Annotated in this window: 43 protein-coding genes and 1 pseudogene (1 of these 44 only partly in view); 19 read left to right on the forward strand and 25 right to left on the reverse strand. The window is 38.3% G+C overall.

Going from position 1 to position 57671, the window contains the following annotated elements:
* Nucleotides 1–13 precede the first annotated feature (13 nt).
* The 11 genes and pseudogenes from CXF79_RS10805 to CXF79_RS10860 form a co-directional block, all read right to left on the reverse strand.
* Entirely contained in the window at nucleotides 14–364 is a 351-nt protein-coding gene (locus CXF79_RS10805; RefSeq protein WP_232769146.1) for a hypothetical protein, read from the reverse strand.
* Nucleotides 365–407: 43 nt separating this feature from the next.
* A complete protein-coding gene (locus CXF79_RS10810; protein ID WP_041737046.1) occupies nucleotides 408–641 on the reverse strand; it encodes a hypothetical protein in 234 nt (77 codons plus the stop codon).
* Between the two features lie 204 nt (nucleotides 642–845).
* Complete coding sequence (locus CXF79_RS10815) at nucleotides 846–1124, reverse strand: hypothetical protein (protein ID WP_101154915.1); 279 nt, start codon at nucleotides 1122–1124, stop codon at nucleotides 846–848.
* A 754-nt stretch (nucleotides 1125–1878) separates the two neighbouring features.
* The gene (locus tag CXF79_RS10825) at nucleotides 1879–2670 is read right to left on the reverse strand and encodes a PhzF family phenazine biosynthesis protein (protein ID WP_101154917.1); all 792 of its coding nucleotides are present in this window, start codon (nucleotides 2668–2670) and stop codon (nucleotides 1879–1881) included.
* 118 nt (nucleotides 2671–2788) lie between these two features.
* Entirely contained in the window at nucleotides 2789–3532 is a 744-nt protein-coding gene (locus tag CXF79_RS10830; protein ID WP_101154918.1) for a metallophosphoesterase family protein, read from the reverse strand.
* A gap of 124 nt (nucleotides 3533–3656) precedes the next feature.
* Complete coding sequence (locus tag CXF79_RS10835; RefSeq protein ID WP_101154919.1) at nucleotides 3657–4163, reverse strand: GNAT family N-acetyltransferase; 507 nt, start codon at nucleotides 4161–4163, stop codon at nucleotides 3657–3659.
* A 121-nt stretch (nucleotides 4164–4284) separates the two neighbouring features.
* Nucleotides 4285–4743: a nuclear transport factor 2 family protein gene (locus CXF79_RS10840; protein WP_041737044.1), complete on the reverse strand. Its 459-nt coding sequence runs from the start codon at nucleotides 4741–4743 to the stop codon at nucleotides 4285–4287.
* A 218-nt stretch (nucleotides 4744–4961) separates the two neighbouring features.
* A pseudogene (locus CXF79_RS10845) lies at nucleotides 4962–5253 on the reverse strand (NADP-dependent oxidoreductase); the annotation flags it as partial.
* Between the two features lie 144 nt (nucleotides 5254–5397).
* Nucleotides 5398–6555 carry an iron-containing alcohol dehydrogenase gene (locus tag CXF79_RS10850; RefSeq protein ID WP_101154920.1) on the reverse strand — a complete coding sequence of 386 codons (1158 nt, stop codon included), beginning with the start codon at nucleotides 6553–6555 and terminating at the stop codon, nucleotides 5398–5400.
* Between the two features lie 90 nt (nucleotides 6556–6645).
* Nucleotides 6646–7770, reverse strand: coding sequence for an alkene reductase (locus CXF79_RS10855; RefSeq protein ID WP_101154921.1), 1125 nt, complete (start codon nucleotides 7768–7770; stop codon nucleotides 6646–6648).
* A 185-nt stretch (nucleotides 7771–7955) separates the two neighbouring features.
* A complete protein-coding gene (locus CXF79_RS10860) occupies nucleotides 7956–8798 on the reverse strand; it encodes a CmcJ/NvfI family oxidoreductase (protein ID WP_101154922.1) in 843 nt (280 codons plus the stop codon).
* A 107-nt stretch (nucleotides 8799–8905) separates the two neighbouring features.
* Here CXF79_RS10860 and CXF79_RS10865 point away from each other — a divergent pair, with 107 nt between their 5' ends.
* Nucleotides 8906–9805, forward strand: a complete 900-nt coding sequence (locus CXF79_RS10865; RefSeq protein ID WP_101154923.1) for a LysR family transcriptional regulator — start codon at nucleotides 8906–8908, stop codon at nucleotides 9803–9805.
* A gap of 233 nt (nucleotides 9806–10038) precedes the next feature.
* Here CXF79_RS10865 and CXF79_RS10870 read toward each other — a convergent pair whose 3' ends face one another.
* The gene (locus CXF79_RS10870; protein WP_101154924.1) at nucleotides 10039–10887 is read right to left on the reverse strand and encodes a 4'-phosphopantetheinyl transferase family protein; all 849 of its coding nucleotides are present in this window, start codon (nucleotides 10885–10887) and stop codon (nucleotides 10039–10041) included.
* A 341-nt stretch (nucleotides 10888–11228) separates the two neighbouring features.
* Between CXF79_RS10870 and CXF79_RS10875 the strand changes: the two genes are divergently transcribed.
* The 6 genes from CXF79_RS10875 to CXF79_RS10905 all read left to right on the forward strand — a co-directional run bounded on the left by CXF79_RS10875 (nucleotide 11229) and on the right by CXF79_RS10905 (nucleotide 31971).
* Complete coding sequence (locus CXF79_RS10875) at nucleotides 11229–12077, forward strand: helix-turn-helix domain-containing protein (RefSeq protein WP_232769147.1); 849 nt, start codon at nucleotides 11229–11231, stop codon at nucleotides 12075–12077.
* Nucleotides 12078–12140: 63 nt separating this feature from the next.
* Nucleotides 12141–20468, forward strand: a complete 8328-nt coding sequence (locus CXF79_RS10880) for a type I polyketide synthase (RefSeq protein ID WP_101156276.1) — start codon at nucleotides 12141–12143, stop codon at nucleotides 20466–20468.
* Nucleotides 20468–23188, forward strand: coding sequence for a PfaB family protein (locus CXF79_RS10885; RefSeq protein WP_101154926.1), 2721 nt, complete (start codon nucleotides 20468–20470; stop codon nucleotides 23186–23188). The genes CXF79_RS10880 and CXF79_RS10885 overlap by 1 nt, the downstream gene beginning before the upstream one ends.
* 556 nt (nucleotides 23189–23744) lie before the next feature.
* On the forward strand, nucleotides 23745–29828 hold the full coding sequence (locus tag CXF79_RS10895; RefSeq protein ID WP_101154928.1) for a hotdog fold thioesterase: 6084 nt from the start codon (nucleotides 23745–23747) through the stop codon (nucleotides 29826–29828).
* A 193-nt stretch (nucleotides 29829–30021) separates the two neighbouring features.
* On the forward strand, nucleotides 30022–31620 hold the full coding sequence (locus CXF79_RS10900; RefSeq protein ID WP_101154929.1) for a PfaD family polyunsaturated fatty acid/polyketide biosynthesis protein: 1599 nt from the start codon (nucleotides 30022–30024) through the stop codon (nucleotides 31618–31620).
* Nucleotides 31621–31659: 39 nt separating this feature from the next.
* Nucleotides 31660–31971, forward strand: coding sequence for a hypothetical protein (locus CXF79_RS10905; protein ID WP_011043885.1), 312 nt, complete (start codon nucleotides 31660–31662; stop codon nucleotides 31969–31971).
* Nucleotides 31972–32031: 60 nt separating this feature from the next.
* Here CXF79_RS10905 and CXF79_RS10910 read toward each other — a convergent pair whose 3' ends face one another.
* From CXF79_RS10910 to CXF79_RS10935, 6 genes are all read right to left on the reverse strand, one after another.
* The gene (locus tag CXF79_RS10910; protein ID WP_101154930.1) at nucleotides 32032–32571 is read right to left on the reverse strand and encodes a DinB family protein; all 540 of its coding nucleotides are present in this window, start codon (nucleotides 32569–32571) and stop codon (nucleotides 32032–32034) included.
* 64 nt (nucleotides 32572–32635) lie between these two features.
* Entirely contained in the window at nucleotides 32636–33274 is a 639-nt protein-coding gene (tmpT, locus tag CXF79_RS10915; protein WP_101154931.1) for a thiopurine S-methyltransferase, read from the reverse strand.
* 449 nt (nucleotides 33275–33723) lie between these two features.
* Nucleotides 33724–34200: a nuclear transport factor 2 family protein gene (locus CXF79_RS10920; RefSeq protein ID WP_011043882.1), complete on the reverse strand. Its 477-nt coding sequence runs from the start codon at nucleotides 34198–34200 to the stop codon at nucleotides 33724–33726.
* Between the two features lie 314 nt (nucleotides 34201–34514).
* Entirely contained in the window at nucleotides 34515–34934 is a 420-nt protein-coding gene (locus CXF79_RS10925) for a PaaI family thioesterase (protein ID WP_101154932.1), read from the reverse strand.
* Between the two features lie 107 nt (nucleotides 34935–35041).
* Nucleotides 35042–35245, reverse strand: coding sequence for a CPXCG motif-containing cysteine-rich protein (locus CXF79_RS10930; protein WP_011043880.1), 204 nt, complete (start codon nucleotides 35243–35245; stop codon nucleotides 35042–35044).
* An 82-nt stretch (nucleotides 35246–35327) separates the two neighbouring features.
* Nucleotides 35328–35651 carry a hypothetical protein gene (locus CXF79_RS10935; RefSeq protein WP_011043879.1) on the reverse strand — a complete coding sequence of 108 codons (324 nt, stop codon included), beginning with the start codon at nucleotides 35649–35651 and terminating at the stop codon, nucleotides 35328–35330.
* A gap of 233 nt (nucleotides 35652–35884) precedes the next feature.
* Here CXF79_RS10935 and CXF79_RS10940 point away from each other — a divergent pair, with 233 nt between their 5' ends.
* A complete protein-coding gene (locus tag CXF79_RS10940) occupies nucleotides 35885–37543 on the forward strand; it encodes a M28 family metallopeptidase (protein WP_101154933.1) in 1659 nt (552 codons plus the stop codon).
* Nucleotides 37544–37683: 140 nt separating this feature from the next.
* Here the strand turns inward: CXF79_RS10940 and ybaK are convergent, their stop codons facing one another.
* Nucleotides 37684–38151 (reverse strand): Cys-tRNA(Pro) deacylase, encoded by a 468-nt coding sequence (gene ybaK / locus CXF79_RS10945; protein ID WP_011043877.1) that lies wholly within the window; start codon nucleotides 38149–38151, stop codon nucleotides 37684–37686.
* Between the two features lie 262 nt (nucleotides 38152–38413).
* Between ybaK and CXF79_RS10950 the strand changes: the two genes are divergently transcribed.
* Nucleotides 38414–40960 (forward strand): EAL domain-containing protein, encoded by a 2547-nt coding sequence (locus CXF79_RS10950; protein WP_232769148.1) that lies wholly within the window; start codon nucleotides 38414–38416, stop codon nucleotides 40958–40960.
* Nucleotides 40961–41125: 165 nt separating this feature from the next.
* Here CXF79_RS10950 and CXF79_RS10955 read toward each other — a convergent pair whose 3' ends face one another.
* Together CXF79_RS10955 and CXF79_RS10960 are read right to left on the reverse strand one after the other, a co-directional pair.
* Entirely contained in the window at nucleotides 41126–41308 is a 183-nt protein-coding gene (locus tag CXF79_RS10955; protein WP_101154935.1) for a hypothetical protein, read from the reverse strand.
* A 380-nt stretch (nucleotides 41309–41688) separates the two neighbouring features.
* Entirely contained in the window at nucleotides 41689–42282 is a 594-nt protein-coding gene (locus CXF79_RS10960; protein WP_101154936.1) for a LysE family translocator, read from the reverse strand.
* Nucleotides 42283–42384: 102 nt separating this feature from the next.
* On the opposite strand from CXF79_RS10960, the gene CXF79_RS10965 reads away from it, so the two are divergent.
* The 6 genes from CXF79_RS10965 (at nucleotide 42385) to CXF79_RS10990 (ending at nucleotide 50270) form a co-directional block, all read left to right on the forward strand.
* A complete protein-coding gene (locus CXF79_RS10965) occupies nucleotides 42385–43254 on the forward strand; it encodes a LysR family transcriptional regulator (protein WP_101154937.1) in 870 nt (289 codons plus the stop codon).
* A 403-nt stretch (nucleotides 43255–43657) separates the two neighbouring features.
* Nucleotides 43658–45742: an amidohydrolase family protein gene (locus CXF79_RS10970; protein ID WP_101154938.1), complete on the forward strand. Its 2085-nt coding sequence runs from the start codon at nucleotides 43658–43660 to the stop codon at nucleotides 45740–45742.
* Nucleotides 45743–46189: 447 nt separating this feature from the next.
* Entirely contained in the window at nucleotides 46190–47116 is a 927-nt protein-coding gene (locus tag CXF79_RS10975) for an ABC transporter ATP-binding protein (protein WP_011043871.1), read from the forward strand.
* The gene (locus tag CXF79_RS10980; RefSeq protein WP_198560057.1) at nucleotides 47113–47814 is read left to right on the forward strand and encodes an ABC transporter permease; all 702 of its coding nucleotides are present in this window, start codon (nucleotides 47113–47115) and stop codon (nucleotides 47812–47814) included. The genes CXF79_RS10975 and CXF79_RS10980 overlap by 4 nt, the downstream gene beginning before the upstream one ends.
* Before the next feature lie 384 nt (nucleotides 47815–48198).
* The gene (locus CXF79_RS10985; RefSeq protein WP_138140291.1) at nucleotides 48199–48975 is read left to right on the forward strand and encodes a hypothetical protein; all 777 of its coding nucleotides are present in this window, start codon (nucleotides 48199–48201) and stop codon (nucleotides 48973–48975) included.
* Nucleotides 48976–49580: 605 nt separating this feature from the next.
* Entirely contained in the window at nucleotides 49581–50270 is a 690-nt protein-coding gene (locus CXF79_RS10990; RefSeq protein ID WP_011043867.1) for a hypothetical protein, read from the forward strand.
* 376 nt (nucleotides 50271–50646) lie between these two features.
* Here the strand turns inward: CXF79_RS10990 and CXF79_RS10995 are convergent, their stop codons facing one another.
* The 4 genes from CXF79_RS10995 to CXF79_RS11010 form a co-directional block, all read right to left on the reverse strand.
* Nucleotides 50647–51264: a PqiC family protein gene (locus CXF79_RS10995; protein WP_157825869.1), complete on the reverse strand. Its 618-nt coding sequence runs from the start codon at nucleotides 51262–51264 to the stop codon at nucleotides 50647–50649.
* Between the two features lie 5 nt (nucleotides 51265–51269).
* Entirely contained in the window at nucleotides 51270–53012 is a 1743-nt protein-coding gene (gene pqiB / locus CXF79_RS11000; RefSeq protein ID WP_101154940.1) for an intermembrane transport protein PqiB, read from the reverse strand.
* Nucleotides 53002–54219: a paraquat-inducible protein A gene (locus CXF79_RS11005; RefSeq protein ID WP_101154941.1), complete on the reverse strand. Its 1218-nt coding sequence runs from the start codon at nucleotides 54217–54219 to the stop codon at nucleotides 53002–53004. Before CXF79_RS11005 ends, pqiB begins: the two co-directional genes overlap by 11 nt.
* 69 nt (nucleotides 54220–54288) lie before the next feature.
* Nucleotides 54289–55242, reverse strand: a complete 954-nt coding sequence (locus CXF79_RS11010) for an AraC family transcriptional regulator (protein ID WP_011043862.1) — start codon at nucleotides 55240–55242, stop codon at nucleotides 54289–54291.
* 68 nt (nucleotides 55243–55310) lie between these two features.
* On the opposite strand from CXF79_RS11010, the gene CXF79_RS11015 reads away from it, so the two are divergent.
* The 4 genes from CXF79_RS11015 to msrB form a co-directional block, all read left to right on the forward strand.
* Complete coding sequence (locus CXF79_RS11015) at nucleotides 55311–55922, forward strand: cytochrome P460 family protein (protein ID WP_101154942.1); 612 nt, start codon at nucleotides 55311–55313, stop codon at nucleotides 55920–55922.
* Nucleotides 55923–56296: 374 nt separating this feature from the next.
* Nucleotides 56297–56854, forward strand: coding sequence for a hypothetical protein (locus CXF79_RS11020; RefSeq protein WP_101154943.1), 558 nt, complete (start codon nucleotides 56297–56299; stop codon nucleotides 56852–56854).
* Between the two features lie 31 nt (nucleotides 56855–56885).
* Entirely contained in the window at nucleotides 56886–57437 is a 552-nt protein-coding gene (locus CXF79_RS11025; RefSeq protein ID WP_101154944.1) for a cytochrome b/b6 domain-containing protein, read from the forward strand.
* A gap of 49 nt (nucleotides 57438–57486) precedes the next feature.
* On the forward strand, nucleotides 57487–57671 hold the beginning of the coding sequence (gene msrB, locus CXF79_RS11030; RefSeq protein WP_101154945.1) for a peptide-methionine (R)-S-oxide reductase MsrB. 268 nt of this gene lie beyond the right edge of the window; 185 of the gene's 453 nt are visible here — the first part of the coding sequence; its start codon is at nucleotides 57487–57489; its stop codon lies off the right edge, out of view.

Genomic DNA, 57671 nt, shown 5'->3' on the forward strand with positions numbered 1-57671 from the left:
AACGCTTGTTATACTACCTTGCGATTATTTTATGTAAAAAAATCATTAACAAGGCAGCAAGTATTGTTGCAATAATGTCACTTAAATCAAAAAACATTGAAGTCCAGTATTGCTCTATTTCATAAGTTAATGCCCCCGCGGTAACTATTAAAACAGACTTATTCAATTTTTTAATGTTTGGTTGGACCATTGGAATAACAGATAAGATTCCAAATAAATATAAAAAACTTGGAGCAGAACCTAGAAATGTATCCAAAAGGTTATTAATACCAAAAAGATCAGTTCGCATTTGCTGCACTATAATTGCCAGAATTGTACATATAATAAAGCTAGCAATATAGAATTTATTCCCTCTGAACGACATACCTACTCCTTGGTAAATTAATGCCTTGTTATATAAATTTGACTCACAATTCATCTAAAGGATCATATGATTTTTTCTCTTTGCGAACACATTCTTTTTGAGATTTTCCTACCATATCAGAACACTTAACCGCTTCTTTAACGTCTGCCTTAGTTGTTTTATCTTCTAAGGTTTTAAGTGTTGCGGCCATAACATATACGGCTGCATCGGTAGCGCTGCACTTGCTGGTGTTGTGAGGGGTATTAGCATTTGGGTTTTGGTGTTTTTGTGAATCCATACAGCTTGAGCTGACGGGAGTAACACACCCACTTAAATTTGCGAGTATAAAAACATAGATAAGCCATCGAAACATATATATTCATCCTGAATGTTGTGTTTGTATAATGCCCAATTAATGTTCGATTAATGGGTAGGGATCAGTTAGCTAAAGTGTGGAGGAACTTAACAGCCAACTGATTTACTTCTTATTTATTAGCTTTAATTAGTCACTCTTATTGCAGTCGAAAACTCCACTGTCTACTGTAAAATACGTTGCGCCACCAACAATAAGGGCAGCAATAGGATTTAAAGTAGCTAAACCTGTAACTCCCAATGTTAATAATGATGTATTTACTGGATCAATTTTAATGCATTCATTCGAATTGTTTTGTGAATAATTAGTTTCGGGTACTTTAGCATTGCTTTGGAATGAAGAGCTTGAACTACAACCACTGATTAGAGATAGACATACTGTTAACAGATATTTATTTTTATTACACATGAATTTATTCCTTTAAATTGCCAGGCTAATTATTAGCTCATGTAGATAGAAAAACTTTAACTCCTTGTTATATTAATATTAATTAGTGGCTAACCAAATTGCCATAGAGTTTACTTCTGACAGGTCGTTTAACCAAATAAATAGCGCCATTATCCCTCATTTCTTTAATTTTGGTAAAGGGAATATATTCGGGTAGTAGCATAAAATAATCATCATTACTTAAATCACCATACTGAATGCTATTTACCACAGAATATTGTCATTGATAGAAAAAACTTCCATAAACTATGGCTACGTTATCATCACTAACACGTACAACCTTAGCTAATTTATATTTGTTTTTTCGTTCTAATTTATCACTGAGTAATCTGAAGTCTAAGAAATAAATATCATTCACTTTGGGGGTTAAAATCAGGACCGATGTTTCTGTTTGCTCAGCGGTATGCTGCTCATATCTTTCGCATCCAAAATATATAATCACAAGCAAGCAGCTCAATAACACGAGTTTATTTAAAGATATTGATAACTTGGGTATTAGTCGTTGTATCTCGAAGGCATGTGGCACTTTAATTATTCCTTTTAAAGTTAAATTTTTTAATTGCACTACTGAAGTTGACTTAAACTCCAATGCTTAAGTGCAATATAATGCCCAAATAACAGGCTAAATAATAGTTGGCTAATATTGGGGAGCGAAGCGAAACGTAGCCAACTGTTACGTGTCCTTGTTGACCTTCTTGTCATAAAGTAAGAACGACTAAACTTCAATGGTACCTTTTAAATACTGCACAGCTTTACCTAAAAGATAAACCTTATTATCTGCAACGTTGCATATTATTTTACCGCCGCGTTTAGACGCCTGATATGCAATTAGTTTAGATTTATTCAGCTTTTCTGCCCAATAAGGAGCTAAACCCGTATGGATAGAGCCTGTAACAGGGTCTTCATCACCTCCATTCGCTGGCCAGAAATAACGAGAAACAAAATCATAATCGTTTGATTTAGAGGTGACAACAACATCATGTGGAGCGAGTTGCTTTAATAACTCATTATCTGGAACGACTGAAGTCACATCAATCTCTTTCTCATAAACAACAAAGTATGCTTGGTTATTTAATAAAACTTCCATCGGCTTGATTGAAAGGCCATTTAATAATGCGACTGGTATATCGCTAATACTTTCAGGTGGTCTACTTGGGAACTCCATTTGAATATAACCACTATCCATTTTCGTAACAGATAAATCACCTACCGCTTCAGCGTAAAAATTAATATTTAGTAGATTATCGTTTTTAGCAAAAATGACGAATGAAGATGCTAATGTGGCATGGCCACAAAAATCAATTTCAGTGATAGGAGAAAACCAACGAATTTCATAATTGTGAATATCAATTTTTTTAACATAAGCGGTTTCTGAAAGATTATTTTCAATAGCAATAGACTGCATAAGTTCATCAGATAGCCAGTCGTTTGTAATAATTACTGCTGCTGAATTTCCTTTAAACGCAACATCTGTGAATGCGTCAATAATGTTGATTTCTAATTCCATTTGAAATTGAGCTCCTTAGGGGGGTAACGCTTACATAAGCGGAAAATTATAGTTGGATAACATAGGTTAACGGAGTGAACAAAAAGCCTACGGTATTTTGTCCTTCTTGCAATTATTATTATATTCGCCGTCCAGTTGTTAAAAAATGAACCCAATCCATTCTATTTCGTTTTTCACATTCTGCAACAGCGAGCTTTACATCATAAGGTACTCTTATATGTTTAATATTCCAGTTATCTTCAGTTTTCTCTACTATGGAATATGATGCCATCGAACTGAAATTTTCCATTGAATGAACAATTGGCTCATCATCTGTGTATGCCTGCAAACCTACGCTGCCAGGGTTTATGATTGTTTGCCCTGTAGTTAAAGAAACAGTTCTGGGAGTATGTGTATGACCACAACATATAAGTGCAGAGTTTTGACCGTTTAGAAGTTTTATTATTTCGCTATCAGAACGTAAACGAGCATAGCCAAGCTCAACATTTTCGAGTAGATAGGTTAAGTCATCGTCAGGTGTGCCGTGGCATAAATATACATCAGCGTTTAATTGAGCATCAAACGGCAATGATTTCATCCAAGTAATTGGCTCATCGCCAAGATCGTCAATGATAAATTTCATTGTCGGATTTGAAGCAAGTTCTGCTGCTGTCGCCTCAAATATCTGGCGATCTTGATTCCCACAGATGGTAACTATTTCATATTGCATTAATAGTTCATAAGTCGCTTTAGGTGCAATAGGACCATAAAGAATGTCACCTAGATTTACCATCAAATCAACGGAATGTTTTTTTGCGTCAGCAATCACTGCCTCTAATGCAAATACATTACTGTGAATATCAGATAATACTGCAAACTTCATGTAAACCTCTTAGAATATAACGCCCAGTTATGGGGAAATTTATTGCCCACCAAAGTGGTACAAGATCAGAACAAAAAACAGCCAACTTTAATTTTTACGTTTAATGTTCTTGTTAGATCTCGTTTTATAAAGACACTTGATATATGTCTACTTCGAAACCACGAAATACAGAAGATTTAATAAATTGAAAGCCTGTTCTGTTTATCACTTTAACAGAGCTAATATTCGTTGGCTCTATTAGTGCGTGCACCACTTTAAGGTTTAAGGCATTTTTAGCAAAATCTAATACACCAAATGTAGACTCAACAGCATAACCTTTACCCTGTTGGTCCCTAGCAAGACGATAATTTATATGTATAACATCATCAGTATCTACTTTATGTTTATTAAGACCGCACACTCCAACAAACTCATCAGTAATAGAGTTAAAAATTGCCCAATGGCCATAACCATTTAAGTCATATTGATTTTTGCAGTTCGCTATATAATCATAGATTTGTTGTTCGGTGTGAACACCTACCGTTGAGTATTGCATTACGACAGGATCAGCTAATACTTTTGATAGGTTATCAACATCCTCATTCGTAACTTGACGAACACATAATCTTTCAGTTTCAATAATAATCAACACAAACTCCTAGAGATATAACGTCACCTTAAGCGGCGAAAAATAGTTTGCTAAAATGTTTGAGGGAGAAACACCGCCAACTGTATTTTTTCCGTTTGAAGTTCTTGTTAGTTTACTTTAACTACTATTTTTTCTTTGCTATAAATGTTTTATTGATTATGCGCCATTCATTCTCGCGCTTGTACATTACAAGGTAGTCAATGTAATGTGTTTTTGGCGTATCAAAGCCAAGCTTCACCATCGCCATTTTGTCATCAACTATATCAACTGACAGAATATTCGCTGTCCATGTATCTTTAGTCGCTTTTTTGAAATAACCAGAGAACTCTTTTAACGGAACAGTCCTAATGATTTCTTTTCCAGTTTCTTTGTTAACACTAATCATTTTTACATGACCAAACTCTAAATCAAAGGCTTTTGAAAGAAGCTTTTGATCCCCGTTTGCAGCCCCATTAAAATAATTATAAGCCGTTTCTACAACTGCTTGGTATTCTTTACCTGTTACGGATTCGGCATGACCAGTAGCGGATAAGAAAAAAGTAAAAACTGCAACAGTCATTGAAAGTAGTTTTATTTTATTCATTGTATTTATATCCATCGAATAATTTTAGAGTTTCATTGCTAAAGTACAATGATATTAAGGAACTATTTGACACACAAATAGTGAACAAGTAAACCATTAGAATTGTTACAATTTATGAATATAGAACTATCATTTAAGTTTACGCTGTTCGAAAACTAACGCTTCACTAAGAGGCAAATAATAGTTGGTTAAAATAAGCGACGAAGGGGCAAATAGCCAACGGTAATATCTTGCCAGCTACCACAAGCGACAACCCAATCACCTTTGTTATTATCGCTATGGCTTGACTCTTCTACTCGACAAACACTACTGCCGACCATGACTTCATCTAAAGCAACAGGGTCTGCATAAGGTTTAGCATCATTCATTCGCCCGCGCATATAAGGGGTCGAGTGAAAGAAAAACAGTGCGAAGCAATACTTCACCGGCTTTAGGTGTTGGTTTTTCGCTATTTACCAGCGTAAAGTTTTCAGCTATTGGCGCGCCAAAAGGTCTAGATGCCAAAACCATTTAGTGATTTATATCAGTTGTTTGAATCATGTTCATTCATATTAAGAAAGAGCTAATGTAAAGAGATAGTGTTGAGAGCTATTAAAAAAGTCTGCGTGTGAACCTTTTAAAGTAATGCACACGCCACTTATGTCTGTCTTTTAATTACAATGCTTGAGATAAAATCTCACGGCTTATTGCTAAGGTAATATCGTCATTTTCGCCCAATGCCGTCATACCATGTTGCTCTAATCGTTCAATCAGCAAGTCGATATCTTTGCTACCAAGATCCACGTGGGATAAACGTGTTGGTACTTGCATTGTTTCGAAGAACTCTTCAGTTAAACGGATCGCTTGGTCAATACGTGCGTTGTCTTCACCATCAGTTATCTGCCAAACGCGCGCTGCATATTGTAGTAACTTTTCACGTTTTTGCTCTTTACGAACTTTCATTACCGCAGGCAATACAATGGATAGAGTGCGTGCATGGTCGATACCAAAAGCACCGGTAAGTTCATGACCTATCATATGCGTTGACCAATCTTGTGGTACACCCGCGCCGATAAGACCATTTAGCGCCATCGTTGCCGACCACATAATATTGGCTCGAACTTCTAAGTTTTCTTTAGTTGCAGGTAACAACGCTTTAGGCCCTTCTTCAATCAAGGTTTGCATTAAACCTTCACTGAAACGATCTTGCACTTTGCCATTTACACTGTAAGTTAAATACTGTTCAATGGTATGAATAAAGGCATCAACAACGCCATTACTGATTTGACGATCTGATAATGACAAGGTCACGTTAGGGTCTAACACCGCAAATAATGGACAAAGCAAAGGACTCTTGAAAGGTAGTTTATTACCATCACGTGTTACCACTGCGTTGCCATTACTTTCAGAACCTGTTGCAGGCAAGGTTAATATCGCGCCAATAGGTAATGCTTTTGTGACGGCTTGCTGTTTAGCAAGAATATCCCAAGCATCGTCACCTTCATAAAGTGCAGCTGCGGCAATAAATTTAGCGCCATCTACAACTGAGCCGCCACCAACAGCAAGTAAATAATCAATGTTTTTTGTTTTAATTATTTCTTGCGCTTTCATCAAAGTGTCATAGGTTGGATTTGGTTCGATACCTGAAAATTCAAACCAAGTATGTTCTATAAGTGCATCACTCACTTGTTGATAGACGCCATTACCTTTAATTGAACCACCGCCATAAACCAATAATACTCGTGCGTCTAAAGGGATTTCTTTGGAAATAGCGGCAATTTGCCCTTCACCAAAATGAATACGGGTTGGGTTTTTAAAACTGAAATTTAACATTGTTATATCCTAAAGTTTTTCAAAAAAGTAATTTATAAATACGTTGGTCTAAGCAGAAAATAATTCATGCCCCGCTTTTATAAAAACGGCTTATAAAGCGTACACAGGGTAATCGGTATAACCTTTATCAGTGCCGCCATACATGCTTGTTGGGTCAACGTCGTTTAACGACCATTCGTTCTTAATACGCTCTGGTAAGTCAGGGTTAGCTATAAATGGGCGACCGAAGCCAAAAATATCACCATTGCCTTCAGTTAAGATTTTTAATGCTTTTTCTGGCGTATATTTACCGGCATACATCACTAAACCGTCAAAGGTGTTTCTTACGGCTTTGTAGAAGTCTTCAGGTAAATCAGGCGCATTATCCCAATCCGCTTCAGCAAGTGATAAATAAGCGATACCAATATCATTTAGCGCTTTAATGGCTGCGATATAGGTTGCATGCGGATCGCTTTCTACTAAACCTAAATAAACCCGCACTTCATCAGTACTTTCAAATAATGGCGCGAACCTTACGCCTACTTTTTCAGCCCCCATAACGTCAGCAACGGCTTGCGTTATTTCCTTTAAAAATCGTAAGCGATTCTCTAAGCTACCACCATATTTATCAGTTCTATCGTTGGTATGTTCAGAAATAAATTGATTCACCAGATAACCATTAGCGCAATGTAATTCAACGCCATCAAAGCCGGCTTCTTTAGCATTTACCGCAGCTTGTTTGTACATTTGCACCAGCTCCTCAACTTCAAGAGTTGATAATGCCCGAGGCTCACTTGGATCAGCTAATGCGCCTTGCTCTGGTGCAGTTTCGATAAAAACTTTAACCGCATCAGCTTTCAATGCTGATGGACCAACAGGTGCTGCTTGGTTTGGTTGTATTGATGTATGAGAAACACGACCAACATGCCACAATTGACAAAAAATAATGCTACCCGCATCGTGTACTGCTTGTGTTACCTGTTTCCATCCTTGAACTTGCTCGGCACTATGAATACCGGGTGTCCACGCATAACCTTGCCCTCTTGGTTCAATTTGAGTGCCTTCAGTGACCATAAAGCCAGCGCCAGCACGTTGCGAATAGTAATTAGCCATCAACTGGTTAGGAATATTTCCCGGTTGAGAGCTTCTAGAACGTGTTAATGGCGGAAAAACAATACGATTCTTAAGGGTATAAGGGCCAAGCTCTGTTGCTGTAAATAAAGGTGAAAATGTCATGCGTTACTACTCCAAAATAAAGTTAATATAATCGTAGCGGTGACTAATAAATGAGTTCCAATGCTGTCACCGCTTTTTCAGCATTACTAGCACCACTAAGTGCTTGATTTATAATGTTCTTGTGCTGTTTGTTACGTACGTGGCTAAAGTTTGGTATTTCCACATAGGCTATTTTTAATATGATTTCAGTTGATTGATTTGTTGAATAACAAAATAGTTCTCAACTCAATACTGACGCGACTTTGCACGTTTTCAGCCACCGAAGGCAGTAAGAAAGCACTATGCGGAGTTCTATTAACTGCATTGCTTTTGTCGCTATCAAATACTTTAAAATTAAGTTGTTCTTTCGATGTCATTCGAGAGAAATAAAACCAACGATTGTTTGGGTTATAACTAAAACCTTCAATTTCCCCAACACGATCAGGATATGCAACCTGAAGCAAATGCGATTGCTCTGAAGTAACACTGCGCATATCCGCAAATGCAAGTGGGCTGTCTAACACCACATCAACTAGCGGTATCCAAGTATTAATAAATTGATAGCGATGATAATCACTCGCCTTTAAGCCCTGTTTTTCAAGTTCAATATGTAAACGATGTTGTGCAGAGCTAGCGACATAATCGTTGTGTACCGTATGAATAGGAGAGCGTTTTTCAGCGCGATGAAGCTTGTCTTCAACCGAACGAATTGTATGGTCGAATACCACGCCTTTGCTGGCATTGGTTAAGCTCATAAGATGTTTGATGATTTGCGGATAAAGTTCAGTGCTAACCATGGCGTCATCAAAATAATCAGTCATATGATATTTATTGGCAACTAAACCAAAACCATCTTCTTTCAGTGTCGCAGTTTTCGCTAATAAACGAGCATCCGTAATTTCAACCACGCGTTTATCCACTTGTTCGGTAAGTGTGTCGGCACTTTTTATGCTTGTTGATAAATCAAACGTCGCTTGAATATTTGGCTTGATATAATTGATTTCAGCTGCAATGGTCGGCTGATTTTGATTTGCGGCATTCAATAACATAATAAGGTCCAATTAAGCTCAATAAATAACGAATTAACTTGATGGGATGTATGCTAATCTTCCTTTCATACAAATGAAAACAATATAAACTTGTTGGAGATACAAAAATGAGTGGTATCAATCGACTAGACATTAAACAACTGCGCGTATTACAGCTATTACTTCAGGAAAGAAATTTGTCAAAAGTTGCTCATATTATGGGCTTAACTCAACAAGCGATTAGTGAGCAACTGAAAAAAATTAGACATAGCTTTGATGATGAAATGTTTATACGCACCAGTAATGGCGTAATTCCAACACAAGTGGCAGAAAAGATGGAACATCGGGTAAATCAGATATTGGCGGATATCGACAACTTAATTACCGGCGAAAAATTCAACCCTGCTGAGCTTTCAGGAATATTACAAATAAGTTCATCAGACTATGCGCTAGTCACCATTCTTCCAATGTTATTAACGCAAGTGAATGCGTTAGCACCAAACCTAAAAGTGATCATCAGGGATTTTGAGTCGGATAATTTAAACCAACTGATGGTGACGGGTGAACTTGATCTTGTGTTTACTTTTCCTGAATTTATTCCTGACAACTACCCGAACAAGCGTTTATTTGAAGACCATCATGTATGCGTAACAGGGAGTAATTCAATTTATCGCGGGAAAAAATATAGCTTGTTAGAACTAGCACAGCTGCCACAAATTGTTATCTCGCCTTCAAGACCGAATTTAAAAGGCTCACATGACTCTTGGTTTGCTAAACAAGGAATGAAAAGAAATATACTGATGTCCGTGCCTAGCTTCTCTGCTGCATCAACCATTATTGAAGCGACCAACACCATTGCATTTTTACCATCGAGACTATTACCTGACCCTAAGTTAGTTGCGATAGAAATTGAACAAAACCCACCAAAATTTGACGTTATTGTTGCCTGGCATCAACGCTCAAATAATAATCCGTTACACCTGTGGTTATTGGGCTTACTGGATAATATTTTCTGCTCTGCTGAATAATTAGATAAACAGAAATTTTAGACTCTGTACTATTAGTTTGACTCATTAAAAGGATTTTTATAAAACGAAATAAACTCATTTATTCTCTTAAATAAAAAACGCGAGTTAGTTGCCTAAATCGCGTTTTATCTAAACCTTAAATAGCTATTGTGCTGGTGAAAATTCGGCACGCTTGGTTGTCTTGATTTATTTTCCCCACGCACAACAAAATAACTAAGGTAATGAAAGTAGTTTTAGATTTCCTGATAACCGAGCAAGGGCAGGGTATTAAAGAAACGTAATTGGTAGTCAGTTTTTTGATTGTCACTGCTTGCTCTTACCGATACAGCGATGCGGTGTTCTTGTTTTTCATCTATGGCAGCCGTTGGGTAAACTAACCAGCTACGCCAAATTTGTGGTTCATCTACTCTATGCTCAGCAAAGCTTAGGTTAATGTCCTGCTTGATAGTAAATAAACCGTTATGATTATGTTCGGTATCGTTAATTTCAAAACTAAAATCAGCGAGTGGTATCGCTAAACCTAAACCCCAAGCTTTAATATAAGACTCTTTTAATGTCCAATAATCAAAAAACCGATTGCGTTGTTGTGCTTCTGGCAGCGCAAAAAGTTCATCTATTTCTTTAGAAGAAAAATAACGTTCAGCAATCGCTAATACATTATTGTTGCGTCCGGTATTTTCAACATCACAACCGATATCATCCTCAAGCGTTACCGCGCAAATTATAAGATTTTTTGTATGGCTGATGTTAAAGCGCAGTGGCAGTGGGCAATTAATAACTTCAGGTTTATCTTTATTACCTTTTTCAAACTGCCAATCTTGCGGTGCTACATCAGCATAATAAGATAATAAATCGCGTATGAAAGCACGAGTAATCAAGGCATCGTGTCTATCTTTAGCAAACTTATATCGTTGCTGTTTGGCTGTTTCTGTACTCGTTAATAATGTTGAGTAGGTTGCTAATAACTCATCATTGCCGAGTAACTCTTCCGGTTTGGTTACCCATATATGAATTTCATTGGCAGCAAGGTCGAGCTTTTCTTTTGTTCGAGTGGAGAGTTCAGATTGAGAAAAAGAAGTCATAAAAGTATCGGTGGCTTGTGTTGTTGATTTATTGCGTGGTTCATCTGGTGAGGCAATATTTTATCATAAACAGTGCAGGGGGTAATTCGTTTTTATGAGTTTTTTTAAGTTGTTTGATTTAGCGCAAACCCGCTGTCTGTCATTAGTGATAGCAATTAATACTAATTCTTTCGTAATAGAACAGATTGGTGGTTGACTGGTCGAACAGTTCAACTCATACCTTAGTCTATAAATTAGAAAAGCTTGTATCGGGTGATTGTATTGGATTTGAAACGTGTGTATATTAGCCGCGTTAAGTAATTTACGAATAATTATTGATGGTAAATATTAGACGGATGATAATGAGCAAGCAACCAAAAACGGCATCTACTCAACACGCTAACGCAACTACCACGCCAGAGATGAGAGCATTCATCCATGAATCTGACTTACCCACGGCCGTGCTTGCACGTCTATTAAAGGTGTCAGAATCTACCATCCGTAAATGGCGTAAACGAGCCTCTCTCGCTGATGCGTCTCACGTACCAAAGCAATTAAACACTACCTTAAGTGAAGCACAAGAGTATGTTGTGGTTGAGCTTAGAACACGCTTATTACTTTCTCTTGATGAATTGTTGGTTGTCTGTAAATCATTTATTAATGCCAGTGTATCGCGAGCAGGCTTACAGCGATGTTTAAAGCGTCACGGTGTTTCTCGCCTTGCAGACATGGAAAATAATGGTGAGAGCAACAATGCAGACGATACCAGCGCTGCAGAACCAACAACAGTGCAAGTATTGTTAGAAGATACCCAAGAGCACCAGCAACTTATTTCAGATCTCTCTCCTAAAGCAATGCGTGAAGTGTTAAATCGCGCTAACGATTTAAGTGAAGATGAAGTCGTACAAGTCAAAGTGACTCAAATACCTTATTTTTCAGAAAATGCTAAAGAACAACACAGTAAACGCCATTTATTAATCGCTAATGACCCTACGTCAGGTTGGGTATACGTCGATATATACGATGGCAATGAAAGTGAAGCCGCTAGCCGTTACATGAGCTACGTACTCACCAAAGCACCTTTTCATATCCGCCGAATTTTAGCGGGAAATTATAATGAATTTTTAAGTCGTTTTCGTTTATTAAATGAAAGTCCTGATGAGGCAACAACATCGTTCTCATCAAAAAACTTTCACGGCACTGATACTTAAACACATCAGATACCAAAACGGATAACGAAAATGCAAGCAAATAACAACTTTAGAGAAACCACAATGGCTAAAAAGCAAAGCACATCTAATAACCCTGTAACGAATGAAGCAGACGAAAAAGCGTTTAATTCTCGTCTTCAAGAATGTCCTATTGCCATTGTTGGTATGGCGTCTATCTTTGCTGATGCAAAGAACTTAGAAAACTACTGGGACAACATTTTTGAATCAGTCGATGCAATTAAAGATGTACCCAGTGATCGTTGGGCAAAGGATGATTATTACTCGAGCGATCCAAAAGAGGCTGATAAAACCTATTGTAAACGTGGTGGTTTCTTACCAGAAATAGACTTCGACCCAATGGAATTTGGTTTGCCACCAAACATTTTAGAGTTAACTGATATCGCTCAGTTATTGTCTTTAGTAGTTGCACGTGAAGTATTAAACGATGCAGGTATTGGTGATGGGTCTGGTTACGATCGTGACAAAGTTGGTATTACGTTAGGTGTAGGTGGTGGACAGAAACAAATTTCGCCATTAACGTCTCGCTTGCAAGGCCCAGTATTAGAGAAAGTATTAAAAGCGTCAGGTGTTGAAGAAGCTGATCGCGCCATGATCATTGAAAAGTTCAAAAAGGCCTATATCGGTTGGGAAGAAAACTCATTCCCAGGCATGTTAGGCAATGTTATTTCTGGTCGTATTGCTAACCGTTTTGATTTTGGTGGTACTAACTGTGTTGTTGATGCGGCTTGTGCAGGTTCTTTAGCGGCGATTAAGCTAGCTATCTCAGACTTACTTGAGCACAGATCTGAAGTAATGATCTCTGGTGGTGTTTGTTGTGACAATTCACCATTTATGTATATGTCATTTTCAAAAACTCCTGCTTTTACAACAGGTGAAGACATCCGCCCATTTGATAATGATTCAAAAGGTATGATGATTGGTGAAGGCATCGGTATGATGGCTTTCAAGCGTTTGGAAGATGCTGAACGTGATGGTGATAAAGTTTACGCCGTACTTAAAGGTATTGGTACTTCAAGCGATGGTCGCTTTAAGTCGATTTACGCACCACGCCCAGATGGTCAAGCTAAAGCGTTAAAACGTGCTTATGAAGATGCAGGGTTTGATCCAAAAAGCTGTGGCATGATTGAAGCGCATGGTACGGGCACGAAAGCGGGTGACGCAGCAGAATTTGGCGGCTTAGTTAAACACTTCTCACAAGATAATGATCAAAAACAACATATCGCCTTAGGCTCTGTTAAGTCTCAAATTGGTCACGCTAAAGCGGCCGCTGGCGCAGCAGGTATGATAAAAGCGGTATTAGCGCTTCATCATAAAGTGCTACCAGCAACACTACATATCGACCAACCTAATACCTCGTTAGACATTGAAAACAGTCCAATGTATTTAAACAGCGAAACACGTCCTTGGATGGCACGTGAAGATGGTTTACCACGCCGCGCAGGTATCAGTTCGTTTGGTTTTGGTGGTACTAACTACCATATGGTATTAGAAGAATACTCGCCAAAAGCACAAGGCCAGTATCGCTTAAATGCAGTGCCACAAACACTGTTAGTTACAGCGGCTAACGAAAAAGAGTTAGTGAGTTCATTAACAGATTGGAAATATAAATTAAGTGTTAAAGCAGATGATCAACCATACGCTTTTAACGCCTTAGTTGTTGAAAACACGTTAACAACACCAGCGGTTGATCTAGCCCGCTGTGGTTTTGTTGCAAAAAATGCTGATGAAGCAATCAAAATGATTGAAGGTGCTTTGACGCAATTTCAAGCGAAATCAGGTGGTGACACTCCTTGTGAAGAGTGGTCAGTACCAACGGGTATTTATTACCGTAAGTCTGGCTTGTCAGTGAGCGGAAAGGTTGTCGCTCTCTTTTCAGGTCAAGGCTCACAATACGTTAATATGGGCCGCGAGCTTGCTTGTAACTTCCCAAGCGTAATGCAAGCTGCTGCAGATATGGACAGTGAGTTTACACAAGCAGGTTTAGGTCAATTAACCCCGACAACGTATCCAATTCCTGTATTTAATGATGATGCACGTAAAGCACAAGATGAAGCTTTACGTTTAACTCAACACGCACAACCTGCAATTGGTACCTTAAGTGTTGGTCTATATAAAGCGTTTACTAATGCTGGTTTCAAAGCCGACTTTACTGCGGGACATAGCTTTGGTGAATTAACCGCGCTTTGGGCTGCAGGCGTAGTAAGTGATAGTGACTATATGATGTTAGCACGTAGTCGTGGTCAAGCAATGGCAGCACCTACAGGTGAGGCTGCAGAAGGATTTGATGCGGGCACTATGATTGCCGTTGTTGGTAGTCCAACTGATATTGCTAATGATATTAAAGACATCAAAGATATCTCTATTGCAAACTACAACTCTAATAACCAAGTAGTTGTTGCGGGTGTAAGCACTCAAATAGCAATCGCTATCGATGAGTTAAAAGGCAAAGGTTATAAAGTTGTACCATTACCCGTTTCTGCCGCGTTCCATACGCCACTTGTGGGCCACGCTCAAAAACCATTTAGCGATGCTATTGATAATGCTAAATTTAATAAGCCGCTTATACCTGTTTATTCAAATGGCACAGCCAAAGCGCATTCAAATAAAGCGGCTGATATTAAAAAGTCACTGAAAAATCATATTTTAGAATCAGTACACTTTAACGAAGAAATTGACAACATTTACGCTGATGGCGGACGAGTATTTGTTGAATTTGGACCTAAAAATGTATTAACCAAACTTGTTGAAAATATCTTAAAAGATAAAGAAGACGTTGTAGCCATAGCGGTTAATGCTAATCCAAAGAAATCGGCCGATATGCAAATGCGTCAAGCAGCAGTGCAAATGGCGGTACTTGGTTTAGAGCTAACAGAAATTGACCCGTATTCAGCGGTTAAACGTCCATTATCTGCACCTAAAATGTCACCACTAGCGATGAAGCTTACTGGCGCATCTTATGTGAGTCCTAAAACTAAAAAGGCATTTGATGATGCACTAAATGACGGTTGGACAATTAAACAAGCAACGTCAGTTCCTGTTGCTGTGCCTGAGCCACAAGTGGTTGAAAAAATTGTTGAGAAGATCGTTGAAGTAGAGCGCATTGTAGAAGTTGAGAGAATTGTTTACCTGACTGCAGAGGGGAAAGTCTTCGATGGTAGTGTCGCAGATGGAACTGTTGCTAATTGTCAAGCAGCTAACAGTGTTGCAGTAAACGTAAACACTGCGGATATAGCAAATAGTATTGAACGTAGCGTTAGTCAGTTTGTTGATCACCAACAACAGTTGTTAAACGTACATGAGCAATATATGCAAGGTCCAAAAGACTATGCAAAAACGTTTGATACGGTCCTATCTAACCAAGAAGCAGGCGAGTTACCTGAAAGCCTAGACCGTACGTTAGGTATGTATCATGACTTCCAATCAGAAACATTGCGTGTTCATGAGCAATATTTGAATAACCAAACTGATAATATGGCAACGATGTTGTCTGCTTCTGAAAGTAATACAGAGGTGAGTTCTAACATAGTTAAAACATCACCAATCGCGACTCAAGCACCTGTTATTAAAAGTGTAGTGACACAAGCGCCTGTTGTTAAGCCAACAGTTTCAGTGGCACCTGCAACACAAACGTTACCTGCCGCCGTATCTCCTCCAGTAGTATCTGCTCCAGTAGTAAATGCGCCCGCACAATCAGTAGCAACAGCCGTTGCGATGGCGCCGGTAGCTGAAGTTTCTATTGCTGTTCCTGTTCAGGAATCATCACTTGACCTTGAACGCATTCAAACAGTGATGATGGAAGTAGTTGCTGAGAAGACCGGTTATCCAACAGAAATGTTAGAACTTGAAATGGATATGGAAGCTGATTTAGGTATTGATTCAATCAAGCGAGTTGAGATTTTAGGCTCAGTACAAGAAATTATTGCTGATTTACCAGAGCTTAACCCTGAAGACTTAGCTGAATTACGTACCTTAGGCGAAATCGTTGACTACATGAAGTCGAAAGCACAAACTGCGGCTCCTAGTGCGTCAGCGAATGACAGTGCACCAGCACTACATTTAGTCGATAGCTCAGTTGTGCCAAGCATCGATTTACAACACATCCAGAATGTGATGATGGAAGTGGTTGCTGAGAAGACCGGTTACCCAACCGAAATGCTTGAGCTTGAAATGGACATGGAAGCTGACTTAGGTATTGATTCAATAAAACGTGTTGAAATCTTAGGTTCAGTACAAGAAATCATTAACGATTTACCAGAGCTTAACCCTGAAGATTTAGCTGAACTGCGCACCTTAGGTGAAATCGTTAACTACATGCAATCTAAAGTATCAGCGGCTCCTGTAGCGAGTGCCCCAGTTAATACGACTGTAAGCAGCACGCCTGCAATCGATTTAATTCACATCCAAAATGTGATGATGGAAGTGGTTGCAGAAAAAACTGGCTACCCAACTGAAATGCTTGAGCTTGAAATGGACATGGAAGCTGACTTGGGAATTGACTCAATCAAACGTGTTGAAATACTGGGTGCTGTTCAGGAAACTATCCCTGATTTACCAGAGCTTAACCCAGAAGATTTAGCTGAGTTACGTACATTAGGTGAAATCGTAAGTTACATGCAAAGTAAAGTAACAGTAGCGCCTGCAACAGTTGTAGCAAGTGTGCCAAATGCGACAGCTAATGCAAGTGCTCCTGCAATTGACTTAGATTACATTCAGAGCGTTATGATGACAGTAGTAGCGGAGAAAACTGGCTACCCGACTGAAATGCTTGAACTTGAAATGGACATGGAAGCTGATCTTGGTATCGACTCAATCAAACGTGTTGAAATACTTGGTGCTGTTCAGGAAACTATCCCTGACTTACCAGAGCTTAACCCAGAAGATTTAGCTGAGCTACGTACCTTAGGCGAAATCGTAAGTTACATGCAGAGTAAAGTATCAGTAGCGTCAGTAGCCGTTGTTGATAATGCCCAAGCTGCGTCAATCATTGTGCCAACTAATGTAAGCAGCGCTCCTGCAATAGATTTAGATTACATTCAATCCGTAATGATGACAGTAGTGGCTGAGAAAACTGGCTACCCAACTGAAATGCTTGAGTTAGCCATGGATATGGAAGCAGACTTAGGTATTGACTCAATCAAACGCGTTGAAATACTTGGTGCTGTTCAGGAAACCATCCCTGACTTACCAGAGCTTAACCCAGAAGATTTAGCTGAGTTACGTACCTTAGGTGAAATCGTTAGTTATATGCAATCTAAGGTAACACCCGTTGCAGATGTTATTGCTGAAACAAGTACGCTAGCGAATGAAAGCGCTCCAGCAATTGACTTAGATTACATCCAATCTGTAATGATGACAGTAGTGGCAGAGAAAACTGGCTACCCAACTGAAATGCTTGAGCTTGCCATGGATATGGAAGCAGACTTAGGTATCGACTCAATCAAACGTGTTGAAATCCTCGGTGCTGTTCAGGAAACTATTCCTGACTTACCAGAGCTTAATCCAGAAGATTTAGCTGAGTTACGTACCTTAGGTGAAATCGTAAGTTACATGCAAAGTAAAGTATCGCCAACGGATCCTACTGACCCTAAAGGAACTGGTGTTAAAACCACTGTCCCTGCTGCTGTTCTTGCAAATGGTAGGTCAGTAGAAACAGCGGTTAACTTTCAAGGCGCACCTAGTGCAACTGTTGAACTAACAGCATTATCTTCAGTGAACAAAATTGTTCAAGATGTTACCGGTGAAGGAAAACAATCAGGCGCTAACGTGTTAGTTGTTGATGATGGTAGTGGCGCAGCCGTGGCGTTAAGTGCTCAACTGATCAAAGCAGGTTGGCAAGTTACGGCATTAAAACCTAATTGGGTGGTCAGCCATTCGAAAAAAGCGTTTGCTACAGCAGTAAATGTTGTTGAAATTGGTACTCATGATAAAACACTTGATGAAGCTCAAGTAAAAGACATCATTGAGAAAACAGCACAATTAGACGCAGTTATTTACTTACAAGCAGCAAATACAGTTGATGCTATCGAATACCCAGAAGCGGCAAAACAAGGCTTAATGTTAGCCTTCGTATTAGCTAAGTTGTCGAATGTAAAGTTAGCGACTAATGCACGTGCTTCTTTTGTTGTGGTAACTCGCCAAGGTGGCGCTTTAGGCTTTGCTAATATTGATGCTGATAGTGGTACGCAACAAGTTAAAGCCAATGTGAAAGCCGACTTAGTGCAAGCAGGTTTAGCGGGCTTAGTTAAAACCATCAACCATGAATGGAACGCTGGCGAAGGCAGTGTTTTCTGTCGAATTATCGATTTATCAAGTAAATTAGCAGCAGATAAAGCAGCAACTATCATCAATGATGAGTTACTTGATATTGACGGCAGTATTGTTGAAGTAGCACATGACACCGATAACCTGAGCAATAACATTGGCTCACGTCTAACGCTATCTGGTGTGGTTACCGATAGTTATGCACTAACACCAATTGCTAAAGGGTCAAACACAGCAATTAACAGTGACTCGGTATTTTTGGTAAGCGGTGGCGCAAAGGGGGTTACAGCACATTGCGTTATCGAAATTGCCAAACAGTACCAAGCTAAGTTTATTTTATTAGGTCGTTCATCCTTTGATGACAACGAGCCAAGCTGGGCACAAGGCATTAGTGATGAAGTTGCTTTGAAAAAAGCAGCGATGCAAGCATTGATTGCAAGCGGCGAAAAACCAACACCGGTTAAAGTGACACAGTTTGTACGTCCGGTATTAGCTAATCGTGAAATTGCGCAAACCTTAGCGGCAATTAAAGCGGCAGGCGGGCAAGCGCATTACGCTGCTGCTGATGTGACGAATAGTGTAAGTGTTAGCGCTGCGGTTCAGCCTTTACTAAAAACCTTAGGTCAAGGTTCCTTACAAGTTACTGGCATCATCCATGGTGCGGGTGTCTTAGCGGACAAGTTTATTGAGCAAAAAACGCTTGAAGAATTTAACGCGGTATACACAACGAAAATAGATGGTTTATTGTCTTTATTAGCAGCAACCAATGCCGAAAATATTAAGCACTTAGTGTTATTTTCATCAGCGGCCGGTTTTTACGGTAACCCAGGACAATCTGATTATTCCATCGCTAATGATATTTTAAATAAAACGGCATACCGTTTTAAAGCATTAAACCCAAGTGCTCAAGTATTAAGTTTCAACTGGGGACCTTGGGATGGTGGCATGGTAACACCAGAGCTTAAACGTATGTTTAACGACCGTGGTGTTTATATTATTCCACTTGATGCAGGCGCTAAATTATTGGTAAGTGAACTCGCTGCAGATACTAACCGTTGTGCGCAAATCCTTGTTGGTAATGACCTCTCTAAAGATAAGTCGAAGGATACAGCTAAGGATGCATCTGTAAAAAAGCCACAAGTTAGTCGCTTAACTAGCCGTGTTAATAAAACACTTTTAGCGACTAACAATACCTTTTTAGCTGACCACACCATTGGTGATGACAAAGTATTACCAACCGTGTGCGCCATAGCATGGATGAGTGAAGCCGCAATGGTTGCTTATCCAGCATTTCATTATCAAGGACTAGCAAACTATAAGTTGTTTAAAGGCATCATCTTTGATGGCAGTGAAGCAACAGAATATTCAATCGATATGATTGCTCAAGTTGAGGGTGAAAGCTTAGTAGTAGACACTAAAATTTCAAGTACTAATGAGCAGGGTAAACCAGTATTTCATTATGGCGCTCAGCTGACATTAGTCGCTAAAGCGGAAAGAAAAGAAGCGCCAACGGTTGAACTTATATTACCTGAAGCTTTACCAGAATTACTTCCGGAAACAGTACTTTCGAGCACTGAAGAAGCAGGCGCTTTATATACTAATGGTACTTTATTCCACGGTGAAAGCCTGCAAGGAATTAAGGCAATACTTGCGTGTAATGAGCAAGGTCTATTATTGAAATGCCAAGTACCAGCAGTGGCAAGTCTTAAGCAAGGCGAGTTCCCGATTAGCCCGTTGAATAGTGCAAGCGAACACTCGAACATTTTTGCCAATGATATCGCTTATCAAGCCATGTTAGTTTGGGCTAAAAAGCAATTAGGTTTAGGTAGCTTACCGTCAAGTACGCAAAGTTGGACGGTATACCGTGACGTCAGTCTTGGTGAAAACTTCTACCTTAAATTAACGGTAGTGAAAAGCTCAGGCAAAGGAAAGCAACGTGGTTCTTTAGTGGCTGACATTAAAATGATTGATGAAAACAATCGATTACTCAGTGAGATAAAATCTGCCAAAGTGACGGCTAGTGCTAACTTAAATGACTTATTCCTACCTAAAAAGGCACCGAAAACTACACCGAAAGCTAAGCAAAGTGAAAGTGAGGCAAGTGCGTAATGGTTAACAATCATTATAAAACGGCCATTATTGGTTTAGATGCTCAGTTTGAAAATGAACAGAGCGTTCAAACCGATATTGATCGGGTTGAACGTGCGCTATACCTCGGCAAACTTTCAGGGAATATCTCAGGTAAGAGCCTAGATCAAGCTGAAATATCAGACAAGGAAAATACAACACTCAAGCTAAGCTGTTCAGCAACGGTTGAGCGTATGGCACTTGCTAACCAAGTCAATAGCGCTGATATCAAGGTTGTTGTGCTAATGCACGACAGTGAAAACACAGTCATTGATATTGAAAATGTTATTGTTGTTACTTCGTTAGCTAGCGCACTACAACAAATAGATAGGTTAATTGAGCAAAATTTCTTGGTAGCCTTGCTTGGTATTAATTTGCAAGGTACTAGTGCGCTTAGTTTAAGCGATAAGCAAAATAGCAGTGATGTTTGCCAAGAGCTGGCGACCATCTCATATGATCAAAACTTTAGCGCTTATCAAGCGTGTAGCGGTATTGCTGCATTATTATTTGCACCTGCAACGTTTGCACAAACTCATCACTGTTATGTCTATTCTCGGTTAAAAGGTTTTGCAACGGGTAGTGATATAGCCAGTGTTACTGCTGCAGCGTTAGATAAAGCACAAGTTAATGCAACAGATATTGGTTTGCTTGAAGTTTCTGCGTTATCAAATAAAGATGCTTCGCTTGCTGAAACAAAAGGTTTATTGAACCATTATTTTATTGATAAAACTGCCTATAAAAAAGTAATCGATAAAGATGCCAACCAAGCATTAAATACGGCTATCTCTTGTGCACGTAGTGTTACTGGAGAAGGGGCTGGCTTTTCTGAAGTGTTAGGTTTGTTACGTACCGTTATTGCACTGCAACAACGTTATATTCCTGCCATTACTGATTGGCAACAACCACAAGCCAGTGAACTTGAAAAATGGCAAAGCTCAAGCTGTTACTTTCCAACAGAGGCTCGTCCATGGTATCCACAGCCTAATGGTAATGCCCACTTTGGCGCGTACAGTTGTTTAACCGTTTCAGACAATAATCATGATTATTGTCATATTATCCTGCAAGAAGAGCAGGTTGTTCTTATTGATGGTAAACATGCTGCAAGCGATATTCGCAGTAATGGTTTTATTGCCTGTAGTGATTTACAGCTAGTATTAATTGGCGCAGAGGATTTACCTAATTTATTAACTCAGTTAATTGATCTTGAAGATGAGCTTGAAGCTACTTTTAAAGGTAACCTTGAAGAGAAGGCTGAACAGAGTAGAACATCACTTAAAGATATTGCTTTAACGCGTTTTGAACAGTCTAAAGGCAATAGCAGTCGTTATACGATTGCCTTATTGTCTGAATCGATAGAAGAACTAAGCAAAGAAATAAAACTCGCTAAAGCCGGTGTTCCTGCAGCATTTTCTGATGTTAATTCTGATAAGAATAATCAGCAAGAATGGCGAACGCCAAAAGGCAGCTATTTTAGTGCTAGCCCTGTTAATAATAGTGAATCAGCGACTAATAATGTTTCATTTTTATATCCGGGCATTGGTGCAACGTATGTCGGTTTAGGACGTGATTTATTCCACCTTTTTCCTGAAATACACCAAGATGTTGCTAACTTAGCCGACGATATTGGCGCAAGTTTAAAAGATAAATTATTAAATCCCCGGTCCATAATTCGTCCTGATTTTAAAGCATTAAAACAGCTTGATTTAAACCTCCGTGGTAAGTTGGCTGATATTGCAGAAGCAGGCGTTGGTTTTGCGTGTGTATTCACTAAAGTATTTGAAAACGTCTTTAAGGTAAAGGCAGACTTTGCTACAGGTTACAGCATGGGTGAAGTCAGTATGTACGCTGCATTGGGTGCATGGCAACAACCAGGTTTGATGAGCGCACGTTTAGCTAATTCAGATACCTTCAATCAACGTTTATGTGGTGACTTGCTAACTTTACGTGAGCATTGGGGGCTTCCTAGTTCGACAAGTAGTCCTACTAATAGCCCTAGCAATGACCAAGCTGAAAGTCTAGATGAGTTGATTTGGGAAACCTACACCATTAAAGCAACGTTAGATGAAGTTATCGCTGCCAGTGAAGATGAAGAACGTGTTTATTGCACCATAGTTAATACGCCAGACAGTTTATTATTAGGTGGTTATCCAACCGATTGTCTACGCGTTATTAAAAAACTTGGTGTACGTGCTATGCCACTTAACATGGCAAATGCAATTCACAGTGCACCAGCAAAAATTGAATATGACGACATGGTTGAACTTTATACCATGGACGTTACTGCGCGCTTAAAAACTAAAATGTATTCAAGCTCTTGTTACTTACCCGTACCACAAATGAGCAAAGCGATTGCTCACAGTGTTGCTAAGTGTTTATGCGACCGAGTAGATTTCCCCCGTTTAATTAACACCATGCATGATAAAGGTGCGCGGGTATTTATTGAAATGGGACCAGGGCGCTCGTTGTGCAGCTGGGTAGATAAAATTTTAGATTTTGACGATAGCAGTAAAAATGGCCTCTCTAATAAAGAACCTAATCAAGTTGCTCATAAAGCACGAGTATCAGTGCCAGTGAATGCAAAGGGCACAAGTGACGAGTTAACGTATGTGAGAGCCGTTGCAAAATTGGTTAGTCACGGGGTGAAACTAGATCTTCACCGCTTATTTAATGGCTCAATTATTGTGAAAAAGCCACAAGCTTAAAAGAAAAATATAAGAGATAGTGGATATAGGACAATGTGCTCTATACCCGTTCCACTTGAAGATGCATGATTCAGCTGGAATTAGAAACGCCTTTAGGCAAGACATTGATTGAAGAGAATAGTTATTCTATTGTCGAAATCAATAACGCAGCATAAAGCGTTTCTAAACCAGCCCCTTGGGGAAGGCTGGGCAAATCATACTTTGCGTTACATTTTTTGTTAAGGGAATAACCCTTAATAAAAAAATGAGCCTTAATTATGAATCGCTCAGACTTCCTGAAGCGAGCATCTTCAAGTGGATCGGGTATATGCATTGTCTAATAAGTGGTATCCGTGCCACGTCTGACAAGAAATCTTGGATATGACGCTAGTTTGCAGGGTACATCTCTTGCAGTCGTCATCCCCGAAGTGTCTAGTCGGGGAGCCATTGCACTTAGCTCTACGGCTATTGCCTAATTAATGGCGTAGCAGAGAAAAACAAACTGGATACCCGACAAAAAATCTCGGGTATGACGTATAAAACGCTTAAAAGTTTTATAAAACTTTTCGAGGAAAGTATGGAAAATATTGCCGTAGTAGGTATTGCTAATTTATTCCCAGGATCTTCTGCACCAGAAGAATTTTGGCAGCAATTGCTGAAGAAACAGGATTGTCGCAGTAAAGCAACCAAAGAACAAATGGGTGTTGACCCTGAAAAATACACCGGAAAAAAAGGCGACACAGATAAATTTTACTGTGTGCACGGTGGTTATATTCGAGATTTCAATTTTGATGCAACATCATTTATTCAGAACACTGCTGGTTTAACCGCACCGCTGAGTGAAGAGTACCTAAATCAACTAGATGATCTAAATAAGTGGGCTTTGTATGTTACCCAACAAGCATTAACCGACGCAGGTTATTGGGGCAGTGATAAGCTTGAGCAATGTGGCGTTATTTTAGGAAACTTATCGTTTCCAACCAAGTCGTCTAATCACTTATTTATGCCGTTGTATCACCAAGTTGTCGATAACGCATTAAAAGCCGGTATCGATAAAGATTTTCAGTTAAGTCATTTTTCTGATACTGATATTTCGACCAATAATATTCATGCAGATAATGCGCTGGTTGCGGGTTACCCTGCGGCGCTTTTAGCTAAAGCTGCGGGTCTTGGTGGTACACACTTTGCGCTTGACGCAGCCTGTGCATCAAGCTGTTATTCGGTAAAATTGGCTTGCGATTACTTGCATACTGGTAAAGCTGACATGATGCTAGCCGGTGCGGTATCAGGCTCTGATCCTATGTTTGTTAATATGGGGTTCTCAATCTTTCAAGCCTACCCAGCTAACAATATTCATGCCCCGTTTGATAAAAACTCTCAAGGCTTATTTGCCGGTGAAGGTGCAGGCATGATGGTATTAAAACGCCATAGTGATGCGGTACGTGACGGTGATAAAATTCACGCGATTATCAAAGGTGGCGCTTTATCAAATGACGGTAAAGGTGAATTTGTTCTTAGCCCAAATACCAAAGGGCAAGTACTCGTTTATGAACGTGCCTATGAAGATGCAGCCGTTGATCCACGTGATGTCGATTACATTGAATGTCATGCAACAGGTACACCAAAAGGCGATAACGTAGAGCTTGGCTCTATGGATACCTTCTTTAGTCGCTTCCCAAGAGAAAACGGCAATAAACCTTTGCTTGGCTCAGTAAAATCTAATTTAGGTCACTTACTTACCGCGGCAGGTATGCCGGGTATGACTAAAGCGATTTGGGCACTTAATGAAGCAAAAATTCCCGCAACTATTAACTTAAATGAACCATTAAGCTCTAAAAAAGGTTATTTAGGCGGCGCACAAATGCCAACAGATACTATCGATTGGCCAGTTGCTACTAACAGTGCAAACAAGCCAAGAACCGCTGGTGTCAGTGTATTTGGTTTTGGTGGCTCTAATGCTCATTTAGTTTTACAACAACCCACACAGCAACTTGAGCCTATTACGATAAAAGCCAAAACACGTGAGCCGCTTGCCATTATTGGTATGGATGCTCATTTTGGTGGTGCTGAAGATCTTGCTAGTTTTAAAACACTTATCGAAACTAATGGCAATACTTTCAGAGAATTACCGACGAATCGTTGGAAAGGCATTAATAACGATACTGATGTGATGAATGCCTTGCAGCTTAGTAAAGCACCTCAGGGCGGCTATGTTGAAAACTTTGATATTGATTTTTTACGTTTCAAAGTGCCACCTAACGAGCAAGACTGTTTAATTCCCCAGCAACTGATGATGATGAAAGTTGCTGATAATGCAGCGAAAGATGCAGGACTTAAAGAAGGTAGCAACGTTGCGGTACTTGTAGCTATGGGTATCGAACTCGAGCTGCATCAATACCGAGGTCGCGTTAACTTAAGCACACAAATTGAAGAAAGTTTATTACAGCAAGGCGTTACGCTTAACTCAGAGCAACGTGAAACATTAACCAATATCGCTAAAAATGGCGTTGCTCACGCGGCGCAGCTTAATCAATATACCTCGTTTATTGGTAATATTATGGCGTCACGTATTTCAGCCTTATGGGATTTTACCGGTCCTGCGATAACGCTTTCTGCGGAAGAAAACTCAGTTTATCGTTGCGTAGAATTGGCTGAGAACTTATTCCAAACATCAGACATTGATGCCGTGATTATAGCCTCGGTTGATTTAGCTGGCTCAGTAGAAAATATTACCTTAAGACAACACTTCGGTCCGGTAGAAAAGGGGCAGGTAGGAACAGGCTCAGTCTCAACAAATTCTGCAACCTCAGCAAATGTCCTTGAACAAAATACATGGCGAGTAGGTGAAGGGGCAGGTGCGTTTGTCGTTAAACCCCTGTCTAAAGTCATCCAAGTTGCAGAGCAAAGTATTTACGCCACCATAGACGGTATTAGTTTTGCCAATGGTAAAGATGCTGCGGCCATCACTAAGGCCGCAAGCGCTTCACTGAACATTGCAGGGCTTAACAGCGCAGATATTACGAGTGTTGAAGCACATGCCAGTGGTTTTAGTGCTGAAAATATAGCAGAAGCTCAAGCACTACCAGCATTGTATGCAGGCAAAGTGATTAGCAGTGTTAAAAGCAATATTGGTCATACGTTTAATGCCAGTGGTGTTGCCAGTATTATTAAAACAGCACTCTTGTTAGATGATAAAGTGCTGAATGAAGATCGCTCAACATCTCATATAGCTTCCCATGTTGCGTCTCATATAGCAGTGAATGGCTTAGGTAAAGATGAAAGCTGTGCACACCTTATTTTATCATCGAGCAAGTTAGCCCATCAAGCAGCACCGGCGCCTACAGGCAAACAACGCCCTAAACTAATAAAAAATATTAGTTTAGGTGGCAAGGCCATTTTTGCAGACATCATTGCTAACGTTAAAGCACCGGCAATGGCGGCGATTAAGCAAGCTTTTACTAAGCAACCTTTAGGTCAGGTTAAACAGGCGGTTAATGTCATGAACATTAAACCTAAGCTAATTGAAGCAAAAGTAGCTGAAGTTAAGTTATCCCAAGCCGCTCAGCCAACTAATTTATCTAGTCAAGCTCACACACGATCAACGGTCGTTACCGGAGTAAAAGTGAAGAAAGTTACTAATACCGCTATTGCAAATAAGCAAAGCAAGAGGCAAGTACCTGCAGATGTTAAACATCAAGCAAGTAAAGAAATTTTCCAAGAATCAGCTACACATCAAGCCTTTTTAAATACTCGCCAAATGGCAGGTCAGCAGATTTCGAAATTGATTGAAATGCAAGCTAATGTCAGTGCAGGGTTGCCGACTTATGTTTCAACAACAAGCGCAGCTGAGCCGGTAAATGAACGTCAGCATGCACCTGAGCTTTCGGTTGTTTCTTCAAATGTACAAGCGGAAAACCAGCAGTGGGCAAATGAATCTGGTTTTAAAATCAAAGGCCCAGCAGGATACAGCTACCCACCATTACAACTTGAAGAGCGCTTTAATAAACCCGAAGAAATTATTTGGGATACTGCCGATTTAGTTGAATTTGCTGAAGGTGATATCGCGAAAGTTTTTGGTGATGAGTTTAAAATCATCGACAGTTATTCACGTCGTGTACGTTTACCGACCACAGATTATTTATTAGTTTCACGTGTTACCGAGCTTGAAGCTACGGTAAATGAATATAAAAAATCATACATGTGCACTGAGTATGATATTCCCGTTGATGCGCCGTTCCTTATCGATGGTCAAATTCCTTGGTCAGTGTCGGTTGAATCAGGACAATGTGATTTATTATTAATTTCTTATATTGGTATTGATTTTCAAGCCAAAGGCGAACGTGTTTATCGTTTACTTGATTGTGAATTAACCTTCTTAGAAGAAATGGCCTTTGGTGGTGAAACACTGCGTTATGAAATTCATATCGACTCATATGCACGAAACGGCGAGCAATTATTATTCTTCTTTCACTACGATTGTTATGTTGGTGATAAAAAAGTATTAATCATGCGTAATGGTTGTGCTGGTTTCTTCACTGATGAAGAACTTGCTGATGGCAAAGGCGTTATCTTAAATGATAAAGATAAAGCAGAATTAGCTAATGCCGTTAAAAGTGATTTTGCACCATTAATAACTAATATTGATGCAGCGAAACAAGCCAAACAGCATTTCGATTACGTTGACATGATGAAATTGGTTGATGGTGATGTTGCAGGTTGTTTTGGTGAAGAATATAACCAACAAGGTCGTAATCCGTCATTAAAGTTCTCGTCTAAGAAATTCTTAATGATAGAGCGCATTACTAAGATTGATGCAAAAGGCGGTCATTGGGGCTTAGGCTTACTAGAAGGTCAAAAAGACTTAGACCCACAGCATTGGTATTTCCCATGTCACTTTAAAGGTGACCAAGTGATGGCCGGCTCATTAATGAGTGAAGGTTGTGGTCAAATGGCGATGTTCTTAATGCTTAAATTAGGCATGCACGCTAATGTAAATAACGCACGCTTTCAGCCTATGCCGGGTGAGTCGCAAACCGTACGTTGTCGTGGCCAAGTACTTCCGCAGCACAATACGTTAACGTATCGCATGGAAGTAACGGCTATGGGCATGACTCCTTACCCATTCTTAAAAGCGAATATCGAAATTATTCTTGATGGTAAAGCGGTTGTTGATTTTAAAAACTTATCAGTGATGATCACTGAACAAGATGATAACTCGCCATATCCGGTAACTTTACCTGGCAATGTTCAACTTAAAGATAACAGTGTTCAGCTTCAACAAAGCAAGGTGCAACCAGTAACAAATGCCGAAGTTAAAAGTGCAGACACCAATCTTGAACTAGATGAACGTGGTGTAGCGCCATTTAAACACCCTGAACGTGCTTTAATGAAAGTTGTGTCTGATTTGATCGCGCCAAAAGAGAAGGGCGTAACACCAATTCAACATTTTGAAGCGCCAATGGTAGCTGGTCAAAACCGCGTACCTAACCAAGCACCGTTTACACCTTGGCATATGTTTGAATTTGCTACCGGTAATATCTCTAAATGTTTTGGTCCTGATTTTGACGTGTATAAAGGTCGTATTCCTCCACGTACACCCTGTGGTGATTTACAAGTCGTGACGCAAGTTGTCGAAGTGCAAGGTGAGCGTTTAGATCTTAAAAAGACTTCTAGCTGTATCGCAGAATACTATGTGCCGAGTGATGCATGGTATTTCACTAAAAACAGCGTTAATAACTGGATGCCTTATTCATTAATCATGGAAATTGCCTTACAACCGAATGGCTTTATTTCAGGTTACATGGGCACCACACTTAAATACCCAGAAAAAGATTTATTTTTCCGCAACCTTGATGGCAGCGGTGACTTAATCAAACAAGTGGATTTACGTGATAAAACCATTGTTAATAAATCGGTATTATTAAGCACTACCATGGCTGGCGGTATGATAGTACAAAGCTTCACTTTTGAGCTGTATGTGAAAAATGAAAGTGCTGCTGCTCAGTCATTAGAAAGTCATGACTTGTTCTACAAAGGTACGGCCGTTTTTGGTTACTTTGGTGCAGATGCGTTAACGAACCAATTAGGTATTGATAACGGTAAAGTAACGCACCCTTGGTTTGTTGATAACAATACTCCTAAATCAGACATTAAGGTGATCGATCTTAGTAATTCTAATCTGCCTTTATACCAAGCGCCATCGAACAAACCGCATTACAAATTAGCGGGTGGTCAAATGAACTTTATTGATACCGTTTCAATCGTTGAAGGGGGCGGTAAAGCGAGTATTGCTTATGTACACGGCGAACGAACTATTGATGCAACAGACTGGTTCTTCCGTTATCACTTCCACCAAGATCCGGTAATGCCTGGCTCATTGGGTGTTGAAGCGGTTATCGAATTAATGCAAACCTACGCATTAGAAAATGATTTAGGTAAGCAATTTACTAACCCAAGGTTTATCGCACCAGCAACTTTGGTTAAATGGAAATATCGTGGTCAAATTACGCCATTAAATAAACAGATGTCTCTTGATGTGCATATTACAGACATCATTAAAGAAGACGGTGAAGTGAGATTAGTCGGCGATGCTAACTTATCGAAAGATGGCTTACGTATATACGAAGTAAAAGATATTGTCCTGTCGCTTATTGAAGCCTAACTAACAGCTAACCTCATTGCCATTTGGCACTGTTGCAGCATCAGAAATACTCATTGATAGGCATCAATTCCGTGTTTCTTCTTTGCAACAGCACCAACTGGCTTCGAGCTTAACTATTAGGATTAACACCATTACTTAGTCAGTCAAATAGATCTTAAAAAAATAAGAACAAGTAAGATAAATAGGAACAAAGATGTCAAATTTAAGTTATAGCAATGCCAATCCAATTGATTGGGCATGGAAAGTTGATAGCAGCGCTGTTAAAGCCAATGATGTAGAAATAAAGTCAGCGTTAATGGATTTAACAAAGCCGGTTTATGTCGCAAAATCTGCTAATAGTTTTGGTGTAGTAAACGCTACTGCAGCTACCGGTGATACGGATGTTGTCGCTTTTGCTCAAAAGCTAACTCCGCAAGATTTAGGTGATGATGCTTATAAAAAGCAGCATGGCGTTAAATACGCTTATCATGGCGGCGCTATGGCTAATGGCATTGCCTCAGTTGAGCTCGTTGTCGCTTTAGGCAAAGCCGGTTTTTTATGTTCATTCGGCGCTGCTGGATTAGTACCAGATGCTGTTGAAGATGCGATTAAACGTATTCAAGCAGAGTTACCAAACGGGCCTTATGCGGTGAACTTGATTCATGCTCCAGCAGAAGAAGCATTAGAGCGTGGCGCTGTTGAACGCTTTTTAAAGCTTGGCGTTAAAACAGTAGAAGCTTCAGCTTACTTAGGGTTAACCGAACATATCGTTTGGTATCGTTTAGCGGGTTTATCTAAAAATAGCGATGGCAGCGTAAATATCGGTAATAAAGTTATTGCAAAGGTATCGCGAACTGAAGTTGGTCGTCGCTTTATGGAGCCTGCGCCGCAAAAACTAATTGATAAGCTACTGGCTCAAGGTAAAGTCACCCAAGAGCAAGCTGAGCTGTCAAAGCTTGTACCTATGGCTGATGATATAACCGCTGAAGCAGACTCTGGTGGCCATACCGATAATCGACCTTTTTTAACCTTATTACCGACGATTATAGCGCTTCGTGATGAAGTTCAAGCACAATACAACTTCTCTCCAGCGCTACGTGTTGGTGCTGGTGGTGGTATTGGTACCCCTGAAGCGGCATTAGCTGCCTTTAATATGGGCTCAGCTTATATTGTTTTAGGCTCGGTAAACCAAGCCTGTGTTGAAGCAGGCGCTTCTGAATACACTCGTAAGTTACTGGCTCAGGTTGAAATGGCTGATGTCACTATGGCACCAGCGGCAGATATGTTTGAAATGGGCGTTAAGTTGCAAGTTGTTAAGCGTGGTTCAATGTTCGCTATGCGCGCGAAGAAACTTTACGAGCTGTACATTAACTATGACTCAATTGAAGCTATTCCAGCCGACGAACGTCTTAAGATTGAAAAGCAGATATTTCGCTCTAATCTTGATGATGTTTGGGCAGGTACTGAAGCCTTTTTCACTGAACGTGATCCTGAAATGTTGGCGCGAGCACAATCTAGCCCTAAACGTAAAATGGCATTAATTTTCCGTTGGTATTTAGGTCTAAGCTCTCGTTGGTCAAATACCGGCGAGAAAGGCCGTGAAATGGATTATCAAATTTGGGCAGGCCCAAGTCTTGGCGCATTTAACAGCTGGGTAAAAGGCACTTACTTAGAAGATTATACTCGCCGTGGCGCCGTAGACGTTGCTTTGCACATGTTAAAAGGTGCGGCTTACTTACAACGCGTAAATCAGTTGAAACTGCAAGGTGTTAGCTTAAGCACTGAGCTGGCGAGTTATCGTAGCGAAGATTAGTTTTACTGTATTAAAAGTTAAGGCTTAAGAGGAAATTAGATGTCAACATGTACTGAATTTGCAGTTTTTGAGGTTGAAGAAGCGAACTTAGCGCGCGTGATCGCGTTAAGTGAGTCACTATTTATTGAAATAAATGCTGAGCAAGAAAATATTATTGCTCACGAAATATTAGTGAAAACCGATAACGCAGAGGAAATATGTTGGCATCTTACTTGGGCAAATGTTGAAGCCGTAGAGGCAAGTTCAACTAAATGGTCAACCTACCCAAGTGCAGCAGGAATAGAGTCTTTAGTCGGTAAAAAACTCTATTATGGGCACTTTGTTGCAGTTGTTGCATCGACAAGAAAATAACCGCTAAGGCTGTCTTTTTGTCTGCAGCTTGTTATTCAACAATCGCGTGCTATTCATAAGTTAACGGCTGCCTTCTGCAACAATCACAGGTAAATCCATACAACCATAATTAATACCTGCCTGACTCAATACACAGGTTAATTGTCCTCGATGATGAGTTTGGTGGTTAAAAATATGCTGAGTAACATCTGCAACCGCTTTGGTTATAGCGACACCTTCAGTGGTGGTATAAGTAATAAATCTATCACAATCCTCTTCAGTTAAATTATCGCAATAGCGAATAAGTAACGCATCAACTTGTGTTCTTAATAAGGCAATATCGAGTAAGTTAGTGTGATAAAGGTCTTGTGGTGAACCAGGCTTTGGAAATGCTGATAAATCTAATGGCGACAGATTCGCTATATTATTTGAAGCTAAACGGCTCATTAAAATCAAATCACCGAACAAAATATGATTCCAATAGCTGATAATATTGGGGAAAAAGGAGTGAGTGTCTTTTTCTAAGGTTTCACTTGGTAGCGTCAGACAATGTGCCATTAATTGGCTATTTATCCGCTGATTATATAGCGACATCATTTTAAAATTTTTAGATAAACTCAATTCAATTTCCTCAAGTTAGTTACTTTATTCCTTATTATATTACTTACAAAGGGCATAAAATTAACTAGATGGCCGACAGTAGCCAAATAGTTTCACTCGCTTCACATTTACCCTTTAAACCACCAGGTACTTCTATTTTTTTGAGAAGACTCAAACTGTATTTATCCGAGTAATACTGCTTAACATCATCTGGACTAATGGAAAAGGGAGGACCTTCCATCACCGTTTGCTCGTATTCAAAGGTGAGTAGCAGTTGTGGTGCACTATGGGTAATTTCAAGTAAATGTGATCTATATTTCTTACGCATCTGATCTGGTAAGGCAACCAACGCAGCTCTATCATAAATGGCATCAACGCCACCTAATATCTCAGAAGATAGATCGAAAATATCACCTACAAATATATCGATTTTTTCTGCACTATAGCAGTCTAAATTTCCTAATGTTGAAATCCTTGGCTCTACGCCAAGTTCACTGAATAACTGTTCTACGGCAGGTTTATTTAGTTCAGCTCCAGCAACACGATAACCTTTAGAGAGTAACCAGGCAATATCAAGCGTTTTACCGCATAAGGGTAAAAATAGTCGGTCACCTTCAGCTAAAGAAAGGGTATTGATATATTCAGCTAATAACGGGTTAACGGCACGTTGATGAAACCCTATTTCATTGCTTTCCCATAGTTGATGCCAAAAATTTGAATCCATTTCTATACCTCTTAGTTCTTTGAGTCATTGACTAATCCCATGCACTCTTACCGTGGCTTTAATCAAAAAACAACTTATGTTGTTAGCTATCAAAGGTGAGCGCACTTGGTAGAGGATGACGAGCAGTTAAATTTGAACGCTCTTTGCTTAAACAATAACATTAATTTATCGCAAATTGCCACAAAGAAGAAATGAGTAATACCAAATAAGTGATGTGATTTTAAGAAGTTTATTGTCAGAGCGGAGTGATAACAACCTTAACAGTTGAGCATAACTTATCCGACTTAGAGAACATCACCAAAGTTACTGAACGTTAACAAGTTAATTTCAATTATGACTGTTTTTATCGGGTTTGTAATGAAGAGATTCCCTGCTTATTTTGAGCTCTCCATCACTATTTATTTCTTGAGATAATTGTTTGTATTTTGCTCTTTTTCAAAAAGGTTGGATTATTCGACTATGGCGGTTTGACTTGTACCTGAACCACCCGTTATCGGTGACCAATGTGACGATCGTACCTTCCATTTCCCCGCTTCTTTAGTATATATCTGACTAACTCGGGTCCTATAATTACTGACCGCAGGACTTCCTTTTGGCGTCATAGAACCCTCGGAATAATAGTGCGCTATTGCAACTTCATCAGGTACTAAAATAGTCACATCAATATGTTTAACATCGATATTGAAAGAGTCATATTCTTCTAATCGACCGTCTGCTTTAACATGTTGAATGAGTCCGCCACTAGACCAGAACTCCATAGCACCTTCTTTAGAATAAGTGCCTTCAGGTACCTTAAGATTTTTTTTAACATAAGCATTATCGTTTACGATAGTATTTTTGACTTCTTGCTCGGTCGCAATCGCTGTCTGGGCATAGGTAATAGCGAGAACTAACAATCCAAAGAGTGTTATGAATCGTTTTTTCATTATTGTTTCTCCTAGGGGGTGAATTGTAGAATTAACATTATGATAACTGAGAACTTCAGCGTATTTTCAAAGACAAATCCACCAAAGCTCGTGATGAAGTATAGGTGAACATAAATCAATTGCTTGGAATCTTGGCTACTCTTGCAGTCGAGTAACTAAAGTCTAATAGATAAATAATGGCGTGTTTTTTTGTTTGAGGACAAGCGTAATGGTTAGTTATGCCTTTTTGAGCTGTACTTAAGTTTTCAATACGTGAAGGTTGGGGCTAACGCTATCTATCAAAGCGCTAGCATTTAAGTGAATTAGCATCGCTCTTAGTCATTATTAATTTTTGTCGGAGGTATGGAGTACGTGCCAATAACATGGGCTACCGGCTCTGCTTCACCATCGGAATACAACTCAACCTCGCCAACTACAAGAATTCTTCCGACTTTTATCAAGGTACACTTGCCGATAATATCCTTTTGCGGTGAAGGTTTACGAAGAAAGTTAATCGTTAAACTGGTAGTGACGGCGAGTGGCACAAGCCCGATTTCGCCTAAGATTGCCACGTACAGAGCAACATCAGCCGTGGTCATCATTACGGGACCAGAGACAGTGCCACCGGGGCGCAATTCATCTTGTCCAACCCTATGTCTAACGATTGCTCCTCGATTCCCAACTTCATCAATCGAACATTTTGTTTGAGGAAATTCAGAGTGTAGGAACTCGGTTAGTTCTTCTTTAGAAATCATGATTCCTCTTTTATAACGTTGGTTAACTGTTTAGTGAATTGGAACTTGCTTAAGGGTTACAAGTGTCGCTTTATCTATTAACTAGCTTTCTATTAACTAGGCAATGATTAAAATGCTTCATCTTCGCTATAAACATTCACGGTAAGCTCACCATCAATACTTTCAGAAATAATGAAATTTATCGGTTTACAACATACTTGGCAATCTTCAATGTACTGTTGGTCCAATTCGGATGCATCAATGAGCACCTTGATTGATTCACCGCAGTATGGACAACCGATAGTTTTTTCAGATAATTGATTTAATTCCAAAGAAAAATTCCTTATTTAATTTAAAGATATCGTTAGCAATGATTGCGGCATAATATTTCTAAAACCTATTTCATTTATTAAATTAGTTCAGAAAGTTTTCTTCCATCATATCGAGTATTTGCACAATATTAACGTTTTTTAATTCATACTCAGTTGACGAATGAACCACGCCTGCTTTATCACCAAGGGCAATGTCGACTCGATCAGGCTTGCTATCATGAAGCACCAAGACAATTTTCTTATTGATAGCGATACAATCTATTGTTATTGCATCTGCGTTCATGCCTTGCTTACGTAATGTTTTATCCATAATACCCATGAGGGTATCAACATTTTTATTACGGTCATAAAATATATCATTGGCTTTGGCGACTATTTCAGAGAGTTCTTTTAAGGATTCTTTCATTATATTCTTATAGGTAAAGTGTTTGATTGGTAACGGCTATCAGTTATTTTATTACTGTAAACCAGCGCGCATTTAAAATCTATCAGCATGTGAGGGGATTATTTACTCTTGTGGAAACTGACCATGACAGTTTGTGTTTCTTGTCTTGCGTTGATTTACATCTCGATACTGGTTAGTTGTTTTGAGACCCTTTATACTTCGACCATCTTTTTCACAGAATAAGTATAATAATTATGATAAAAAAAATTGGATTATCGCTTTTATCGGCCGCAGTGCTGGTAGGTTGTGTTGCAACAACGTCTGATGACTCTTCGAAAGTTAACTCTTCACAAGGGAATAGCGCCCAAGATATTAGTGCTAGCTATGACAGCATTAATACAGCGCAATTAATTGAACACGTAAAAGTATTATCTTCTGATAAATTTGGTGGTCGTGCGCCATCAAGCGAAGGTGAAAGACTAACTCTTGAATATTTAACTGAGCAGTTTACTGCTATTGGCTTTAAGCCAGGTAATGGTGACAGCTTTTTACAAGAAGTACCGTTAGTATCCATTGAAGCGTCAAGCGATATGACATTGTCTATTGGTGGTAAAAACTACCAGCACGGCACTGATATGGTAATGGGCAGTGCTCGAATCAGTGAATTAGAGCAGCTTAAAAATTCTGAGCTTGTTTTTGTTGGTTACGGTGTTAATGCGCCAGAATATAATTGGAACGATTATAAAGATCTTGATGTTAAGGGTAAAACGGTTGTTATTTTAGTTAATGATCCAGGTTTTGCTACACAAGACCCTGAAGTTTTCAATGGTAATGCCATGACCTATTATGGTCGTTGGACTTACAAATATGAAGAAGCGAGCCGTCAAGGTGCTGAAGGGGCAATTATCATTCATGAAACTGCACCGGCTTCATATGGCTGGTCGGTAGTTAAAAACTCTTGGACTGGTCCACAATTTAGTTTTCAACGTGATGATTTAAATAAAGATCGCGTTGCAGTGGAAGGTTGGGTTAACAGCACTGTTGCAGCTGAGTTATTTGCAAAAGCAGGTCTAGATTTTGATAAAATGAAAGAACGCGCCGCACAAGGCAGTTTTAATATTGATATGGGTAATTTAGATGCCTCTATTACGGTTAAAAATACTATAAAAAAATCAATTTCATATAACTTTATTGCAACTTTACCTGGTCAAAAACAAGCGGACGAGCATATTTTATACTCAGCGCATTGGGATCACTTAGGTACAGATTTAACCAAAACAGGCGACCAAATTTATAATGGTGCCCGTGATAATGCGACAGGTACGGCAGCTTTGATTGAAGTAGCAGAAGCTTTTTCAAAATTACCGAATCGACCTGACCGTTCAGTAACATTCTTAGCGGTAACGGCAGAAGAGCAGGGCTTACTTGGTTCAAAGTTTTATGCAGCAAATCCAGTAATTCCAGCAGCTAAAACCGTTGCTAACATTAACATGGATGCACTAAATGCTAATGGTAAGAGTAAAGATGTCGCGGTATATGGTTTAGGACAATCTGAACTTGATAACTTTTTAACGAAAGCGGCTTTAAAACAAAACCGTATAATTTCAGGTGATCCTAGACCAGCAGCGGGAATTTACTATCGCTCTGACCATTTCGCTTTTGCTAACGTTGGTATTCCTGCCTTATATGCAAAAGGTGGTTCTATCCCGGCTGACCAAGCAACGGCAGAGTTAAGAGCCAAGTTAGATCCAATTCTTAGCAAGTGTTATCACGGTCTTTGTGATGAATATACGCAAGATTGGGATTTAACGGGCGCTGTTGAAGATATGCAATTGTTCTTTGAAATTGGCGTTGAGTTATCTGAATCAGATATTTGGCCACAATGGAGCAAAACGTCTGAGTTTAAACGATAATAATAGCGTTAAAAATCGTGTTTAGATGCGGCTTGAATTAGAAATATAGAGACTTTTCATAAGCATTAGTTCTCAGTAAATTAAGCGATAGTGCTGTAAAGCACTATCGCTTTTTTGTGTCTGTTTTACACTTTTCTAGCTTACTGACAGAGCTCAGTTAATTTGGCTTGAGTCAGTTGTTTTAAATCTTGTGGGCTTAACTCTATCTCCAAACCTCTTTTACCAGCACTAACAAACACCGTAGTAAATTGGACTGATGATGAATCAATAAAAGTATTCAAGCGCTTCTTTTGTCCCAGCGGACTAACACCACCGAGTACATAACCCGTAGAACGTTCAACATCGGTTTTTAATGCCATAGTGGCTTTTTTACCACCATGTGCTTTAGCTATTAACTTCATACTCAACATCGCCGACACAGGTATTATGGCAACGACCAGTGCTTTGTTATCAATACTCACCACTAAAGTTTTAAAAACTCTTTCACTTGAGATGCCAAGCTTTTGTGCTGCTTCATCTCCGTAGGATCCACTTGCTGCATCATGTGAATATTCATGAACGTGATAACTAATTTTACTCTTCTTGGCGGCATTAATTCCGGGTGTCATATCATCTTCCTAGGTCACTATGAGACGTGGGTATTATGGGTCATTTTCAGATAAAGCATATTCACATTTAATATATTCCATTCGCAAGATAAATATGTCTTTAATTTTGATAAAAATCAATGCGCTAGATCATCTTTTTGCTACGATTATTTTAGTACAGTGATCCTATAAAGCTCAGAATATACAATTGGCTTAACGTTTAGCAGCAATAGCTGATTCAGCTTCGCGACTGATGAACTTAGATTTTATAGGAAGGGATATTTTGTTACATACTAAAACACCAGAGCTTAACTTAATAGTTAAAGATATTATGCAATCTAGTATCTTAACGTGTTCGCCTGAGACAAAGATTAATGTTGCTGCTAGTCGTATGAGAGCACGTAATATCAGCTCAATTATCATTAAAAGTAACCTTACGCTTGGTATATGGACTGAATCAGATTGCCGTAAAATTGATTTTAGCGATCAAGAACAATTTAATGTAAGCATTAGCGAGTTAATGAACTCACCTGTGCTAACTATTAAGCAAGATGTTCCGGTTAATGAGTTAGCGATTAAGTTTAGACATCACGGAGTTAGACATTTTATTGTCGTTGATGCTGATAACCTCCCTGTGGGTATCGTCAGCCAAACGGATGTCATTAAAAACCAGGGGATAGAGCATTATTTACAAGCAAAACTTGTAGCAAGCAGCTATAAAAAAAACCAACAATTACTGCAACATGATTGCCGATTAGACAATGTAGCTGAGCAAATGAAAAAGTATGAGTGCTCATCTACACTCATTTTCAACAGTGAATTAGGGCAATACGGCATTGTTACCGAACGCGATTTACTGAGCCTGCTTGCACGGGGTGAATGTACTAAAAAGACCGCTTGGCATCATGCACATTACCCATTAAAAACTATCAATGCTGACCATTCCTTATATTCAGCTTACCAGCAATTAATCAGTCACAATATTCGTCACTTGGCGGTGTCTGATGATAATGGTGCCATCATTGGTACTTTATCAATGGACAACATTATGTCTGATATTGAATTGGCTTATGTTGAAGAGTTACATCAAATAGTTCAACAAAGAGATATCGCCCTTAGAGAATCAAAAAAACACTTGTTGGTGGCTGAGAAAATTATAGAAGCCTCTTTAGATGGCATTATGATCACCGATGAGCAGGGGACAATCATCTCAGTTAATCCTGCGTTTACTCGCGTGACAGGCTATAAAGAAGCGGAAGTGTTAGGGCTGAATTCAAAGATATTGAGCTCAGGTAGGCACACGAGTGACTTTTATCAACAGCTGTGGTTATGTATTTTAGAACAGGGTGTGTGGCAGGGAGAAATTTGGAATAAACGCAAAAATTCTGAAATTTATCCTCAATGGTTAACTATTATCGAGATTAGTGAAGGTGTTGACAACAATAAAGTATTTGCCGCTATTTTTAGCGATATTAGTGAAAGAAAACTTGCTGAGAAGCGCATTGAAAATTTAGCTTTTTATGATGAACTTACTCAATTACCCAATCGTAGGCTCTTTTTTGATCGTGTTGATATGGCGTTAGCAATAGCACATCGAAAAAATAATAAAATGGCTCTATTTTTCATTGATTTAGATTATTTCAAAGAAGTTAATGACAATTACGGTCATCGGATTGGCGATTTGTTATTACGAAGTTTCGCTAAGCGTTTGACTGAAAGTTCAAAAGAAGGGGATACAGTTGCTCGTATTGGCGGCGATGAATTTACCTTATTGCTAACAGATATGCGTGAAGTCGACCATATTTGTAAAGCCTGTAATCGAATCGTTGAAAAACTGCTTCAGCCTTATCATATAGAGGGTCATGCACTTAATATAACAACCTCTATCGGTATCGCCGTTTATCCTGAAGATGGGACAAACGAAGAAGAGCTGATGAAAAATGCCGATATCGCTATGTATCGTGCTAAAGATATTGGTCGTAATTCATTTCAATTATTTACTCCGGCGATGAATGCTCATTCACAAGAACGGTCGTTAATACAAAGTCACTTACGTTTAGCATTAGTTCACAATGAATTGGAACTGAATTATCAAGCTCAAATCCATGGTGTTACCGGTAAAGTCATGGGCGTAGAGGCTTTATTACGCTGGTATAATCCTATTCTTGGGCAAGTATCACCTGCACAGTTTATTCCTATGGCTGAAGAGCTTGGTTTTATTGCTGAGATTGACCATTGGGTTTTAGAGCATGCCTGTAAACAACGAAAATTGTGGTTAGATCAGGGGCTTGATTGTGGTCGAATAGCGGTAAATATTTCAGCATTACATTTCCATCAAGGTAACCTTGTCACGTCAGTTGAATCGGTGCTAGCTCAAAGTCAATTGCCGGCAGAGTTATTAGAGGTTGAAATAACTGAAGGCTGCTTCATTAAGCAAATGGATAAAGCGACTAGTATATTAAAACAACTTAAAAAGATGGGCGTTAAAGTTGCCTTAGATGACTTTGGTACCGGCTTTTCATCATTAAGCTACTTAACAAGTTTACCTATTGATACTCTTAAAATTGATGCGAGTTTTATTGCTAAATTACCGCATAATTTTAGAGAGAGCCAAATAACATCGGCAATTATCACCTTAGCGCAAAACCTTAATTTAGATATTGTGGCTGAAGGCGTTGAAACTGAGACACAAAAGATTTTCTTGATCGAGCGAGGTTGCGAAATTATGCAAGGCTATTTTTATAATAAACCTGTATGTGCGAAAAATTTACCTAGGGTAATTCAATCTTCGCAGTGTGGGAAAATAGTAAAACCTCAATCATCAGAATAGTCATTGTAGTGGGGGCAAGAGCAAAGATAATCGAGAATGCTAAGTTATCAGTTTAAGTGAAATATCACGTTGAATTTTAAATTCAACTGTAGACTATCCAACTTAATTAATATCAGTAGATTTGCTTAGATTCTCTTATGGATTATCCTGACGATACTCGTTTGGCTAGATGTCTGTTGCAGGTGCTACTTTCACATATTCATAACTAAATGCTCTGACTTTTTTACCTGAATTTGCAACAAACTCTACTGTTGTTGAACGAGGTAATATCAATATTGCGTCGAACTCCTCACCAGCTAAAAAAGTATCATGGCCACATACCAAGTCTTGGGTTAATTTAATCCGCATTTCTAATCTTCGCTATCGTAAGTTGAATAATTGCACTGATTGTAACATTTTTTTTACGTGAAAAGTTAGTGCAAAAAACGTTCTAACCGAGTTAAATATGAATTATCGAAAATAATATCTTATCTAGCTAGTAAATAATCATGGTGTTTAATTTTTTTAATATACGAGGATGAACTGAACAACCAGTCAAATTTGAATGCGTGTTAATAGTTGTACTTACACTGACGTTAACTTTTAGCTGAAAGTGATCCCTTTGTTAATACCACTGACCTAAAGCTTATTACCACGAAAGAGTAATAAAATACCCTACTCAAAATAGGGCTAACTCGTTTCAACTTTCACCACAAAGTGGTCATATATCACTTGTCTGTGTAGTGAGTTTAATTAAATTGTGAATAGAGTAAAAAACAAGCGGTCACAATTAATAACCCGCCCATTAATTGATTAAAAAGATTTAGCCTTAATTGATTACTCAACAGTATTGTGACTTTATCTCCTAATACAGACCAGGAAAAAAGTGATAGATAACAGACTAAAAAATAGATAAGTAAAAAAGTTAAAAACACCTGGTTATTCTCAGGCACTGAAAATAAAGAAACACCCGACACACTTGCAATCCATGCTTTGGGATTTAACCATTGTAAAAGGAAACCTTGCATAAAAGTGGGTAGGTTTTGTTCATCAATATCTAGTTTAGGCTTTGAAGATGCGATTAAATATCCCATATAGACAATAAATAATGAACCAGAAATGGCTAAGTATTTAAGCAGTAATGGATACAAATCAATAACTTTATAAAAACCTAATCCAATAAATAATAACAGTGATGTGAAGCCAATCGTTCCACCTGATACGAATGAAAACGTTTTACGTACTCCGTAATTTGCTCCTGAAGATAATATCACCATATTCACAGGCCCAGGAGATATTGACATAGCCAATGAGAATGAAAACATTGCGAACAATAACGACATAATTTTACCTCTAGTTTTTTGTAAACTATATATCCATTCTATTAATAAGATAAGGTGCTAGAATTAAACTTCACTGTTCTAAATACTTTAATAAAGATACACATGATAGATGAATTACGAGCAATGGCTATTTTTGCTGAGACGATTAAACAAGGTTCGTTTCGAGCGGCTGCAAAAGAGTTAAAACTTTCACCTTCAGTTGTTAGCTATCAAGTGACTCAATTGGAAAAATCTGTTGGTACGGCGTTAATTTATAGATCGACCAGAAAACTGTCATTAACCTCTGAAGGTGGAGTACTGTATCAGTATGCTTTGAATATGATCCAAGCTGCACAGCAAGGGTTAAATCAAGTAGCTATAGAAAAACAAGAGTTAAGAGGAACTTTAACCCTCACCTTACCTTCAGCTTTAATCAAATCAGAAATAAGCAAAAAAATATCTCAATTTAGTAAGTTACATCCTTTTTTGAATTTTAAATTATTTTATACCGATGACAGACAAGATCTTATACACCAAGGCATTGATTTAGCTTTTAGGGCGGGGTCAATGGATGACAGTAATCTTAAATCAAAACGGGTTGGTGAAATTAATAGAAAATTAGTTTGTTCTTACGATTACTGGAAAGAAAATATCCCCCCCATTTCTCCTCAGGACTTAACGACATGGAATTGGATCAAATTAGATATGCTTCCAAATCACAGAACGTTAGTAAATTCTGCGGGTGAAAAATGTGACATTGATTTTGAAAGCAATATCAGTGTAAATAATGTTGAAGCTATGACTCAGCTCTGTATCAATGGCGCAGGTATAGCAACGCCTCCTGATTATTTAATCGAAAAAGAAATTGAAAATAATGCCTTGGTGGAATTGTTACCAAATTGGCAAGTTGAGTCGATTCCCCTATATGCAGTTTGGCCAAGTAATGTATTTCAAAATAGTAGTGTTAAACATTTATTAGAATTTTTAATCTGACAAAAACATTCGGATTGAATACGATAGTTCTCAAGCATACTAACGATCGCTTAGCTATGCACCTTGCTCTTGCCCCATAAAAATGGACACTAATTAAGAATGTGTCCTTTAGCTTCTGAGTCCGAAGGGCTTTTATACTATGGCACGTTAGCTTTTATTAATTTTAAAATATTATGTGGTTTATCGTAATTTCCTGACGGCATTTTCCGAAAAATCTCAATTAATTTTTCTAAATTTAGCTAGTGCCTAAAAACCATTGAACAAGAAATATCACTTTCTTTGAAAATCCACAAAGAAGTTTTACATTACAGCAAGTTGTTAGCTTCATACTACTCAGTTGCATAGATCATTTATAGTGTCTATTCTTCGTGTTCTCAAAGCTAAAATAATAAAAGGCATCGCCATGCAAATTCAAAAACCGATGAAAGCTATCCAATCAATTATTAGTGTCGTCGTGCTGATGACCACTTTAGGATGTTCTCAACAGTATGAGGCAGTAAATACAGTACAAGTTGCACTACCTAATCAAGAAAAATTTAGATTAATATTAGGTGGTACCGATGTAGGTGGAATGTTAGTTAATCGCAATGCTGAAAACATTATTATTGACTATTCATATAGTAATAATGGTCGTGGTTCTAGTAGCAAAGAAGTTCTGAAGTTGTCAGATACAGGTTTACCCATTGATTGGCGCATTACAGGAAAAACGGTTTTTGGTAATGAAGTTGATGAACAGTTTAGCTTGCAAGACAATATGGCGTATTGGCAGAGTACAGCTGAAAAAGGCAGTGCAAAATTTAATAACAGCGCTATATACATTGCGCAAAATGCGAGTCCGTATGCGCTTTACATATACGCTACAGCCTTACTAGAAAAGACAAGCCACTCATTATCTGCACTACCTTCTGGCGAACTTACAATCACCCAAGTCGACAAGGTTGAACTTAAAGGTATTAGCGGTGTGTTGGTCAATGCGACTATTTATGCAATCAATGGCATTGAATTGGATCCTAGCTATATAGCACTTGATGAGAACCAGCATATGATTGGTTATTTGTCGCCACGTGCTGTTGTGATTCGTGAAGGATTAGAACAACAAAGTAAGATCTTAAGCGATTTAGCGGCTAGCTTGAACGCAAGTCGATTTGAAAAAATAGCGAAGAAAACGACGCACCTATATGAGAAACCCGTGCGTATTAACAATGTCAGAATATTTGACCCAGTTAACATGAAACTTACTGATTCTCAATCAGTGCTGATTGAGAAAGACAAAATTACAGCTATCGAGCCATTGGTTGATATTCCTAAAGAAGGAGAAATTCTGATTGATGGTAATGGCGGTACATTAATCCCAGGATTATATGAAATGCATGGCCACATGAGCGATAACGACGCCCTACTTAATGTGATGGCAGGAGTGACTTCTGTTAGAGATATGGGTAATGAGATTGAAATACTAGATCCTTTAATCGAAAAAATTGAAAGTAATCAAATCATCGGTCCACGCATTACTAAAAGTGGCTTTATTGAAGGAAAAAGCGAATTTTCAGCTGCCACTGGAGAAATTGCTTCAACTGAACAAGAAGCGGTTGATCTTGTGAATATGTATGGTGAAAAAGGTGGTTATTTCCAAATCAAGATATACAGTTCGATTAATGGTGAGTGGGTGCCAGCCATGGCGAAAGCAGCAAAGAAACACGGCATGCGAGTAACAGGACATATTCCCGCATTCTCAACAGTTGATGAAATGATTGCCGCAGGGTACGACGAAATCACCCACATAAACCAAGGTATGCTCAGCTGGGTACTAGATCGAGATGAAGATACTCGAACGCTTTATCGCATTACGGGAATGAAACGTTTTGTCGACTTGGATCTCAATAGCGAAAAAGTACAGAATACCTTAAACACCATGGTCGAAGAAAATATAGCGGTTGATCCCACCATTGTCATTCATGAATTTGGCTTAACGGCCAGAAATGGTAAAACTCGCATTGGCACAAAAGATTATATCGACAATATGCCTGTCGGAGTTCAAAGACAAGCGAAAGTCGGTTTATTAAATGTTGCTGATCAAGAAGAGGATAAGGCTTACCAGTTGGCTTTTGATAAAATTATTGAGACACTCGCATTAATGCATAAAAAGGGAATTTTCCTCGTTCCGGGTACCGATCTAGGTGGCGCTTTTGAGCTGCACAGAGAGTTAGAACTATTTAAAAAAATTGGTATGTCTAACGTTGAAGTATTGCGCAGAGCTTCTTATGACATGGCTAATTATTTAGGCTATGGTGATCAACTTGGCAGTATTGAAGTCGGAAAACTGGCTGACTTTTTCTTAGTGCCTGGCGACCCAACAACAGACCTTCGCGCTATCAAGACTGTGTCAATGGTTTCAAAAGGTGGTGTGATTTATTTCCCAAGTGAAGTTTACCCTGAGTTTGGAATCAAGCCATTCACGACAATACCCACGATCGTTGAGAGCAATTAATTTTTAAGATATTAACCAAATGTTTAAGTGCCGCTTTAAGGTGCGCTTATCAACATCTAATACTCTTTATTCGCTCTAGGGTGTCCTTTTCTACGTCGCTAATAATGGCTTTTATTAGCGATTAACGGAGTATTTTGTCGCTGTTAGCTTTCGAAGTTAGCGCCCCAGCTTTATGATGACAGACCGCTATATTGCGTATAGCGGAAGCTAGCAACTCGTTAATCCTAACGCCCGCTTCAAGCTAAATTCTGAAGTAAGTTTTGTGTAAAGATACTTATTAATTTACGTAGCGTCGCATAATAATTCGATGCTAGAAGTTTTTACACAGCCTGTGGCATTAATGAATATAGAGTATAAAAATTTAGCCGTTAATTTAGTGATTTTTCTAGCCATCAATAGGGCATGTCGTATACCTTAGTATTATTAAAATATTGATGGAAAATAATCTTGCAGCCCATTATTCAAATCACAGACGTTAATAAAGTTTATGCTAGTGGCTTTCAAGCACTTAATAATATTAACTTATTAATAAAACCCGCTGAAATCTTTGCCTTATTAGGGCCAAATGGTGCAGGTAAAACGACACTCATTAGTACTATTTGCGGCATTGTTGATGCTACCTCTGGGAAAATCACTGTTGATGGTAAAGATATTGTCTCAGGTTACCGACATACGCGTGAACTTATTGGTTTAGTGCCGCAAGAGTTAACCACCGATGCTTTTGAAACAGTATGGGCGACGGTTTCATTTAGTCGTGGATTATTTGGTAAAAAATCGAATCCTGCTTTTATTGAGAAAACACTTAAATCATTGTCCCTTTGGGATAAAAAAGACAATCGCATGATGGAGTTATCTGGTGGTATGAAACGCAGAGTGATGATTGCTAAAGCACTCTCTCATGAACCTTCTATTTTATTTTTAGATGAGCCTACTGCTGGCGTTGATGTAGAGTTGCGCAAAGACATGTGGCAATTGGTACGACAATTACGAAACGATGGTGTGACTATTATTTTAACCACACATTATATTGAAGAAGCGGAAGAAATAGCAGACCGAATTGGTGTCATTAAAAATGGTCAACTTATTTTGGTTGAAGATAAAACAGCTTTAATGAATCAACTAGGTAAAAAGCAATTGATTCTCGATTTAAAAGAGCCATTAACTGAAATACCTGCAAATATGGCTGATTTTAATTTACAGATTAAAAATGATGGACAGCAATTAATTTATAGTTATGACACCACTGAAGAGCACACTGGGATTTCTGCTTTACTTCAGCAGTTGTCCGCAGCAAGTATTGGGTTTAAAGATATCAAAACAGATCAAAGCTCGTTGGAAGATATATTTGTCTCGTTAGTAAGGGAATCAACATGAATCGTTACGCTGTTTCGGCCATTTATAAATTTGAAATGGCGCGTACAAAACGCACTATTTTTCAAAGTATTATCTCTCCAGTGATTTCAACATCACTTTATTTTATTGTTTTTGGCTCTGCGATTGGTTCTCGTATTACTGAAATAGATGGTGTTAGTTACGGTGCTTTTATTGTACCGGGCTTAATTATGTTATCGCTATTAACACAAAGTATTTCTAATGCGTCATTTGGTATATATTTTCCTAAGTTCACTGGCACTATTTACGAATTACTTTCTGCTCCAATATCTTCTTTTGAAGTATTGCTAGGTTATGTGGGCGCTGCAGCGACTAAATCGATTTTGTTAGCGTTAATTATTTTAGCAACAGCGCATTTGTTTGTCCCCCTTGAAATAGCACATCCATTTTGGATGTTATTCTTTTTAGTGATGACTGCCATAACTTTTAGTTTATTTGGTTTTATTATTGGCATTTGGGCAGACAACTTTGAAAAGCTACAAGTGATACCACTTATTGTCATCACCCCACTTGTTTTCTTAGGAGGTACCTTTTACTCCGTCAGTATGTTACCGCCATTTTGGCAAACGGTAACGCAATTTAACCCCGTATTTTATTTAATTAGTGGCTTTCGATGGAGTTTTTATGAAGTGGCTGACGTAAGTTTAATAACAAGCTTATGTGTGATGAGCGGCTTTTAGCTTTTTGTTTATTAGCCGTTGCCTGGATATTTAAAAGTGGTTATCAGATAAAGCAATAATAGAGGTAATATGATTAAGCAGAATGCAGTTAAAGGTTAATTTGCAAGAGTGTTTATTAATAAGTATTCAACAAATTTCGATTGTTCAATGGCAACAGTTACTACAATAGAGTCGTTAGCATCAATGATTACCTTATGATTTCTTAACGCTATTAGTGGCGGTTTACCCATTTTGCAATGGGGCACATGCGCCTTAGAATTTTCAAGCCTAATTTTTGCCGTTCCCTGCGGTATATAGTCCTTAACTATACCATTACACGTTTTATCAAAATCTCTATAGGCAGGCCAAACTATTTCCGTTGACAGTAATTTTTTATTTGCTAAAGTGAAATTACCTGAAAATCAATTGTTACCCGTAATCATGCAAAGAGTTCTATTTGTTGTATTAGCCTTGGTTCAGTTTTTGGTGGTCCATATTAGCGCAGCTGAAATCCCATCATTCAAAATCAATTCAGCCAGTTCAGGTGAAAAAACAAAGTCTGTCATCCTGATGAAAGAGATCATTGCAAACTTATACGGACGAGCAAATTACCAGATAGAATTTTTACACACAAACAGACAGCGTGAGTCTGTTTTGTTGCAACAAGGTAAAATAGATGCTGTGCTCGCAAGGTATCGCGATATAGGAGATGCAGACCCAAACTTGATCAGATTAGAGCCAGAATTAATCAAGGCTTACGCATTTATTGTTTGTCATAAAATCGCATCTTGTCAGTCTTATCGACATACAACTATTGGTTACCTCCATCATTTTCAATATGCGAAAGCTTTTTGTATAGAACAAAAACTGAATTGTAGAGAATTTAACTCAAAGACAGGCCTTTATAGGGCGATGGCAGAAGGTTTTATTGACGTCATGGTATCCTATAACGTCAATATTGAAATACTAAGAAAAATTAAGTTTGATACTCACATCTATGTAAAGAAACTAAAAGAATTATCCTTCAATAGTTATCACTATTTGCATATAAAAAATAAAAGTTACCTTAAAGAATTAAGTCATGCCTTAACAAAATTGCATCAAGAAGGGGTCATCGAAAAAACATTTGAACGATTTCAAAATGAAAGTTTAGCCAATAAAAACATCACCATATTACCTTAATATTCTTTCTACAGATGAGATGGGTAGTCATTACCCATTGATAAAAAAGTTTTCTTTTTCGTTAGACGGCCACTTAAAAATTATTTTGCTAAAGTCCGCTTTTCCCCATAAGCTACAAAAAAGATAAGGTAAATTTAGCTTATTGTTTATAACCGTAATGTGGCAAAAGTGACGGTTTAACCAAATTCCTCAAACGGCGTAGTTTTTTAGCACCAATAAATATTGTTGCTATTGACTATATTGTCCATGTGCTTACCTATTTAACATGCCCTCATATTTGGTTCTCCTAAACCCAGCAATACCTAATAAGAAAGGGTGGTGTGGGAGGTAGCCAGAGAGGCATTGTTCACTATTACCAACCAAACAGATAAGCACTACACGAAAAAACGCCCCAATATCCTATACTAACAATATGAATTGATTGGTTTTGTATATTAATGCGTGAGTTGTTAGTCCAGTTATAGAGCTAATTTGATCACGAAAGCATGCCATTATGGTAGTTAAACATTTGAAATTCACGCACATGAATTAAAGACTAGTTAACAGTTAAAATATCCATTGCAGTACTGTCTAGATAATGTACGGATATGCTTTAAGGATAAATCATGAGACCAGATGAAGAATATGTTCTTGCGACCCTAGCGTCTAAATTCGGTGGTAAATATATCGATGGCGAAGATCCGCCAGACGGTTATTTACTACTAAATGACCGGAGAATTGCCGTAGAAGTTACCAAACTGGTTGAGCACATAAATGAAAATGGAAAACGACGTTCAAGGTTGGCAGATGATGTGCCAATCTCAAATATCGTCGAACAGTTAAATGAAGAAATAGGCAACCTAATTCCTAAAAACCGATGGATTCATCTTGTTATTCCCAGCCCAATTAAGGGGATCAATGAATTTAAAAAAGAACTGACCCGAATAATTCTCAACATGATTGCGACCAAGACACATGACTCAGTGATAGACATTTTAGGTTATGTGGTATCAATCAATTTATATAAGTGTCAATACCCGCCAAAGAAAAAAGTGGTTCAGTCAATTGCCACTAAATTTGCTTCGACAAACATTCAGGAAAACACCCAATTCCTTTTAGAAAACCGGATCAGCATCAAGAATCAAAAATGCAATGCCAATGGTGATGTAGATGAATATTGGCTGGCACTCTTTAATACTTATTGCATGGCCGACGTTGATTCATATCGGGGAGCCTATGATTCTCTAAAATTAGTGCATAATTTTAGTAAAATCTACCTAATTGATGGATATCGACGTGTTTATAAATTGTACTGATGTCAAACTGCATTCAAAAATGGATTGAGAAATCGTAGTGATAGTATGAATCAAAATAATGATGAATATCGTGGTGATGACGATGATTGATGTAATGTAAGTTATCATTTGATGGTTGAAGCAAAGCCTTGATAAGGGCTTGCTTCTTTACGTTCGCTTTCGTATTTAAATAGCCCATTCTGAGCTCGTTTTTTCATTCATAAAATGGTGGGTTTGTGGCAAAAGTGACGGTCAAAGAAAACCCTTCAAACGTCATAGCTTTTTAGCACCAATAAATCTTGGTGCTAATGTTCCCTTGCTGCGCCTAGCGGAAGAAGACCGCAACAAAATCAAACGTCAGCTTTTCGATCATATAGCAGACATCAATTTATTAGTTCTATCTCACTACGTCATAGTTCTCCAATATAACTGACGCTGACATCATCGACACCAATCGTCGCATTTGGGCAACTGCGTGAGTGTAGCCATCTTCATTTAATAATAATTCGAAGGAAAAATGCTGCTGTATTATGTTTTGGACCTTATTATTCTCTATCCAAAATACGCCAGATAATACTACCTTTGAAGCTGTGCTGGGGTGAAAATAATCAATTCTCACAATTAACTTATCAGTACTTTTTTTGTTCGACTTTAATTCATCAGTAACAAATTGAATACTGTTATTATTTAAGTTTAAGTCATTAATTAACGCTTTGGTAAAACCAGCTTGCAGCGGCTCTGCCCACACATCAAAACGAGCATAATGTAATTGATGTATATTTAGCTGCATTACTAATTGTGGTTGGTCTAGATAAGCCGGAAGTTCTAACACTTCTACAATAACTGTTTTGTTAATATTTACCGAATTTTTAGCTAAGTGTTGGCTATTAAGTAAATAGTAATTTGTTTCCAAGGGAATTTCTGAATTTGAGCTACAACTACTTAGAAAAACAACCAATGTTGATAAAGCGAGTATTGAAAAATGCCTGATAAAAATGGGGGGTCGTGTTTTCATTGAGTTCATCCTGCCTTCTTATTAGGGGTATATTTTTTAGGTTCAATCGCATCAACTTTACCTGATTCAAATATTAAGCCGTTAGGTTGGTGTTTTAATTGATTAAGAAGTGGCTGTAATTCGTTCATGACCTTAGTTAATGCCGATAATGTTTGACGAAGATCTTCATACCCTTTAGAACCAGCAGAGAGATCTTTACTTAATTTTGTATAGCTTTGCAGGGTAGTTCTCAATTCCTGAGTCAATTGCTGCTGATTCACACCATCAAGTACGCCTGATAAATTATCACTAACACTTTGAAATGATTTTGCTGTTTGGGTGAATTCAGTAATAAGTTCGTTAGTATTACCAGAAATTTTCTCTAATGGTAGAGCAATAAGATTATCGATGAACTGGCTTGCCTTCGCGGTAATTTGTGAAAACTCATCATCAACACTAGGGATGATCGTATATTCACCATATTGGCTATTTTCAAAATCAGTTCTTTGTGTATTTTCCTCCTCATTATTCAAATCAGAATAGTGCTGAAAATCAATAAACAAACTACCTGTCAGTAAACTACCCGTTTTTAAACTCGCTCTTAAACCGTCTTTAATCCATAACTGATGCTGCTGTTTCATAAGGCTTACACCCATTTCATTATCGGGTAAGCCAACTCTTCCGGGTTGTAAACTTATTAAAATTGGTATTTTTATGTCTTCATCAAAAATTTGAGGTCTATCGCTATTTCTTTGTGCTAGTAGGTTAATAGATTTAACATGCCCTATTAATACTCCTCGATATTCAACAGGGGCGCCAACACTCAAACCGCGTATGGTATTACTGACCAAAACAATGTATTCAACAGAGTATTTATAACGTTCATCGTCAGCCTCCTTATAATTGGCATAGATATCAAAGTACGATCGTTCGGTAATTTCTTCGCCATTTTCCATGCCTTTGGGTACATCAAAAGTAACCCCATTAGTTAGCATGGTTTCTATGTTACCGGTTTGTATTGATAAACCATCGGCCGTTAAGTCCATCCGTAAACCACTAACATCCCAAAACTTAGTGTTGGTGGTGACTAATTGATGATACGGCGCTTTAATAAAAGCATTGTAATAAACTACACGTTCTTCAAAGTTAAAGTGAATGTGCTCAAACTGACCAACCGTTAAGCCTTTATATATGATTGGGTCACCTTTTGAGTAAGCAAACTGGTCGTTACTGTTTAACGTTAAATGTAAACCAGGTGCTCCGGGAGGAGTTACTGGTGGATCTTTTAGCGCAATAAACTCTGATGTTAACTCATCTACTTCTTCTTCATGAATAGAAGAGGGATAAAATTCAATATACACGCCTGATATCAAAGTACTTAAACCAGAAATTCCGGTATGTGATATTTCTGGTGATACTAGCCAAAAATCACTATTTTTATTAAGTAACTTTTCTGCGTTTTTTGTCATTCTTGCCGTTACAATAACGCCATCAGCATTTTCGTTAAGTACGATATTAGATACTTCACCAATGTCGACATTATAGGATTTTATTTTAGTCTTACCTATCTCCATACCTTCAGCAGAATCGAACGCGATGGTGATTACTGGACCTTCATTACTCCACTGATAATAAATCATCCAAGCGCCAATTAACAAAGCAACAAAGGGTACAAACCAAATCATAGATACCGACTTTAATTGTTCAATATTTGCTGGGCTTACATCAGTCTCTTTATTAGATATATCGGTATATTCGTTATTGGTCATTACACTCTTCACTATATAAATTGTTTTTTGTTTGCCAAATGAATTGCGGTTCAAAACTCATCGCCGCCAGCATGGTCGTGATCACTACACCAGAAAAAGCTAATGCTGCCCCACCTGGATAAATACTCATAGTATTGCCTAGTTGAATAAGTGTAACCAGAATGATCACCACATAAACATCAACCATAGACCATCGTCCGACAAACTCAGCTAACCGATAAAGTTTCACGCGCTCTTTAGAAAAGCTACTATGTTGGTGCTGAACACTATAATTTAACCATACCAAAACCAACATTTTTGCCATAGGTACTGCAACACTAGCGACAAAAATAACAGCAGCAATTGGATAGGAACCCATTTCCCATAATAAAATAACGCCTCCTAAGATAGTACTCGGTTCATCTTGTCCTAAAAATCGAGTATTCATAATAGGTAAAATATTAGCCGGAATATAAAAGACGATAGACGTTATCAGTAAGGCCCAGGTTTTTTGAACACTTATTCTCTTTTTTAAAGCTAGGCTCAAATGATTGCGTGGCGTTACGTCTTTAAGTTTTGTAGGTTTTATCTGTTTTTTTTGTGTCGCTTGATTTGATTTACAATAATTCAACAATTGATTCAATTGATGTTTATCCATATGCAACACTGCAGCTGTCATTGCTAAGGAAAACAATATGTAAGCATAAAATGATGGACCAAGACCAATGTCAGCCAATGAAATGATTTTAATTAAACTCACTAAAACGCCAACAACAAATATCTCCACCATACTCCAAGGTAATAATTTATAGGTGAGTTTTAAAAGATACTGACCAGCTCGAGGGTAAATTCCTTTTCGTAATGCAATGGTTAGGTAAATCAATGAAAACAATATGAGTGCCGGTATTACAAATATTGTCAGTACTTCAAGTACAGCTAAAACGTGATAATTATTGTTGTTCAAAATAGTTAAACTTGCCAGAATATCAATTTTTCGTTCAATTCCATTGGACTGAAATGCTAAAAATTCAAAAGGTAATGATAATAATAAGAAAAATATGGCAGATATAGAATACGCCAGTATTCTATCAAGGGCATTATGATGTTTTGAGGATAATAAAAAACCACAGCGTGGACAAAGCGCTTTTTGTCGTTCGATCAATAGTGAAATATCGACGGATAAAGCACATTCATGACATTCTACAATGCTACTAGATTGGTCGTCCAAACGGTACTCACTAGTTATATACGAATTTAAACTATACGAAATAAGATTTTAGATAGATAGTATTAGTTATTATATTAGTTTCTCTAATTTTTTACGGAATTGACTAGGTGTATCTCCATAGTGATCTTTGAAGGCATGTGAAAGTGTGCGAGCGTCAGAAAATCCTATGACATCAGCAATTCCTTCAAGTGATAAATTGGAATGTTTTAATAATTGATAAGCTTTGGCCATACGCCAACGGCTTATATAAACCATTGGAGAAACACCGATGGCAGCTTTGAATTTACGCTGTAAGGTCGCACGAGACATACCAACCACATCACTAATAATATCTAGTGTCCATTGTCTTTCAGGGTGCTGATGGATGAGCTGTAATATTTTATTCAAACGAGGCTCTTTAAGTGCTGATAAGAAACCCGTTAGGTGCTCATTTTTCTCAATAAAGCTGTTCAGTAACTGAATAAATAACACTTCAGTTAAACGGTCGATAATACTATTCTTCTTATTATTTGTTCTGATTATTTCCGCATCAATTAATTTTACTGTCATCCAAATATTATCATTCGATTGAATATTGGAAAGTTGAATTATGGAGGGTAAGGCGCTGAGAATAGGGTGTTCAATAGCTTCATCGTATTCAACTATTCCACACATAATCTTATTGGTGATTTCACCTTGTTGAAAAAGTGGCATACCTAAAGCGCAGGCATCCCCCGCTTGTTCACAAGGCACCCGTTCGCTTTCAATTTCATCTGCTATCCAATGCATGTCTCCGCCTGGGATCATGACGATATCCATTGGATTTACATTAATATTGCTGGATCCTGCCCCAACATAAAAATCGCCTTCCAAGGCAATATGAAATCTTGGCATTTCAATCGATGATAATGACATACCCCACGGAGCAGCAAGACTCGAATGAAAGAATATACTGCCACGAAAACGAAGCGTATCGATGACATCATCAAGTACATTAAATTCTGATGTTGGACATTTGAGTTGATGAGCGACGTTTTTGAGCATTTCAGATACCAAGGGTTAATAGTAATGGCTGCTATAGTTGTTTTTTACGAATTAAAGCAGAGTATATTATGAAAGCGAATAAAGTATTAATAGCAATATCGTTCCTGTTTGTGCAAGTCATTTTTTCAGGATTCACTTATGCAAATGAAGCGTTTGTAATGAAAAACGGTGAACTTGAACGTCCAACGGGCTATCGAGAATGGATCTACGTTGGCACACCCGTGACACCCAACGACATGAATAACGGGAAAGCGGCATTTCCTGAACTTCATAATGTTTATATTGACCCTAAGAGCTGGAAACATTGGAAAAACAAGGGTGAATTTCGTGATGGTACTATCATCATTAAAGAGCTAGTTTCTGTTGGTTCCAAGTCTGCTGTTAGCGGTAATGGCTATTTTATGGGCGACTTTATCGGTCTTGAAGCGACAATTAAAAGTAAAAAACACTTTAAAGATGAACCAGGAAACTGGGCATATTTTAGTTTTTCAAGTGCGGATCATAAAACGTTGTCAAAAACAGCAAAAGCATTCCCTTCAAAGTCTTGTAATTCATGTCATGCAGGTGCTGCGGCAGATGACTTTGTTTTTACTCAATATTACCCGGTATTAAGTCAGGGTAAAGGCATGAAAATGAAAGCGGGTGGTGGCCATTTTGACAGTCTTAAACCTGTTAAATAAGAAAATTATAAGTTAGCTCGCCGTTTTATCATTTGATTTCCTATTAAAGTCGAATGATAAAACGACTAATTTTTATAGCTTTATAAGTAATACCAATTTGATTAAATTTCTTCCCTAGTCAGAACTACATTGGTGAGCTTAGAACAAACAAAATTTGTTAAACATAGTAATTCTATATTTCACTAATTTTGTGATGTTATCAGTTTACCAATGAGTTCCCAAAGGGCGAGTTTAAAAGGTCTAGATGTTACGTTATTGATTTTGAGAAGGGAATGACCATTCTCTGCAATCAATGCCTTGCCTCTAAGCCTTTTAATTCTAGCTGACAGGGAAAGAACTTAATCAATTTGGTATAATCTTTACCGGAGAAAAATATGCTTAAATTTTCAACCAACACCTTAAATCGATTAAAAATTGCTGTCGTCATACTATTCCTACTGCCTTTTCATACTATGGCCGAAACAGCCGCAACATCATCAGGAAAAGCGGTCGATAATGAATATGCAGCTAAAGTATGGCAATACATGGTTAACAACAAACTGGTAGGTGATGGGCGTATACGAAGTTACCCTTTTGTAGGAAACCGACCACATGGCAGTATCCAAGAAGTTATCTCAACTAACGCTGAAATAGATGGTCAAAAAGGAAAATTGATCGTTAAGCACAACTACGGTGCTAAAGAAGAACTTACACCGCATAAAGTTTATAGCGATGATCAAGCCGATAATTATGTAGCGCTTACGATTATGTTTCAGCGTGAAAACGGCTACGACTCATCTAACAGTAATTGGTTTTGGGCTGAGTATTATGCTGATGGTAGTATCATTAACTATCAAGGCGTAGATTTATCTGGCCGTTCAGAGATGTGCTTAGGCTGTCATACTCCGCTTGGAGGTGAAGATAGAGAAGTGTTAAACGGCGCTTCAAAATAACAGTGTTGGTGAACAATGCAGGGTACAACGAGTGATTATTAGAATATTACATTGGAGCATTGTGGTTAGTGTTATGGTGGCATATTCAACAGCTTATTATCGTTATTGGTATACCACGCAAACTGAAGTTGCTAATTGGACTCTACTCGTTGTTCATATCAATGTTGGTTTATTGATACTTATACTCAGTATTGTCATGTTCACATTGTATTATCGTTTATCTACAAGCAAAGATAGTGCTGCACCGGTAATAATAACTACGGCGAAAACAACGCTCGCTAGAATAATACATTATGCTTTGTATTTTATGCTGATTTCTCTGCCAGTCAGTGCTTACCTTGGCACTGGCTTCGATATTCCGGTATTAGGAGCTTTTAATTTACCTGGCTTTTTCAGATTTGAATATATTGAACAGACAGTGCTACAAAAATTCGATATGTTAATGATTACTTTTATTGAACCTTTTGCTAATTATCATCGAGATATAGCTTCAGATATATTACTTCCACTTTTGCTAATTGGTCATATAGGCGCGGCAATTATTCATTATAAGCTCAAAAAGATTCGCTCTTATTGTGAGTGAATTTAATGAATAATTGTTATTTTACCCATTCTGACTATGAGATAAAATTATGACAAAATATCATAAATCTACCCATGTAATTTCCGCACTAACCAAAGAACAATATCGAGTGACACAAGAAAGTGGCACAGAACGAGCTGGTAGTGGTGAACATCTTAATAATACTTCACCTGGTATTTATGTAGATATCGTTTCAGGAGAGCCACTTTTTGCTTCATCAGATAAATATGAATC

The sequence above is a fragment of the Colwellia sp. Bg11-28 genome, from assembly GCF_002836245.1.
Classification (GTDB): domain Bacteria; phylum Pseudomonadota; class Gammaproteobacteria; order Enterobacterales; family Alteromonadaceae; genus Colwellia; species Colwellia psychrerythraea_A.

Excerpts from the sequence above, each read along its gene's own strand:
- CXF79_RS10805 (WP_232769146.1), bottom strand. The coding sequence starts at position 364 with ATGTCGTTCAGAGGGAATAAATTCTATATTGCTAGCTTTATTATATGT.
- CXF79_RS10810 (WP_041737046.1), bottom strand. The coding sequence starts at position 641 with ATGGATTCACAAAAACACCAAAACCCAAATGCTAATACCCCTCACAAC.
- CXF79_RS10815 (WP_101154915.1), bottom strand. The coding sequence starts at position 1,124 with ATGTGTAATAAAAATAAATATCTGTTAACAGTATGTCTATCTCTAATC.
- CXF79_RS10825 (WP_101154917.1), bottom strand. The coding sequence starts at position 2,670 with ATGGAATTAGAAATCAACATTATTGACGCATTCACAGATGTTGCGTTT.
- CXF79_RS10830 (WP_101154918.1), bottom strand. The coding sequence starts at position 3,532 with ATGAAGTTTGCAGTATTATCTGATATTCACAGTAATGTATTTGCATTA.
- CXF79_RS10840 (WP_041737044.1), bottom strand. The coding sequence starts at position 4,743 with ATGAATAAAATAAAACTACTTTCAATGACTGTTGCAGTTTTTACTTTT.
- CXF79_RS10850 (WP_101154920.1), bottom strand. The coding sequence starts at position 6,555 with ATGTTAAATTTCAGTTTTAAAAACCCAACCCGTATTCATTTTGGTGAA.
- CXF79_RS10855 (WP_101154921.1), bottom strand. The coding sequence starts at position 7,770 with ATGACATTTTCACCTTTATTTACAGCAACAGAGCTTGGCCCTTATACC.
- CXF79_RS10860 (WP_101154922.1), bottom strand. The coding sequence starts at position 8,798 with ATGTTATTGAATGCCGCAAATCAAAATCAGCCGACCATTGCAGCTGAA.
- CXF79_RS10865 (WP_101154923.1), top strand. The coding sequence starts at position 8,906 with ATGAGTGGTATCAATCGACTAGACATTAAACAACTGCGCGTATTACAG.
- CXF79_RS10870 (WP_101154924.1), bottom strand. The coding sequence starts at position 10,887 with ATGACTTCTTTTTCTCAATCTGAACTCTCCACTCGAACAAAAGAAAAG.
- CXF79_RS10875 (WP_232769147.1), top strand. The coding sequence starts at position 11,229 with ATGAGCAAGCAACCAAAAACGGCATCTACTCAACACGCTAACGCAACT.
- CXF79_RS10880 (WP_101156276.1), top strand. The coding sequence starts at position 12,141 with ATGGCTAAAAAGCAAAGCACATCTAATAACCCTGTAACGAATGAAGCA.
- CXF79_RS10885 (WP_101154926.1), top strand. The coding sequence starts at position 20,468 with ATGGTTAACAATCATTATAAAACGGCCATTATTGGTTTAGATGCTCAG.
- CXF79_RS10895 (WP_101154928.1), top strand. The coding sequence starts at position 23,745 with ATGGAAAATATTGCCGTAGTAGGTATTGCTAATTTATTCCCAGGATCT.
- CXF79_RS10900 (WP_101154929.1), top strand. The coding sequence starts at position 30,022 with ATGTCAAATTTAAGTTATAGCAATGCCAATCCAATTGATTGGGCATGG.
- CXF79_RS10905 (WP_011043885.1), top strand. The coding sequence starts at position 31,660 with ATGTCAACATGTACTGAATTTGCAGTTTTTGAGGTTGAAGAAGCGAAC.
- tmpT (WP_101154931.1), bottom strand. The coding sequence starts at position 33,274 with ATGGATTCAAATTTTTGGCATCAACTATGGGAAAGCAATGAAATAGGG.
- CXF79_RS10920 (WP_011043882.1), bottom strand. The coding sequence starts at position 34,200 with ATGAAAAAACGATTCATAACACTCTTTGGATTGTTAGTTCTCGCTATT.
- CXF79_RS10925 (WP_101154932.1), bottom strand. The coding sequence starts at position 34,934 with ATGATTTCTAAAGAAGAACTAACCGAGTTCCTACACTCTGAATTTCCT.
- CXF79_RS10935 (WP_011043879.1), bottom strand. The coding sequence starts at position 35,651 with ATGAAAGAATCCTTAAAAGAACTCTCTGAAATAGTCGCCAAAGCCAAT.
- CXF79_RS10940 (WP_101154933.1), top strand. The coding sequence starts at position 35,885 with ATGATAAAAAAAATTGGATTATCGCTTTTATCGGCCGCAGTGCTGGTA.
- ybaK (WP_011043877.1), bottom strand. The coding sequence starts at position 38,151 with ATGACACCCGGAATTAATGCCGCCAAGAAGAGTAAAATTAGTTATCAC.
- CXF79_RS10955 (WP_101154935.1), bottom strand. The coding sequence starts at position 41,308 with ATGCGGATTAAATTAACCCAAGACTTGGTATGTGGCCATGATACTTTT.
- CXF79_RS10960 (WP_101154936.1), bottom strand. The coding sequence starts at position 42,282 with ATGTCGTTATTGTTCGCAATGTTTTCATTCTCATTGGCTATGTCAATA.
- CXF79_RS10965 (WP_101154937.1), top strand. The coding sequence starts at position 42,385 with ATGATAGATGAATTACGAGCAATGGCTATTTTTGCTGAGACGATTAAA.
- CXF79_RS10970 (WP_101154938.1), top strand. The coding sequence starts at position 43,658 with ATGCAAATTCAAAAACCGATGAAAGCTATCCAATCAATTATTAGTGTC.
- CXF79_RS10980 (WP_198560057.1), top strand. The coding sequence starts at position 47,113 with ATGAATCGTTACGCTGTTTCGGCCATTTATAAATTTGAAATGGCGCGT.
- CXF79_RS10990 (WP_011043867.1), top strand. The coding sequence starts at position 49,581 with ATGAGACCAGATGAAGAATATGTTCTTGCGACCCTAGCGTCTAAATTC.
- CXF79_RS10995 (WP_157825869.1), bottom strand. The coding sequence starts at position 51,264 with ATGAAAACACGACCCCCCATTTTTATCAGGCATTTTTCAATACTCGCT.
- pqiB (WP_101154940.1), bottom strand. The coding sequence starts at position 53,012 with ATGACCAATAACGAATATACCGATATATCTAATAAAGAGACTGATGTA.
- CXF79_RS11010 (WP_011043862.1), bottom strand. The coding sequence starts at position 55,242 with ATGCTCAAAAACGTCGCTCATCAACTCAAATGTCCAACATCAGAATTT.
- CXF79_RS11015 (WP_101154942.1), top strand. The coding sequence starts at position 55,311 with ATGAAAGCGAATAAAGTATTAATAGCAATATCGTTCCTGTTTGTGCAA.
- CXF79_RS11020 (WP_101154943.1), top strand. The coding sequence starts at position 56,297 with ATGCTTAAATTTTCAACCAACACCTTAAATCGATTAAAAATTGCTGTC.